The sequence below is a fragment of the Nocardiopsis salina YIM 90010 genome (genome assembly GCF_000341025.1).
In the GTDB taxonomy this organism is placed as follows: Bacteria; Actinomycetota; Actinomycetes; order Streptosporangiales; family Streptosporangiaceae; genus Nocardiopsis; species Nocardiopsis salina.
In genome coordinates, this window is sequence record NZ_ANBF01000172.1 from 1 (window position 1) to 57671 (window position 57671).

The window sequence follows — 57671 nt, forward strand, 5'->3', positions numbered from 1 at the left end:
GCTCGGCGCGCTCGACCACACCGTGGAGACCTGACCCGTGTCCCTGGCTGAACGCCTCCAGAGCCTGTTCGTCGCCGTGGCCGCCCTCGCCGGCCTGGGCGCCGGACTGGCGCTGCCCATCGGCCCCGCGGCCGAGCACGTCGTGCTCCCCGCACTGCTGGTCATGCTCACCGCCGTCTTCGTGCAGATGGACGCCGCACACGTGGGGGAGGTGCGCCGGGCCCGCACGGTGGTGCTGGCCGGTCTCGTGCTGAACTTCGTGTTCACCCCGGCGCTCGCCTGGGCCCTCGGTGCCGGGTTGCTGGGAGGCGAACCCGACCTGCGCATCGGGCTGCTCCTGCTCCTGGTGACCCCGTGCACCGACTGGTACCTGGTCTTCACCGCGATGGCGCGCGGCCACACCGGGATCGCCGCCGCGCTGCTACCGGTCAACCTGGTCCTGCAGCTCCTCCTGTTGCCGGTGTACGTGCTGCTGCTGGGCGGCGAGGCGGCGATGGTCGACGCCGGGACCCTGGCCGAGTCGGTGCTGCTCGTGCTCGTGGTCCCGCTGGCGCTCGCCCTCCTGCTGCGTTGGGCGTCGGCGCGGTCCAAGGGTGAGGCCTGGCGCGAGCGGTACGTCGTCGTACCGGCCGGGAACGTGGTGCTGCCACTCCTCTACGCGGCGGTGTTCGCGATGTTCGCGTGGCAGGCCCGCACCGTGCTGGAGCACGCCGCCGACCTGCTCGCCCTGCTGCTGCCGCTCGGGGTCTTCTTCGTCGTGCTGCCGCTGGTCTCCGTCGGCCTGTCCCGGCTGCTGCGCCTTCCTGCCGCGCAAAAGGTCACGCTCACGATGACCGCCACGGCCCGGAACTCGCCGATCGCGCTGGCCATCGCGGTCGCGGCCTTCCCGGACCGTCCGCTGATCGCGGTCGCGCTCGTCGTCGGCCCGCTCCTGGAGCTTCCGGTGCTCGCGCTCCTGGCGCAGCTGGTGCGCGTGCGTGGGTCCCGCACCGGGGAAACCGCCCAGCACTGACCCCACCCCTACGGAACGGGGCCCGCCTGCGCCTTCGGTCCAGGGTGCCCGAACAGACTGTGTCTGAGATCTGAGACTCAGGCCACGGAGTTTTCCCAGGTCAGGGCGGATATTTCCACGGTGGTCGGAGCAGAGGGCGCTCAGGGCCCGCTCGTATGGCGCGACTCACACACAGAATGGGCGCAGCGCGAAGACCGGGTCCCCCGCGCGTCCTTCCTGTTTCCTGGAGGTGGTCCACCATGCCCGAGCCTGCCGAGAGCCCGCCCGTCACTGCGGTGAGCCCAGCACGCGGCCGTGTCCGGTTCGTGGTCGCCACCGTGGTCGGGCTCGTGTTCTTCCTCCTGCCGATCCCGGCCGAGGGACAGTGGACGATCCTGTTCGACCTCCTGGTCAGCGGCATCACCGAGGGGTTCCCCACCGCGGTCCGCTACTACGCGCTGACGGCCGTCCTCGTCGCCGCGGCGCTCACCGTCGGTGCGGCCCTGCAGCGCCGCGGCACCCTCTCCTCGGAACGCTTCGACCTCCGCGCCTTCGGTACCGGTCCGGTGTTCACGGCCGTCCGCCTGTTGGGCGCCGTCCTCGCGGTGATGATCGTCTTCGACGTCGGCCCGGCCGCGGTGCTGGACGAGGGCGTCGGACCGATGATCTTCTCCACCGTCGTCACAGCGGTAGGGGTGATCGTGCCGATCGGCGCGGTGTTCGTGAGCCTGCTGCTCGCCTACGGGGGGCTCGACTTCCTGGGGGCGTTCGCGCGGCCGGTCATGCGGCCGGTCTTCCGGGTCCCGGGCCGGGGAGCGCTCGACGCACTGGCCTCCTTCGTCGGCAGTTATTCGGTCGGCCTGTACGTGACGAACCGTATGTACCTGGAAGGACGGTACAGCGCGCGAGAGGCGGTCGTCCTCGCGACGTGCTTCAGCGGTGTGAGCCTGGGCTTCTTCGCCGTGGCCACCGCGACCCTGGACCTGATGCGATTCTTCCCGGTCATCGTGGGCTCGGTCCTGCTGGTGTGCGTGGTGCTCGCCGTGGTCCTCGCCCGGATTCCGCCGTTGTCCCGGATCCGCGACGACTACGTGGCCGACCCGCAGCCCGAGTCGGCCCCCGAAGGATCCCTCGCCCGGGCAGCGGTGCGCAGCGCGGTCGAACGGGCGTCGAACGCCGACGGCGTCGCTCGCGAGTGCTTCCGGGCGGTGACCGAGGGGATCCGCCTGGCCCTGGTCATCCTGCCCACCATCCTGGCGATCGGCACGATCGCGGTGCTCGTGGCCGAGCACACGCCGCTGTTCACCTGGCTCGGCCGCCCGCTCGAACCGGTCATCGCCCTGCTGGGGATCCCCGACGCCGAGACGGTCGCCCCCGCGAGCCTGATCGGCATCAGCGAGGTGTTCCTGCCCGCCCTCATCAGTACGGGGCTGGTCGTCGAGGCCAAGTTCTTCGTCGCTGTGCTGTCCCTGAGCCAACTGTTCTTCTTCTCGGCGACGATCCCGCTGCTGCTGGAACTGGACATCCCGATCCGTCTGCGGGACTGCATCACCCTCTTCTTCCTGCGCACCCTGCTCGCCATCCCCCTGGTCGCGGGGATCACCCATGTGGTCTTCCTCGTGGCTTAGGGAAGGACACACAATCGCCGCATGAACCGTGTTCCGTCCGCCACCCGGGCGCTGCGCATCTTGCGCCACCTGGCGACATGCTCAGGACCTGTGCCGGCCTCGACCATCGCCACCGACCTGGACCTGCCGCGTTCCAGCGTCTACCAGCTCCTGGAGGCCATGGCCGAGACCGGCTTCGTCACCCACCTGCCCGAGGAGCACCGCTGGGGCCTGGGCATCGCGGCCTTCGAGGTCGGCTCCGCCTACCTGCGGCACGAACCCCTGGAACGCCTCGCCCGGCCCCTCCTGCGCGCACTCAGCGGGAGGACCGGCGCCACGGCCCATCTCGGCATCCTGCACAGTGCCGACACCCTCTACCTGCTCAAGGAGCACCCGCCCCACGTCGCCACACTGATCACGGCGGTCGGGGTCCGGCTGCCGGCCCACCTGACCGCCTCGGGCCGCGTCCTCATGTCCCACCTGCCCCGCGCCCAGGTGCGGGCCCTCTACCCCGGCCGGCACAGCTTCGTCACCCGCACGGGGCTCGGCCCCACCACGCCGAGCGAATTGCGCGAGGTGTTGTCCCGGGAGCGCCGACAGGGCTGGTCCAGTGAGGAAGGTCAGGTCACGGCGGACTTCTCCTCGGTGGCGGCCGCCGCGTTCGACCACAACGCCACCCCTGTCGCCGCGATCGGTCTGACCGTGCCCAGTTCCCACCCGGTGGCCCTGTCCGCGCTCGCAGCGGATGCCCGCGCGGTCGCACAGGAACTCACCCGCTGCCTCAGCGGCAGACGCCCCGGCCACAGGCGTGCGGCCCGCACCCGGGCCGAGCCCGGCCACGACCGGTCGCGTCCGCTGTGAGGGAGGGAGCGCCGTGGGAGGTGCCGCACGTGCGCCGGTGCCCCGGAAACACGAAAGGCGCCCCGAGGGGCGCCTTCTCGCCTGTTCGACGGGGTTTACCCCGCCGAATCTGTACCTGTGCCCCCTGGAGGATTCGAACCTCCGCACACGGCTCCGGAGGCCGTTGCTCTATCCCCTGAGCTAAGGGGGCGCGGTTGCGAGAACAACTGTAGCAGGGGCTGCGGGGTCCTCGTCCACTCGGCAGAACCCGAGCGCACGCGCTCCTGCCCAGATCCTGCATCGCCATGTGCCGTTCGGGCGTTCCAGTGGTGCACGTTCACCCGGCGGCGGTAGGGTCTCGCCCGTGAACGCCCTACCCGCACGGGTTCTCGTCGTCGAGGACGACGAGATGATCCGGGAACTCATCCGCCTCAACCTCGAACTCGAGGGCTTCGAGGTGTTCACGGCCGTCGACGGCCAGGACTGCCTCGACCAGGTCGACCACGTCGACCCGCACGTGGTCACCCTGGACGTGATGATGCCGGGCCTTGACGGCTGGACCGCGGCCGAGCGCCTGCGTGCCCGCCGGACCGAGCTCGGTTGCCGGGTCGTGCTGGTGACGGCGCGGGCACAGGAAGAGGACCACAGGCACGGGGAGCGCATCGGGGTGGACGCCTACCTGACCAAACCCTTCGACCCCGACGCGCTCGTGGAGATCGTCCGCGGGCTGCTCGAGGGGGAACGGGAGTGACCCCCTGGTCCCTGGAGGCCGAGGTCCGCGGTGCCGCCGTGCGCGCATTCGACCTCGACCCGCAGCAGGTCCCGTTCGCCTGGCCGCGCGCCGAGCAGGCACAGAGGGGCCACGACGCCGCGTCCCCGCTCGCGCCCCGCATCGTCCGCCTCGTGGGCGCCTCCCGCGGCAAGGACGCCCCCGCGCGGGTGGGTGGCCGCCTTGCCGAGGAGCTCCGTCCCGGATACGCGGGTGTCAGCGGCGACCGGCGCGGGTTCGTCAACGTCACCTTCACCGCGGAACAGCGTGCCCGCATGGCCCGCGCGGCGGCCGACGGCCCAGTCTGGCTCACCGGCCGCACCTGGACGGGTGAAGGGGTCTGGCCGCGCACAGCGCTCCACGAGGCCGGCCCGCTCGCCCAGGCCCGCAGGCACGCCCGTGCCGACGCGCGTGCCCGCATCACCCTGGCCCTGGACGCGCAGGACCCACCGCCCGGTCCGGGGCAGGAGCACGTCGGCTGGCGCGATCCCTACCGCGACGGCGACGAGACCGAACTGCTCTCCGAGGCCGCCCGTGCCCTGGGCAGCATTGGGGAGGACAGTTCCCGCGTGGCCTTCTGCCGCTCCGTACCCGAACGCCCCCGCGAGAGCGAGACCACCGGCAACGATCTGCCGGTGCTGCCGTCCGCCGACCGTCCGGGCGCCTGGTCCCGCCTGACCGACGCCAACCCGGCCTTCCGCCTGCAGTACGCGCACGCCCACGCCACCAGCCAGGAACGCTGGACCGCCCAGGGTGCAGCGCCATCTGCTTCCTGCCCTGCCCACGCGGCTGCGCTCCGCGGCCGCCTCTTCGACGGCCCCAGCGCCCTGGACTCGGCCGCACGCAGAGAGGAACCCCATATCCTGGTGAGATACCTGGAGGGGCTGGCCAGTGCCTACGATGAGTGGCGGACGTGTCCCCGTGCCGCCGCGCGTGCGGAAGGGGCCGCCGCGGACCCGGCACTGCCCGCCGCCGTCGCCGGGGTCCTGCGCACGGGGCTCTTCCTCCTCGGTGTGTCCGCGCCCACGAGGTTGTAGGGCCCGCCGGCACCGCAACCTCACGCCCCGACCCGACCCTCTCGTCCCGATCGGGTCGGTGGACAATGGACGGGGCGCCCTCCGCCACCGCACAGACGAAAGTCCAGTCGAAAGCCCATCATGAGCCGCTACGCGCACCCCGCCGGATCCCGCCACGCGGAGGTCCTGCCGGAGGAGAACCCGCCACTGCCGCCCGAGGACCTCAACGCCCTCGACCCCAAGGTCTGGCCCGCCACGTCCCGCCGCGTCGAAGGCGAGCTGACCGTCGGCGGCATCGGGGTCGGGGAACTCGCCCGTACCCACGGCACCCCGCTCTTCGTCATGGACGAGGAGGACTTCCGCGCCCGGGCCCGTGACTACAGCACCGCGTTCGCCGGCTCGGACGTCTACTACGCCGGCAAGGCGCTGCTCACCAAGGCCGTGGCCCGCTGGGTCACCGAGGAGGGCATGAAGCTCGACGTGTGCTCGGGCGGTGAACTGGCCGTCGCCCTGGCCGCCGGGGTCCCGCCGGAGCGCATCGGCATGCACGGCAACAACAAGTCCGTGGCGGAGCTGCGCCGCGCCGTCGAGGCCGGGGTCGGACGCGTCATCCTCGACTCCCTCGACGAGATCGACCGCCTGGAGTCGGTGGCCGCCGAGGCCGGTGCCCGCCCCGAGGTCCTCATCCGCGTCACCACCGGGGTCGAGGCGCACACGCACGAGTTCGTCGCCACCGCGCACGACGACCAGAAGTTCGGCTTCGCGATGAGCACCGGTGCCGCAGCCGAGGCCGTCCGCCGCACCCTGGCCGCCGACCACCTCGACCTGGTCGGCCTGCACTCGCACATCGGCTCGCAGATCTTCGACACCTCCGGGTTCGAGGTCGCCGCCCGCCGGGTCGCGCGCTTCCTCACACAGATCCACGAGGAACTCGACGTGACCCTGGCCGAGCTCGACCTCGGCGGGGGCCTGGGCATCGCCTACACCTCCGTCGACGACCCGCTCGACCCCAAGACCATCGCGGCCGGGCTGACCACCATCGTCCAGCGCGAGTGCGAGGAGGCCGGGCTCCCGGTCCCGCGTCTTGCCGTGGAGCCGGGCCGGGCCATCGCGGGCCCCGCCGGGATCACCGTCTACGAGGTCGGGACCGTCAAGGACGTCGAGGGCATCCGCACCTACGTCAGCGTCGACGGCGGCATGAGCGACAACATCCGCACCGCCCTGTACGGCTCGGAGTACACCGGCCGCCTGGTGTCGCGGGTCAGTGAGGCAGAACCGATGCTCTCCCGCCTGGTCGGCAAGCACTGCGAGAGCGGTGACATCATCGTGCACGACCTGTACCTGCCCGCCGACCTGCGGCCGGGGGACCTGGTCGCGGTCGCGGCCACGGGCGCGTACTGCTACTCGATGGCGAGCAACTACAACCATTTGCCGCGTCCGGCCATGGTCGCGGTCCGGGACGGGGACTCCCGGGTCATCGTGCGCAGGGAGACCGAGGAGGACCTGCTCCGCCTCGACGTCGGCTGAAACGTCCACCCCCGGGAGCGGCACAGGCCGCGCGAGGTCACGGACACGAGAGAAGTGGGAGTCACGCCCAAATGGCGATGAAGGTGGCGCTGCTCGGATGCGGCGTAGTGGGTTCGGAAGTCGTCCGCCTGGTCGACGAACAGGCCGAGGAACTGGCCGCGCGCGTGGGCACACCGGTGGAGATCGGCGGTATCGCGGTACGCCGCCTCGACCGGGACCGCGGTGTCGACCCCGCGCTGCTGACCACCGACGCCACGGGTCTGGTCACCCGGCCCGACATCGACGTGGTCGTCGAGGTCATCGGCGGTATCGAACCGGCCCGCACGCTGATGCTGACCGCGCTCAAGGCCGGCAAGTCCGTGGTCACGGCGAACAAGGCGTTGCTCGCCGAGGACGGCCAGACTCTGCACGCGGCCGCGCGCGAGGCAGGCGTCGACCTCTACTACGAGGCATCCGTGGCCGGGGCGATCCCGCTGCTGCGCCCGCTGCGCGACTCCCTCGCCGGGGACCGCGTGAACCGGGTGCTCGGCATCGTCAACGGCACCACCAACTACGTGCTGGACCGGATGGACTCGGTCGGCTCCGGCTTCACCGAGGCGCTGGAGGAGGCGCAGACGCTCGGGTACGCCGAGGCCGACCCCACCGCGGACGTGGAGGGCTTCGACGCCGCCGCCAAGGCCGCGATCCTGGCCCGCCTGGCCTTCCACACCCAGCAGGTCACCGCCGCCGATGTGCACCGTGAGGGCATCACCGCGGTCTCGGCCGCCGACATCGCCAGTGCCCGCGCGATGGGGTGCGTGGTCAAACTCCTGGCGATCTGCCAGCGCTCGGAGGACGGCGAGTCGGTCGGCGTGCGCGTCCACCCGGTCATGCTGCCGGTCGACCACCCGCTCGCCAGCGTCAAGGAGGCCTACAACGCGGTCTTCGTCGAGGCCGAGTCCGCCGGACGCCTCATGTTCTACGGTGCCGGCGCCGGTGGCACCCCCACCGCCAGTGCCGTGCTCGGCGACATGGTGGCCGTGGCCCGCAACCGGCTCGCCGACACCCATGTGGGCGAGGGCGGACACGACACCGGGCTGCCCGTGCACGACATGGGGGAGACCGTCACCAGCTACCACGTCGCACTCGACGTCGCCGAGCGTCCCGGTGTGCTCGCCACGGTGGCGCAGATCTTCGCCGAGCACGGGGTCTCCATCAAGAACGTGCGCCAGGAGGGCAGCGGCGACGACGCCCAGCTCGTCCTCGTCAGCCATCAGGCGCCCGACGCCGCCCTGCGCAGCACCGTCGAACGGCTGCAGGAGGACGACGTCGTGCGTGAGGTCGCGAGTGTGATGCGGGTGGAGAACTTCGCGTGAAGTAGTCGCATGCCGGCGCCCGAACGGTGATCTCCTCGGGCCGGGGCCGAGTGCGGGAGCAGGCTCTACCGACCTCTCGGGCCGGGCTCGGCCGGCTCTGGCCGGGCCGGCGTCCGGAGTCCGTCCTCCGGGCGCCGGACGTGCCCTCGGTGCACCCGAAATGTCCATATCCCGAGACGCTCGCCCGCGATCCGAGACGGTCCCTTGATGCCCATAGACTCGTGGGCAGGTGGGAGCCCACGCACTCGCGCTGGCCCCGCCGGACCGATCGCGCGTGGAGCGTCATTCAACACCCGAAAGGGACACCGTCGTGAGCATGGCACGGGCGTGGCGAGGCGTCGTCGAGGAGTACCGCGACCGCCTCCCCGTCAAAGACAAGACCCCAGTCGTCACCCTGCAGGAGGGCGGCACCCCGCTCCTTCCCGCCACGCGCGTGTCCGAGCTGACCGGCTGCGAGGTCCACCTCAAGGTGGAGGGGCTCAACCCCACCGGCTCCTTCAAGGACCGCGGCATGACGATGGCGATCACCAAGGCCGCCGAGGAGGGCGCCAAGGCCGTCATCTGCGCCTCGACCGGCAACACGAGCGCCAGCGCCGCCGCGTACGCGATCCGGGCGGGCATGACCTGCGCGGTCCTGGTCCCGCAGGGCAAGATCGCCATGGGCAAGCTCGCCCAGGCGCTCGTGCACGGTGCCACGCTCCTGCAGGTCGACGGCAACTTCGACGACTGCCTGGAACTGGCTCGCAAGCTCAGCATCGACTATCCCGTCGCGCTGGTGAACTCGGTCAACCCGTACCGTCTCCAGGGTCAGAAGACCGCCGCGTTCGAGATCGTGGACGCGCTCGGCGACGCCCCCGACATCCACTGCATCCCCGTGGGCAACGCCGGCAACATCTCCGCCTACTGGATGGGCTACTCCGAGTACGCCGACGACGACATCTCCACCCGCAAGCCCCGCATGTTCGGGTTCCAGGCCAGTGGCGCAGCGCCCATGGTCGACGGTGCCCCGGTCACCACGCCCAACACCATCGCCACCGCGATCCGCATCGGGAACCCCGCCTCCTGGGACCTCGCCGAGAGTGCCCGCGAGGACTCCGGCGGGCTCATCGACAAGGTCACCGACCGTCAGATCATGGCCGCATACAAGCTCCTGGCAGCCGAGGAGGGGGTCTTCGTCGAGCTCGCCTCCGCCGCGAGCGTGGCCGGCCTGATCCAGGCCGCCGAGCAGGGGCTCGTGCCCGAGGGCAGCCGCGTGGTCTGCACCGTCACCGGCAACGGCCTCAAGGACCCGGACTGGGCCCTGGCCGGCGCGGGCGCTGCGACCACCGTGCCCGTCGACGCCCAGGCCGCCGCCAAGGCCCTCGGCCTCGTCTGACTCCGCGGGCGGCCCCCGCCGCCCGCCCACGCACACCCCGGGCCCGCGCCCGGGGTGCCCCCATGGAGGAGCCACGATGACCCGACCCACGCGGGTGACGGTGCACGCGCCCGCCACGAGCGCCAACCTGGGCCCCGGCTACGACGCCCTGGGCCTGGCGCTGTGTCTGTACAACGAGTTCGAGGTCCGCCTCCGCGACGACGACCGCCTCACGGTCAGCGTCGAGGGGGAGGGCGCTGGTGAGGTCCCACTGGACGGCCGCCACCTGGTGGTGCGCTCGTTGCACGCGGCCTTCGACCGAGTGGGGGAGAAGGCCCCGGGCCTCGACCTGGCTTGTGTGAACCGCGTCCCGCACGCGCGCGGGCTCGGGTCGTCCTCCTCCGCGATCGTCGGTGGGGTCACCGCGGCCGCCGCTCTGCTGGGCCGTACCGGTCCCGACGGCGGTCCCGACCGCGACTGGATCTACCAGGTGGCCGCCGACATCGAGGGCCACCCCGACAACGTGGCGCCCTGTGTGTACGGCGGTTACACCGTCGCCTACCGCGAGGACCGGGGGTGGGGAGCGGTCTCCCCGGCCGTGGACCCGCGCATCCTCCCCGTGGTGTGCGTGCCCGGTTGGCGTGTCTCGACGGCACAGGCGCGGGGACTCCTCCCGGAGACGGTCCCGCACGCCGACGCCGCCTTCAACGCCGGCCGTGCCGCACTCATGACCGCGGCCGTTTGTGGCCATCCCGAGGGTCTGTACGCGGCCACCCGGGATCGGCTGCACGAGGCGTACCGGGCCCCGGCCATGCCCCGCACCCTCGACCTCGTCTCTGACCTCAGGGAACACGAGAATCTGCCCGCCGTGGTCTCCGGGGCAGGACCCACCGTGCTCGTCCTGTGCTCGGTCACCGAGGGCGTGGCCGCCCCGGAAACGCCCGAAATTGCCCGGCAGGTTGATTCGATCCGGTGGAGGGCGGGTAATGATTGGGATGTACGCCCCCTGCACGTCGAGCCGGCGGGGGTGTGGACCCCATCTCCCCATCCGTAGCTTCCGTGTCGAGGAATAGCCGTGGCCGCTGGTGATGTTAGGCTTGGTGAAGCACCAGATGCCCCGTTGCGGGGCGTGTGCTCATCCGCCACGACGGCACCCGCGTCCCATACTCCGGCGGTCCGGTCCTACGATCGCGCGGAGGCGGTGGCCAGAGTGGTGAGTCAGCGGTTCTCCGCGATCTCGCCCTTCATTCTCAGCAGTCACCTCGTCCCCGGATGAGTGTGGCCAAGGTTGACGGGCATCATCACTGAGCCACCCGCCCCGACGTCTGGCCATACCCAGAGCCCGCCGCGATTGGGTAGGGGACCGTCTTCTCGCCGGTTCCGACCGACGTGGGGCACGCCCTACCCGGCCCCTGCCGGTTCGCAACACACGGGCCGGCCGCTCCAGCGACCTGCTGACGGCCGAAGCCCGCTCCTTGGGAAGGACCCTTAGTGAGCGACACAACCGAGCTCCACACGGACGCGGCGGTCGACAGCAAAGCCACCACCGACGCTTCCGGTGCCGAGAACGGTGAGTCGGCGTCGAACAACGCCACCTCCTCGTCTCGGTCCCGCGCGAGCACGCGGGGTACCGGGCTCGCGGCTCTGAAGCTCCCCGAGCTGCAAAAGCTCGCGTCGAGCCTGGGCATCACCGGTACGGGGCGCATGCGCAAGAGCGACGTCATCGCCGCGATCGAGGCGAAGCAGGGGGGACCCGTCGAGGCCGCCCCGGCCAAGCCCAAATCAGCAAAGAAAGCCGACCCGGCGCCCAAGGCCGGTAAGGTCGGGGACACCGGCGGACCGGCCGAGGCCCCGGCCTCCGAGAAGACGGCCTCGGACCACACCCGGGACAACAAGAAGTCCTCGGGTGAGCAGCCGTCGGACCAGGCCGTGGCCGACTCCCAGGGCGGGAAGGGCGACAAGCCCTCCCGGAACCGCCGTTCGTCCCGCAACCGCGGCGACGACTCCGGTGAGCAGCCCCGAGCGGTGGACGGCGCCGACTCCTCTACCTCCGCGAGCAGCGTGACCAAGACATCCAGCACCCCCCGGAAGAACGGCCCCGACGCCTCTGAGGACCGGGAGAACAACAACCGGTCCGGTCAGGGGCGAGAGCGTCAGCGCAACCGCCGTAACCGCAACCGCGGCGGCGGAGGCGGCAACGATGATCAGAACAACAACGCCCAGCAGGGCGGCGGTGGTCAGAACCAGGGCCGCGACCAGAACAACGACGACGACTTCGGCGGAGGTGGCGGACGCCGCCGCGGCCGGCGGCGCGACCGCCGGGACCGGCGCCGCGGGGGCGGCCAGGAGGCCGACCCGGTCATCGGTGACGACGACGTCCTGCTGCCGGTCGCGGGGATCCTCGACATCCTCGACAACTACGCCTTCGTGCGTACGACCGGCTACCTGCCCGGGCAGAGCGACGTCTACGTCTCCCTCGCCCAGGTGCGCAAGCACGGCCTGCGCAAGGGCGACCAGATCGTCGGTGCGGTGCGCCAGCCCCGTGAGGGCGAGCGCCGCGAGAAGTTCAACGCGCTGGTGCGCCTGGACTCGGTCAACGGGATGTCCCCCGACCAGGCCAAGGGCCGCCAGGAGTTCTCCAAGCTCGTCCCGCTCTACCCGCAGGAGCGCCTGCGGCTGGGGGACGGNTGATGACCACGCGCATCATCGATCTGGTCGCGCCCATCGGCAAGGGGCAGCGCGGTCTCATCGTCTCCCCGCCCAAGGCCGGCAAGACGATGGTCATGCAGTCGGTGGCCAACGCGATCACCGAGAACAACCCCGAGTGCTACCTCATGGTGATCCTCGTGGACGAGCGTCCCGAGGAAGTCACCGACATGCAGCGCACTGTCAAGGGCGAAGTCATCCACTCGACCTTCGACCGTCCTGCCGAGGACCACACCACCGTCGCGGACCTGGCCATCGAGCGCGCCAAGCGCCTGGTCGAGATGGGTACCGACGTCGTGGTCCTGCTGGACTCCATCACCCGCCTGGGCCGCGCCTACAACCTGGCCGCACCGGCCAGCGGGCGCATCATGTCCGGCGGTGTGGACTCCACGGCGCTGTACCCGCCGAAGAAGTTCTTCGGCGCGGCCCGCAACATCGAGGGCGGCGGTTCGTTGACCATCCTGGCGACCGCGCTGGTCGAGACCGGCTCGCGCGCCGACGAGGTGATCTTCGAGGAGTTCAAGGGCACCGGCAACATGGAGCTGCGGCTCAACCGGTCCCTGGCCGACAAGCGGATCTTCCCCGCGGTCGACGTGGACGCCTCGAGCACTCGCAAGGAAGAGATCCTCATGTCCAACGAGGAGCTCAACGTGGTCTGGAAGCTGCGCCGGGTGCTGCACGCGCTCGACACGCAGCAGGCCGTCGAGCTGCTCCTGGACAAGATGAAGGAGTCCAAGACCAACGCCGAGTTCCTGATGCAGGTGCAGAAGACCACCTGATCGGGGATCCCGGTACGGCGAAGGGGCCCTCCCGCGGCGGAGGGCTCCTTCTCGTGTGTGCGGCGGCCTCGTCCCGGAGCGCGGCCGCCGGGTCCGGGCAGATCCAGGCCCGGCGGGGCATTCCACATCGCGAGTCACTGACACCGTGGCTCGGAAAAGGTCACCTGTGTGTCTCGGATCACAGGAGGGGTGTATCGCCCCAAGGGAATCCCCCTTAGCATCGCGGCGTCGAGTACCCCCCATGCCAGGGAGCCGTCTGGATGGACCACCTCGCCGTACTCAGCTTTCTCGCCCTCGCCCCCATCGTCCTCGTCGGAATCCTGCTCGTGGGGTTCCGTCTGCCCGCCATGTACGCGATGCCGGTCGGCTACATCGTCGTCGTCGGTATCGCCGTGTACTTCTGGCAGACCGAATGGGCCGCCGTCCTCGCCTCCAGCATCCAGGGGCTGATCCTCGCGGTCGGCCTGCTCTACATCATCTTCGGTGCGCTGCTCCTGCTCGCGACCCTCACCAAGAGCGGGGCCATCGCCACCATCAGACGCACCTTCACCGACATCAGCCCCGACCGCCGCGTGCAGGCCATCATCATCGGCTGGCTCTTCGGCAGCTTCATCGAGGGGGCCTCCGGGTTCGGGACCCCCGCGGCCGTGGTCGCACCCCTCATGCTCGCGCTCGGGTTCCCCGCGATGGCCGCCGTCATGGTCGGCATGGTCATCCAGAGCACCCCCGTCAGCTTCGGCGCCGTCGGCACTCCGGTCCTCGTCGGTGTCTCCGGCGGCCTCGAGGGCGGCGGGGGAGTGGAGGAACGCGCCTCCGCCCTCGGGATGAGCTTCCCCGAGTACATCTCCGAGATCGGCTTCCAGACCGTGCTCCTGCACGCAGCGGCCGGCACCTTCGTTCCGCTGCTCATCTGCTGCATGCTCTGCGGGTTCTACGGCAAGGAGCGGCGGTTCTCGGACGGCCTCGGTGCCTGGAAGTTCGCGCTCTTCGCCGCCTTCGCCCTCACGATCCCGTCGGTGCTGTACAACTACTTCCTCGGCGTGGAGTTCACCAGCCTCCTCGGCGGCCTGACCGGCCTGGTCATCGTCGTGCTCGCCGCCCGCAAGGGGTTCCTCCTGCCGAGGACCGTCTGGGACTTCCCGCCGCGCGAGGACTGGCTCGCCCGCTGGACCGGCAAGCTCGAGCCCGGCAGCGGCGGGTCAGAGATGGTCAGCACCGAGAACCGCATCGGGCTGCTGCGCGCATGGGCGCCCTACCTGATCATCGCTGCGGTCCTGGTCATCACCCGCACCGTCGAGCCCCTCAAGGTGTGGTTGGAGGGCGTGACCCTGAGCTGGGACGACATCCTCGGCACCGGGATCGGGGAGGCCGTCGAACCCCTCTTCTCGCCCGGTGCCACCTTCATCCTCGTCAGTGCGGTGACCTACGGGCTCCACCGCATGCGCGGACACCAGATCCTCGGCTCCTGGAAGATGGCCGGCTCCCAACTGGCCGGAGCCGCCGTCGCCCTGCTCTTCGCTGTGCCGCTGGTCCGGGTCTTCATCAACACCGGGGCCGAGTTCGGTGAGACGACCTTGGAGAGCATGCCGCTCACCCTGGCCGCTGGCGCCGCCGAGCTCGGAGGTACGAACTGGCCGCTCATCGCACCGTGGATCGGTGCGCTCGGCGCGTTCGTGGCCGGTTCCAACACCGTCTCCAACCTCATGTTCTCCCTGTTCCAGCACGCCACCGCCGACAGGATCGCCGTGCCCCCCGAGTCGGTCGTGGCCGCCCAGGCGGTTGGTGGTGCGGCAGGGAACATGATCACCGTGCACAACGTCGTGGCCGCCTCCGCAGTGGTCGGTCTCGCGGGCCGTGAGGGAGACGTGCTGCGCCAGACCGTGTTGCCCCTGACCTACTACCTGCTGGTCGCGGGTGCTGTCTCCTTCATCCTGGTCAACGGGGTCGCACTGCACGCGGGTACGGTGTTGCTCGCGGTAACGCTCGCGGCGCTGGCAGCACTCCTCGCCTGGTTCAAACTCAGGGACGCGAGACTGCCGGTACCCGAGCACACACGGCTTCCCAGGCCCCGTCAGGGAGGAGGCCGTTCGGAATAGGGACTGGTCCCGGCATCGTTGTGAGTCTGGCAAACTGGTAAGAGGACCGGTCCGCCCTGCGCGCGCCGTTGTCCTCACTACCCAGATCGCCGCGGCACCGGTTCGCGCATGGTCCCGAAACCTTCCCACCCTCCGGGTGGCGCGCTCGGCATGCGTCCGGCGGTCGCGCCCCTGAAGAGGAGACACACCATGCAGTCCGACATCCACCCCGAGTACGTTCCGACCGAAGTGACCTGCACCTGCGGCGCCCACTTCATCACGCGGAGCACCCTCACCGCGGGCGAACTGCGTGCCGATGTGTGCTCCGAGTGCCACCCGTTCTACACCGGCAAGCAGAAGATCCTGGACACCGGTGGCCGGGTCGCCCGCTTCGAGAAGCGCTTCGGCAAGCGCACCGCCAAGTAGCGCTGCCCGCTGTCCGGCGGCGCCGGGGAGGCGCCGCCGGTGCACCCCGCCCACGCGGCGGGGTGACACACGACCAGGCGAGGCAAGCGATACAGGACGGGAACGTGGCACAGTGAAGCTGGACGATCTTCTGGGGGAGTACTACGAGCTGGAGCAGCAGCTCGCCGATCCCGAGGTGCACGCCGACCAGAAGAAGGCGCGCACGCTCGGCAAGCGGTACTCGCAGCTCACCCCCATCATCCAGACCTACCGCCAGCTCAAGCAGGTCGAGAGCGACATCGGGGCCGCGCGTGAACTCGCGTCCGAGGACCCCGCCTTCGCCGAGGAGGCCGACCGCCTCTCCAAGGAGGCCGACGAACTCACCGAACGCCTGCGTGTGTTGCTGATCCCGCGCGACCCCGCCGACGAGAAGAACCTCATCATGGAGGTCAAGGCCGGAGAGGGTGGCGAGGAGTCCGCCCTGTTCGCCGGCGACCTCGTGCGCATGTACCTGCGCTACGCCGAGCGCCTCGGTTTCAAGACCGAGGTCATCGACGCCACCCACTCCGACCTGGGCGGCTACAAGGACATCACCATCGCCTTCAAGAACAAGGGCAACCCCGAACCCGGGACCGGGGTCTGGCCCGTGTTCAAGTTCGAGGGCGGCGTGCACCGAGTCCAGCGTGTGCCGGTGACCGAGTCCCAGGGGCGCATCCACACCTCCGCCGCGGGGGTGCTCGTGGTGCCCGAGGCCGAGGAGATCGAGGTCGAGATCCACGACAACGACCTGCGCATCGACGTCTACCGTTCCTCCGGGCCCGGCGGCCAGAGCGTCAACACCACCGACTCGGCCGTGCGCATCACCCACCTGCCCACCGGCATCGTGGCCTCCTGCCAGAACGAGAAGAGCCAGCTCCAGAACAAGGATCAGGCCATGCGCATCCTGCGGGCCCGCATCTACGCCGAGGCCCAGGCCAGCAAGGATGCCGAGGCCGCCGCCGAGCGCGCGAGCCAGGTCCGTACCGTGGACCGCTCGGAGCGGGTGCGCACCTACAATTTCCCGGAGAACCGCATCTCCGACCACCGGGTCGGTTACAAGGCCTACAACCTCGACCAGGTCCTCGACGGCGAACTGGACGGGGTCATCCGCGCGTTGGTGGACGCCGACACCAAGGAGAGGCTCGAAGCCGCCCAGTCATGAACTTCCTGCTCGACGAGGTCGCCCGCGCGACACTGAGGCTCGCGGAAGCGGGCGTGGGTTCGCCACGCACCGACGCCGAGGAACTCGCGGCGTTCGTGCACGGCGTTCGTCGAGGAGAGCTGCACGCTGTCGCCGACTCCGATTTCGATGCCCGGTACTGGGAGTGCGTGGCCCGGCGCGAGGCCCGCGAGCCCCTGCAGCACATCACCGGGCACGCCTTCTTCCGCTACCTCCAGCTGAGGGTGGGGCCCGGGGTGTTCGTTCCGCGCCCGGAGACCGAGATCATGGTCGACTGGGCGATCGAGACCCTGCGTTCGATGGACGTCGCCGACCCGCTCGTGGTCGACCTGGGCACCGGTTCCGGCGCCATCGCCATCTCCATCGCGCAGGAGGTCCCCCGCTCGCGGGTGCACACCGTCGAGATCGACCCCGAGGCCCTGAAGTGGGCCGGGATCAACATCGACGAGACCGGCCACGCCGACCGCGTGACCGCGCACCTGGACGACATGCGCACCGCGCTGCCGGAGCTGGACGAGCGTGTCGACCTGCTCATCAGCAACCCCCCGTACGTCCCCACCCGGGAGTCCGGCGCCATACCACCCGAGGTCCGCGACTACGATCCTTCCCCGTCCCTGTGGTCGGGTGAGGACGGCCTCGACATGATCCGCGACCTGGAGAAGGTCGGTCGGCGGCTGCTGCGCCCGGGCGGCGCGATGGCGGTCGAGCACCACGACGGCCAGGGGATCGAGATCCCGTGGTTCTTCCCCGAGGACCAGGGCTGGCGCGACGTGCTCAACCGCAAGGACATGGCCAGGCGGGACCGGTTCGTGGTCATGCGCCGGGCCGACGCAGACAGCTGAGTCTTGAAGAGGTGAACGACAGGTGAGCCGCATCTACGACTGTGCGGACGACACCGCCCGCAAGGACGGGGTCACCGACGCCGCTTCGGTGGTGCGCCGGGGCGATCTGGTGGTGCTGCCGACCGACACGGTGTACGGCATCGGCACCGACGCCTTCAACCCCGCCGCGGTGGCACGGCTGCTGGAGGCCAAGGGGCGCGGACGCGACATGCCCCCGCCGGTCCTGGTGGGTTCCATGCGTGCGGCAACCGCGCTGGTCGACGACATGGGCAACCACGGTCGCGACCTCATGGAGGAGTTCTGGCCGGGCCCGCTCACGCTCGTGTGCACGGCCACCCCGAGCCTGTCGTGGGACCTGGGTGACACCAAGGGCACCGTTGCGGTACGCATGCCCATGGACCCGGTCGCGTTGGAGCTGCTCAAGGAGACCGGGCCGATGGCGGTCAGCAGCGCCAACAAGTCGGGGCAGCCCGCTGCCACGACGGCGGAGGAGGCCAACGAGCAGCTCGGTGGCGAAGTCGCGGTATACCTCGAAGGCGGACCGACCGACTCCCCGGTGCCTTCGACGATCGTCGACCTGACCTACGCGGTGCCGCGGGTGCTGCGCACGGGTGCGATCTCCATCGAGCAGCTGCGCGCGGTGTGCGGCACCGTCATCGGCGAGCTGCGCAAGCCCAAGAAGCGTGCCGGAGCCCCGGACGAGGAGAGCACGGAAGGCGCGGAGAGCACGGAGGGCTCGGAGGGTTCCGAGACCCCCGCCGGGACCGCGTCGGGTGAGACCGGGGACAAGCCCGGGAACACTACCGAGGGGAAGGATCCCGCTGCAGAGAACACCTCGGAGAAAACCCCCGAGTAACGCTCCGAGGGTCAGGGTCGGCCTCCTGTCGCCGGTACGGGGGAAGTCGTCCGGATGTCCGGCGCGTCCGGTGCGGCCTTCCGGGCCACGAACCCGACCGCGAAGCCCGAGTAACAGAGCCTGGAGGGGACGGACGTGCGCGAGTACGCACTCACGTTCGTCATCGCTGCCGCGGTGACCTACCTACTGGTTCCGCTGGTGCGCAAGTTCGCGATCGCCATCGGGGCCACACCCCCGGTGCGCGACCGCGACGTGCACAAGGAGCCCATCCCCCGCATGGGTGGGATCGCCATCTACGGCGGTTTCGCGGCGGCGCTGCTGATCTCCGCCCAACTCCCGCACCTGCAGAACGTCTTCGTAGCCGACACCTGGTGGGGTCTACTGCTGGCCGGCGGCCTCATCACCCTCATCGGGATCATCGACGACCGCTGGGGAATGGACGCGATCAGCAAGCTCGCCGGGCAGACCGCCGCGGCGGGCATCCTCGTGGCGCACGGTGTCCAGCTCCTGTGGCTGCCTCTGCCGGGCACACAGCTGTCGCTCGGGCCCTGGCTCGGGGCGATGATCTCGGTTCTGCTGATCGTGGTCACCATCAACGCGGTCAACTTCGCCGACGGCCTCGACGGCCTCGCCGCGGGGATCGTCGGCATCTCGGCGCTGGCCTTCTTCGCCTACTACTACGTGATCGCGGTGGAGCAGGGCTTCGAGCGCCAGTCGTACCCGGCGATGATCGCGATCATCCTGGCCGGCACGTGTCTGGGCTTCCTGTTCCACAATTTCCACCCGGCCAAGATCTTCATGGGCGACACCGGGTCGATGCTGCTGGGCCTGTTGCTGACCTCCATCACGATCAACGTCACCGGCCAGTTCGACGCCAACACCGCACGGGAGGAGTTCAACTCCGGCCTGGTGGTGTTCCTGCCGATCCTCCTGCCGCTGTTGGTCATCGCGCTGCCGCTGGCCGACCTCGTGCTGGCCGTGCTGCGCCGGACCCTGGCGGGCAAGTCACCGTTCGCCCCCGACCGCGGACACCTTCACCACAGGCTCCTGGACATGGGGCACAGCCACGTGCGTGCGGTGCTCCTGATGTACCTGTGGGCGGGGATCGTCGCCTTCGCCGCGGTGTCGCTGTCGGTCTTCGACACCCCGTTCATCGTCCTGACCGTCACGGCACTGGTCGCCGTCTGTGCTGTCGGTCTCATCGTGCTGCCCCGGCTGCGCCGTCGTGGACTGCTGTCGTGGGAGCGTATAGGACGCGTTAAGACTCGTTCCGGTCACGATTGACCGGTCCCTCGCTCTCGATCGGGGCCTGCCTCGGGCTCGTGGGCGACCGCAGTCCGCCGGTGACCCTCCTCTGACCAGGGGTGTCCTGGTCGGGTCGGATGTGGCGAAGATGACACGTACCCCGGAAGCGTCGTCGAAGTGGGGTTTCGAAGGCCGTTAAGGTCGCGTTAAGGCACCCCCGGATTCGGGTGCCGAAACCTTGTGATAGCTTTCACGAGCAGGTATCCCACAGAACCCCGACGGAGCTTTGTCATGCAGGAACACGACGTCGCGATCTTCCGCGGCGCCGCACTTCCCAGCGTGGTGTGCGGGGTTCTGGCCATCGGTGTGGCGGCGCTGCTCGGCGGTGTCCCCGGGGCGCTCAGCGCGCTCCTCGGGGCCGCGGTCGTGCTGGGCTGCTTCGGACTCGGGCAGTGGGCCGTGATCGCGGTGTCCCGCTGGAACAAGGATCTGTTCTTGGCGGCCAATCTGCTCGGATTCGTCGTCAAGATGGCTGTTCTGGGCATCCTGTTGGTCACCCTCGGCCAGAGCCCTCTCATGGCCGGCCTGGACGACCAGGCCTTCGTCTACTCGGCACTGGCCTGCGTGCTGGTCTGGCTGGGCGGGCAGGTCCGAGCGATCTCCAAGGCCAAGATCCTGCACGTGGACCCCGACGAGACCTCGGGGGGCACGTGATGGGCGGCCCCGAACAGGCCCGGAACGAGGGGCGTACTACCCTGGTCGACGGCAGGCGGGCGGCCCCGTTCCAGCCCGGTGCCACATGCTATATTCCGGAGCGAGATGAGCAGCGAACCAGTCGAGGGCACGGAGAAACGCGACGCGCGAGCGCCGCGCCAAGCCGATGGCTGGGGCATCTTCTCCACTCTGCTCGCGGGTGTGCTCGTGTGGACCGGCATCGGCTGGACCGCGGACTGGCTCTTGGGCTTCGATGCACTCTTCCTGCCCATAGGGGCGGTGCTCGGCCTGGTCGGCTCGGTCTATCTGATCGTCGCCAAGTCCCGCCAGGCCTGAACTCTCCCGCCGGAGTGAGTCCGACACCCGCTCGGGTGTGGGCGACCTCCTCCACAACCATCCAAGAGGCTTTCTTGCGTCACGACGAAAGGATTCGCCGTGAGTGCTGACGCGCGCATTCTCGCGGCCGAACCGGGTTGCCACCTCTTCCCTGCTCAAGGAGAGGCGGGCTGTGGGTTCGAAGCTCCCGGCACCGGGATGTTCTTCCCCGAACCTTGGATCGGCGGCATCCCCGGCAGCGACGGCATCGACCTGTACCTGGTTCTGCTGCTCGTCGCTCTCGGCGCATCCCTGCTCCTGTGGTCGTGGTTCAGCAAGAAGCTGAGCCTCGTCCCCGGGCGCAGGCAGGGCGTTGGCGAGATGTTCGTCCTGTTCATCCGGGACCAGATCACCCGCCCGACCATGGGCGCCAAGGGTGACAAGTTCATCCCGCTGATGACGGCGATCTTCACGTTCATCCTCTTCATGAACGTCTCTGGTCTGATCCCGGGCATGTTGCCGGTCAACAGCGACCTCTCGTTCCCGGCGATGTTCGCCCTGTTCATCTTCGCCCTCACGCTGATCATCGGCATGCGTCGGCAAGGGGGGTGGGGATACATCAAGAACCAGATCTTCCCGCCCGGGATGCCCAAGCCGATCTACGTGCTGGTCACCCCGATCGAGACCCTCTCGGTCTTCGTGATCCGCCCGCTGACGCACGCTCTGCGTCTGTTCGCGACCATGTTCGCGGGCAGCCTGCTGCTGGCCGTGTTCGCCTACGGCGGCTGGTACATGCTGAGCATCGGTGCCGAGCCGGCCCTGGCCGCGCTCTCGGTGCTGTTCTCCGGCGCAGCGGCGCTCGGCTACATCGCCTTTTTCGTCTTCGAGCTGGCGATCATGCTCATCCAGGCGTTCATCTTCACGCTGCTGGCGAGCCTGTACATCAACCAGTCTCTCGAAGCCGCCCACTAGAACCCCTGCGTGCCGGTCCCAGAGACCAGTACAAAGGTGCTTTTGACCCCCGTCCACACCCGGCGCACTGACCAATCGCCAATCGCGACGCCGGACGTCGAGTAAAGGGAAACACTTATGGACATCGCCGCCATCGAGGGCAGCATCAACACCATCGGCTACGGCATCAGCGTCATCGGTGCCGGTATCGGTCTCGGTATCGTCTTCGGTATGGGTATGCAGGCCATCGCCCGCCAGCCCGAGGTCCGGGGGCCGCTGCAGACCAACATCTTCCTGGGCTTCGCGCTCATCGAGGCCCTGGCCATTCTGGGCTTCGTCCTCGCGTTCGCCATCTGATCGCTTTCTGCCAACCGTTCTTGATGGCAACTGACGCGAAGGAGGGCTGACCATGTTGGTGGAGTTGGCAGCCGAAGAGAACATTCTGCGGATCGACTGGGTGAAATTTGCCTTCGGTCTGATCGCGCTCGCCGTGGTCTACTTCTTTGTGGCCCGTAAGGCAGTACCCAAGGTCATGAAGGTCCTCGACGAGCGTCACGACGCCATCGAGGGCGGCATCGAGCGGGCCCAGCGCGCCGAGACCGAGGCCGAGGAGATCCGACAGCAGTACCGCGAGAAGCTCGAAGAGGCCCACCGCGAGTACGCACAGGAGCTCGAGAAGGCCAAGGAACAGCGTGCGGCGATCATCGCCGAGGCCCGCGAGGAGGCCCAGGTGGAGGCCCGCCGCATCGTCGAGGCCGCGCAGGCCCAGATCGAGGCGGACCGCCAGCAGGCCTTCGTCCAGCTCCGTGGTGAGATCGGTTCGCTGTCCACCGAGCTCGCCGGCCGCATCGTCGGTGAGACCCTCAGTGACAGCGCCGCGCAGAACCGCGTGGTCGACCGGTTCCTCGAGGAGCTGGAGCAGAGCGAGAGCACCGAGCAAGCCGAGGTGCGCTGATGCGTGGGATCAGCCGAAACTCCCTGGCTGAGGCGACCCGGCGCCTGGACGACAATGTCCTGGCGTCGGCGGACGCCGCCAAGCACGCGGTCTCACTCGGGAGCGAGCTCTTCGAGGTCGTGGGTCTCCTCGACCGCGAGCACTCGCTCCGCCGGTGGCTGGCCGACCAGGCCAACCCCGTCGAGGCCAAGACCGGTCTGATCGGTCAGGTCCTCGAGGGCAAGGTGTCGCCGTCCACGGTCATCGTGGCCAACGACGTCGTCTCCCAGCCCTGGTCCGGTGCGCGTGACATGACCAACGCCCTGGAGCGCCTGGCGGTCTACGCGACCGTCACATCGGTCGAGGGCACGCGCTTGGACGAGCTCGAGGACGAACTGTTCCGTTTCCAGCGGATCGTCGTCTCCGAGCCCGACCTGCGCTCCGCCCTGACCCGGGAGGGTGTGGAGGACTCGCACCTTCACTCCCTCATCGAGAACCTGCTCTCGGGCAAGGTCAACTCCGCGACGCTGGCTCTGGTCACCGAAGCGGTCACCCGTCCGCGGGGACGTACCCTGGAACAGGCGCTCGAGCACCTCGGTCAGGTGGTCGCCGAGCGTGCCCAGCGTTACATCGCTGTGGTGCGCAGCGCCCACCCGCTGAGCGAAGCGCAACTGGAGCGGCTCAGGACCCTCCTGAGCAGCAAGTACGACCGTGCCATCCACCTCAACACCGAGGTCGACCCCTCGATCGTGGGCGGTCTGTCCGTCCGCGTGGGTGACGAGGTCATCGACGGCACCATCGCCGGGCGCATCGCTGAGGTCCAGCGCCGTCTGGCCGGCTGACACACGCGAACAACGCAAGGCAAGCACGCACGGCGCCGGCCCGGCGCCATTTGAGAGCAAGGACAACGTAGAGATGGCGGAGCTGACGATCCGACCGGATGAGATCCGGGACGCGCTACAGCGCTTCGTCCAGTCGTACGAGCCTGATGCCACCCGCGCGGAAGAGGTCGGTACCGTCACTTACTCCGGTGACGGCATCGCCCGCGTCGGTGGCCTTCCCTCGGCGATGGCGAACGAGCTGCTGCAGTTCGAGGACGGCACCCTGGGTATGGCCCAGAACCTCGAGATCGGCGAGATCGGTGTCGTGGTGCTGGGTGACTTCACCGGCATCGAGGAGGGCCAGCAGGTGCGCCGCACCGGCCAGGTCCTCTCTGTCCCGGTCGGCGACAACTTCCTCGGCCGTGTGGTCGACCCCCTGGGTCAGCCCATCGACGGCAAGGGCGAGATCGAGAGCACCGAGCGCCGTGACCTGGAGGTCCAGGCCGCCACGGTGATGCAGCGCCAGCCGGTCGAGGAGCCCCTCCAGACCGGTATCAAGGCGATCGACACCATGACCCCGATCGGTCGTGGCCAGCGCCAGCTGCTCATCGGTGACCGGCAGACCGGTAAGACCGCGGTCGGTATCGACGCGATCATCAACCAGAAGGCCAACTGGGAGTCCGGCGACCCCGACAAGCAGGTGCACTGCATCTACGTCGCCGTCGGCCAGAAGGGCACGACCATCGCTTCGGTGCGAGGTGCCCTCGAGGAGGCCGGTGCGATGGACTACACGACCATCGTCGCCGCCCCGGCGTCCGACCCCGCCGGTTTCAAGTACTTGTCGCCCTTCACCGGTTCGGCGCTGGGCCAGCACTGGATGTACCAGGGCAAGCACGTGCTCGTCGTCTTCGACGATCTGAGCAAGCAGGCGGAGGCCTACCGTGCGGTATCGCTGCTGCTGCGCCGCCCGCCGGGCCGTGAGGCCTACCCCGGTGACGTCTTCTACCTGCACTCCCGTCTCCTGGAGCGCTGCGCCAAGCTCTCCGACGAGATGGGCGGCGGCTCGATGACGGCCCTGCCGATCATCGAGACGAAGGCGGGTGACGTGTCGGCCTACATCCCGACCAACGTCATCTCCATCACCGACGGCCAGGTCTTCCTGGACTCGGACATGTTCAACCAGGGCCAGCGCCCGGCGATCGACGTCGGTATCTCGGTCTCCCGTGTGGGTGGTTCCGCGCAGACCAAGGCGACCAAGAAGGTCTCCGGTACCCTGCGTCTGAGCCTGGCCCAGTACCGTGAGCTCGAGGCGTTCTCGGCCTTCGGTTCCGATCTGGACGCGGTCTCCAAGCAGCAGCTCGCCCGCGGTGAGCGCATGATGGAGCTCCTCAAGCAGGGGCAGTACTCGCCCTTCGCGATGGAGAAGACCGTTGTGTCCACCTGGGCCGGTACCTCCGGTCACGTGGACGACGTCCCCACCGAGGACGTGCGACGCTTCGAGGACGACTTCCTCTCCTACCTCGAGCGCGAGCACAAGGGCATCCTCGACAACATCCGCGAGAGCGGCAAGTTCGAGGACGAGACCCGCAGCTCCCTCGAGAGCGCGATCGAGAAGTTCAAGCAGGGCTTCCAGACCTCCGCCGGCACCCTGCTCGGCCAGGAGGAGGAGCCCGAGGCTCTCGAGCAGGAGAAGGTCGGCCAGGAGACCATCAAGGTCGCCAAGGGCGGGAAGTAACCCATGGGTGCACAGCTTCGCATCTATCGCCGGAGGATCAAGTCGACCAAGTCGACCGCCAAGATCACCCGTGCGATGGAGCTCATCGCCGCGACCCGCATCACCAAGGCGCAGCGCGCGGCTGAGGCTGCCGGCCCGTATGCCCGGGAGATCACGCGTGCGGTCTCGGCGCTGGCCAGCCGGGTGGGGGACCACCCGTTGCTGAGCGAGGCCGAGAACCCCAAGCGCGCCGCTGTCCTGGTCGTCTCCAGCGACAAGGGTCTGGCCGGAGCTTTCTCGGCCAACATCATGAAGGAGGCCGAGTCCTTGACCCAGCTCCTCCAGGAGCAGGGCAAGGAGGTCCTCACCTACATGGTGGGCCGCAAGGGTGTGGCCTTCTACAAGTTCCGCGAGCGTCCGCTCGAGGAGCAGTGGGAGGGCATCACCGAGAACCCGACCTACGCGCATGCCCAGGAGATCGGGTCCACCCTCATGGAGAGGTTCTCCCAGGACACCGACGAGGGTGGCGTGGACGAGATCCACGTGGTCTCCACCGAGTTCGTCTCGATGCTGACCCAGACGGCGCGTTCGGTGCGTGCGCTCCCGCTGGAGGTCGAAGAGGTCGACGAGGAGGAACTGCAGGAGCAGAGCGGTGGTCAGGCACTGCCGCTGTACGAGTTCGAGCCCTCCGCGGAGGAGGTCCTGGACCAGCTGCTCCCGCAGTACGTGACCAACCGGATCTACTTCTCCCTCCTGGAGTCGGCAGCCTCGCAGCAGGCGTCGCGCCGTGCGGCCATGAAGGCCGCCACGGACAACGCCGATGAGCTCGCCAAGAAACTGACCCGCCTGGCCAACCAGGCGCGTCAGGCCGAGATCACCAACGAGATCAGTGAGATTGTCGGCGGCGCCGACGCCCTCTCTGGTGCCAGCGCCGGAAGTGAGTAACAAAAGTGACTGCGACAGTTGAAGGGACGGCCGACGCCGGCGCCACCGCCACCGGCCGCATCGCCCGGGTCACCGGCCCGGTGCTCGACGTGGAGTTCCCCGTGGGCTCCATCCCCGAGATCTACAATGCCCTGCACGTCGACGTGACTCTCGGCGGCGAGACCAAGACCATCACCCTCGAGGTCGCACAGCACCTGGGTGACAACCTCGTGCGGGCCATCTCCCTGGCCCCGCAGGACGGTCTGGTCCGCGGAGCCGAGGTGCGCGACACCGGCGCGCCCATCAGCGTGCCCGTCGGCGACGGCGTCAAGGGCCACGTGTTCAACACGCTGGGCGAGTCCATGGACGTGCCCAGCTCCGAGCTCCAGGTCACCGAGCGGTGGCCCATCCACCGCAAGGCCCCGGCCTTCGACCAGCTCGAGTCCAAGACCGAGATGCTGGTCACCGGTATCAAGGTCATCGACCTGCTCACGCCGTACGTGCGTGGTGGGAAGATCGGTCTGTTCGGTGGCGCCGGTGTGGGCAAGACGGTGCTCATCCAGGAGATGATCACCCGTATCGCCCGCAACTTCGGTGGTGTGTCCGTGTTCGCCGGTGTCGGTGAGCGCACCCGTGAGGGTACGGACCTCTTCCTGGAGATGGACGAGATGGGGGTCCTGCCGGACACCGCGCTCGTCTTCGGCCAGATGGACGAGCCCCCGGGCACCCGTCTGCGCGTCGCGCTCTCGGCTCTGACGATGGCGGAGTACTTCCGCGACGTCCAGAACCAGGACGTGCTGCTGTTCATCGACAACATCTTCCGCTTCACCCAGGCGGGTATGGAGGTCTCCACGCTGCTGGGCCGTATGCCCTCGGCCGTGGGTTACCAGCCCAACCTGGCTGACGAGATGGGTCAGCTGCAGGAGCGCATCACCTCGACGCGTGGTAACTCGATCACCTCGATGCAGGCGATCTACGTGCCCGCGGACGACTACACCGACCCGGCGCCGGCGACCACGTTCGCCCACCTGGACGCGACGACGGAGCTCTCCCGCCCGATCTCGCAGAAGGGTATCTACCCGGCGGTGGACCCGCTGGCCTCGTCCTCGCGCATCCTCGACCCGCAGTACGTGGGCCAGGAGCACTACGACGTCGCCCAGCGCGTCAAGGAGATCCTGCAGCGCAACAACGACCTGCAGGACCAGATCGCGATCCTCGGTATGGACGAGCTGTCCGAGGAGGACAAGGTCGTCGTGAACCGGGCCCGCCGCTTGGAGCGCTTCCTCTCGCAGAACATGTTCGTCGCCGAGAAGTTCACCGGCAACCCGGGTGTGTTCGTGCCGCTGGAGGAGACGATCTCCTCCTTCAAGGCGGTTTGCGACGGCGAGTACGACCACCTGCCCGAGCAGGCCTTCCTCGACGCCGGCAACATCGAGATGGTCGTCGAGAAGGCCAAGAAGCTGCAGGAAGGCTAGAACCGCGCCATGCGTCCGTCCCCGGAGGGGTGGGCGTCGGGCGGGATAGTCGGGCCGGGCCGCCCCGAAGGACACGAGTCGGGGCCGGTCCGGCCGAACCCACCCGCTAGCCGAGGAGTTTGTGGCAGTGTCGAAGAAGCTTTTCGTCGAGATCGTCTCGCCCGAGCACGAGGTTTGGGCCGGCGAGGGCGACATGGTCATCGCGAAGACCGTCGAGGGTGAGATCGGCCTTCAGCCCGGGCACGTCCCGGTGCTCTCGGTCCTGGCCCACGACGCCGTCGTTCGCGTACTGGGTGCGCGCGAGACCGGTGAGGTCCGGGTCGCCGCCCACAGCGGGTTCGTCTCGGTATCGGGTGAGGGTCGGGTGTCCATACTCGCCGAGACCGCCGAGCTCGCCGAGGACATCGATGTGGACCGTGCACGCACGGCGCTGACGACCGCGACCGAGAAGGGCGACAACGTCGCTCTCGGCCGTGCGCGCAGCCGTCTGCGTGCTGCCGGCGAGGACGTCGCCTAGAACGGACTGGGTGGTCATGGAGCGGCTGCTGTCGGGGATCGGGTTCGAGACCGCGCAGTGGACGCTGCTGGCCGTGCTCCTGGTCGGGGCGGTGGTCCTCCTCGCCGGCGCGTTGCGCCGTTCGGTGATCGAGCGGCGCGGCGGCGCGGTCGAGTGTTATCTGCGTGCACCCGGAGCTCGGGGACGCCGAGGCGCCTGGCGCATCGGTTTCGGCCGGTACGGCTCGGAGAGCCTGGGCTGGTTCCCGATCTTCTCGCTCAGACCGCGGCCGACAGCTACGCTGTCGCGCCGCGGTCTTGTCATTGTGGGGCGGCGTTCCCCCACGCCCGAGGACCGCGGCCGCCTGCCCGCCGATGCGAGCGTGGTCAGCCTCGGGTGGTTGACCGCCGAGGGTGAGGACCCGACGGAGGCCGCCTTCGAGCTCGCGATGGGCGAGATGGCGATGACCGGGTTCCTCTCGTGGTTGGAGTCGATGCCCCCCGGGACACACTGGGAGGCGTGAGATCCTCGGGGAGTCTTCCCCCGTTCCCCGGTCGTCCGGTGGTTCCCGCTCTGCCGCCGCTCACACGGAGATGTAAGCGCTGACGGCTTTGTGTGCGCGCACTGCGTTGAGCGCTTCAGCCCTTCTGAACAGGGAAAACGTCTGCCCGGGTGGCAAGTGTCGAGGTTGGCCTGTGGCTGTTGCGGCTCGGGCGCTTACATTGTGTGTCCGCATCCGGCCACGGGGGTGATCAACCCGCCTCGGCTTCCTCGGATGCGCAATGATGAGGGTGAAGCGCAAGCGCCGACGGGTGCTCCGGCCGCTTCTCAGAACGTGCGCGGGGCTCCGAGCAACCCCCTTCGAGCCCCGCGCGCACCACGGGCCACCCACCGGCCGCCCCCTCCCGGGGCATGCGGGGCCGACCTCACTCGGGCCCGCAGGCCCCGCTCTCCTTCGGTGGGTCCGCCCTCCTTCGGTGGGTCCGCCCTCCTGCCGGCCGGAGCAACGGAAGGCGTCCACCGAACAGACCCCAGAGGTGTCGCTTGCGCTTGCAGCGCTTACACGGGGTGTCCGGACGTGGCCACTGGGTGCTGATCGCCTGCGGGGCAGGACGCGTCGGGCCGAGGATGAAGGTGTTGCGGCCGGGCTCTACTCCCCGGTTCGGCTGCTGCTGCGGCTCCGGCCGCCGCAGTCCTGCGCGTGAGCTGAGCAGATCGCGGGCGGGCTGTGCATGGTGTGTGCGGGGCTGCCCCCTGCCGGCCCCGCACACACCTCTGAGGAGGTTCCGTCTCTTCTCCCCGGGGTTCTGCGGGGCTCGGCATCCCCCTTGGTCCCGCAGAACCCGTCCCACGTTCGGCCGGTCCCCGGCTCTGGGCAGAGGAAAGGCGCCCCACCTGCAATGGCGGGGCGCCTCGTGACGGGGCTGGCCGGGGCCGAGGCCGCTGGACGGCCCGGGGGCCTCGGCCGGGTCAGGCGACCGGCGAACCCATGGCGTTGTACCCGCCGTCCACGTGCAGGGTGGTCCCGGTGATCCCCCGCGCCCCCGGCGACATCAGGAACAGCGCGGGGTCGGCGACCACCGAGGCGTCCTTGGTGTCCCAGCCGACCGGCGCCGACTCGCCCCAGCGGTCCGAGATCTGGTCGAAGCCCGGGATCGACCCCCCGGCCAGCGACTTGATCGGGCCGGCGCTGATCGTGTTGACGCGGATCCCCTCGGGCCCCAGATCGCGTGCCAGGTACTTGGCCGAGTTCTCCAGCACCGCCTTGGCCGAGCCCATCCAGTCGTAGACCGGCCAGGCCACCGACGCGTCGAAGGTCAGCGCGACGACACCGGCACCGTTCGGGGCTGCGGCCATGAGTTCCCGGAACCCGACACCCAGCGCCTTGAGCGAGAACCCGGAGACGTGGATCGCCTGCGCGACGTCCTCCCACGCGGTGTTGAGGAAGTTCCCGCCCAGCGCGTCACCGGGCGCGTAGGCGATCGAGTGCAGCAGCCCGTCCACGTGGTCCCAGCGCGAGGCGACCTTCCCGGCGGTCTCGGTGATCTGCTCCGGGTCGGTCACGTCCATCGGCAGGACGGCGACCGGCTCCTTCGGCAGGCGCTTGGCGACCCGCTCCAGGATCGAGAACTGCCGCCCGGGCGGGTTGGTGAGGATCACGTCGTGGCCCTGCTCCATCGCGTGCTCGGCGATGGCGTAGGCGATCGACGACTGCGTGGTGATACCGGTGATCAAGAGGTTCACGTGGGACTCCTTGCTGTGTGGCGGTTCAGGCTCGGGGGAATCGGGCGCGGACCGACCCTGTCGATCCACGCCCCTGCCGGGTTGTCGGGGCCCGGACGCGTCCGTGGGGCGTCCCGGGTGCACCGGGACCTCGGGCTTGTCCGGCGAACGCCGATCACCTGCTGTGCGTCGCCCCAGCGGCACTCTCACAGCGTTCTCACCGGCCGACGGCGCATCCGGCCGACTGCTTCTTCGGCCTTGTGACAGCACAACTGGATGCGCCGCTCGCGACGGAAGGCGTCCACCGAACAGACCCTAGCTCAGGGCCCCGATGCGGGGCTGGCGGTCAGGGCTGCAGGCCGCGTTCGATGGCCTCGACGATCCGCGGACGCATCTCGGCCGCGCTGATGACCGCGTCCACCGATCCGACGTCGACCGCACGTCGGATGCTGTGCACCCGGTCGAACTCAGCGGCGACCTCGCCGAGTTTCTCCGCGCGCACCGACGCCCGAACCTCAGCGAGTTCGGCGTTCAGCTCGGCGCGCTCGGCGGTTGCGGCCTCGGACACCCGCGCCTGCAGGTCACTGACGCGCGGGTCGGCCGCGGTCCGCTTCTTCACCTCGCCCGCGAAGACCACGGCCGCAGCGGGTGCGCCACCGAGCACCGAGGCGAAGGAACCATCGACCGCCAGCACCGTCATGTTCTCGTTCAGCGCCTTGGAGAAGACCACGAACGCGCCACCGTGGTAGCGCCCCACGACACAGAAGACGATCGGGCCATCGAAGTTGACGATCGCCCGGCCGATCTCCGCGCCGTACTCCAGCTGCAGCTTGCGCATCGACTCCGGCGACCCGTCGAAGCCCGACAGGTTCGCCAGCACCACCAGCGGCCGGTTGCCGGACGCGGTGTTGATCGCCCGCGCGGTCTTCTTCGAGGAACGGGGGAAGAGCGTGCCCGCGGTGTAGGCGTCGGGCCCGTCCGTGGGCGGGAACCCGGTCCGCTGCACCGACTTGGACTCGATGCCCACCAGGCACACGGGCCACCCGCCGACGTGGGCGTCCTGCACCACGGAGGTCTCCGCGTCGGCCATGTTCGCCCACCGTTCCAGCACCGGGTGGTCCTGGTCGGACAGCGCCCGCATGACGGTACGGATGTCGAACGGCTTCTTGCGGTCCGGGTTGTGCTCGGCCGAGAAGATCTCCCCGACCGTGGAGAAGTCGCTGCCCTCGACCTTGTGCGGGAACTCGGACACGTCACGCTGCACGGGGTCGCCGGTCTCGGCCCGCCTTGGCGCGCTCTCGCCGGGCGCCACGTACGTGTGGTCGTAGTGGCCCATGAGCACGTCGCTCGCGGCCGCCAGGTTCGGGGCCCAGTACTGCGCCTGCCCGTTCGGGCCCATCACACGGTCGTGGCCGCCGATGCCGTGGTTGTCCTCGGCCGAGACACCGCCGGAGAAGTCCAGCGACTGCTTTCCGGTCAGCACCATCGCCGAGTCCGGGGTCATGACCAGTACGCCCTTGGTGTGCATGAGCATGGTCGCCTCGGCGTTCCAGTACGGCTGGGCGCCCACGTTGATCCCCGCGACGACGATGTTGATCTCGCCGCCGGCCTGGGTGAAAGTGACGATCCGCTTGAGGGCGGCCGCGACCCAGTCCATGTTCTCCGTGCCGGAGTCCATGGAGATGCGTGCGCCGGCCGAGAGCGCGAACCACTCCACCGGAACCTGCATGCGGTCGGCGAGGTCGATGGCGGCGATCACGCGGGAGCACTCCGGTTCGGACAGTGCACCCAACGCCTTGGTCGGGTCGCCCAGCAGCACCACACGCGTCACACCCTGCGGGTGGCGCTCGGTCGGGGTCGTGACCACACCGGCCACCAGCGCAGCCGAGTTCTGCCCGGCCGGACGTTCGACCGGGGCCAGCGTTCCGTCGGCATCGAGGTCGTACTCGGTGAACGTGCCCTCCTGTCCGGTGAGCAGGCCGGTCAGCTCGTACGGGTAGGTCGTGCCGCGGGCGGCTGCGCGCCGCACCTTCTGCCCGTAGTCGTCCAGCGGCAGCACCGGCTCCCGGGACGGCTTCTCCACGTGCAGCTGCGGGCCGCGTGCCGGGTCCAGGGTGATGCGCACCGCGACCTCGGGCAGGTCGCCGGCCGCGTCGCGCTGGCGGGCCACGAACTGGACCTCCTCGAGCCCGGCGCCCTCGGTCGTGGGCAGAATGCGCTGCACCAGGGTGTCCAGGTCCTCGCGGTCGAGCTCCGTGGAGGGCCAGACGTAGACCATGATCCGGTTGGTGGCGTACCGCTTGTTCTTCGGCAGACGCGCCTGGATGTTGCGGATCCCGTCGAGGCAGCCGGCGAGGGTGTCTTCCACGGCCGGAAGCGCCACCAGGCGTCCGTCCGACTCGCGCAACGGCGTCAGGTCGCGCACCTGGCCCATGGCCACCAGGCGTTGGTCGGCGGGGTTGGCGTGCGCGGTGGCCTCGAAGAGGTAGATCTCCTCGTCGGCCGACGGAAGGCGCGTGAGGTCGAACTCCTGCAGCCGCTGCAGCTGCAGGCGCTGGGCGATCTGCGGGTGCAGCCCGCGGATCAGACGGTCCTCGGCGAAGCCCTCGCCCTCGGGCCGGAAGGTCACGTGGTGGTGCATGACCGCGTTCCCCGTCCCGGCGACGGTGATGGTCACCCGGTGCACTCCCGCGGGACGCCCGATGCCGGACAGGTACCGCCCGAGCTCCTCGGCCATCGCGTCGGGACCGGGCTGGTCCTCCCACCGCAGGTACAGGTCGGCCACCAGCTCGCCTTCACCACAGGTGCCGGCGTAGGAGCCCACGGCCGCGATCGCGTCGGGCAGCGCGGAGATGTCGGCCGCGGTGGTGACCACCTGCGTGTCGCCGTCGGGGCCGCTGTGGCGCGCGGTGACGAACCGGCAGCCCTCGGAGTCCTGCACGGCGACCTCGGACAGCCCGCGGTTGCCGTAGTAGCGGCGGGTCAGCACCTCCAGCAGCGGGCCGTGGTCGCGGCCCGGGCGCCCGATGCGCTGGCCCAGGACCCGCACCAGCGGCTCGGAGCACGCCACCATCGACTGGATGCGGTCGGCACGGTCGGGGGCGTCCGGGTTCTGGTCGAGGTGGCGCAGTTCCCCGCGTACGGTCGCGTACACCTGGGCGCGGTTGCGGCGCAGCATCGGCTGGGCGTACCAGCGGAACACCACGCTCCGGGCCAGGTCGGAGACGGTCGGGAACCGCACCTGCGTGGCCTCGACCAGGCGCTCCAGCACCAGGCCTGCGCGCTCGCCGAGGTCCTCCGCGGGCGGGAGGTCCCCGGCCCAGCGGCGCAGGAGTTCGGTGACGACCGAGACGTGGGTGGTCATCCGGCGCTGGGCCAGGAAGATGCGGAAGACGGCCCGCTCCAGCTGCGGTGTGCGGTCCAGATCGGTGACGCCGTAGTGGGCCAGCGCCGTGGCGAGCTTGCCGCGGAAGGCCTCGGAGACCCCGGCGCGGTCCACGTCCAGGCTCTGCAGGTAGGCGTGGAAGTATTCACGGGAGCTGTGCACCGCCTGGTCGGCCCCGGCGCCCGCGTCGTCGGCCGGCTCGTTGCGGGTGAGCTCGGCCAGGTCGGCGAAGGCGGTGAGCAGGTCCAGTTCACCCTCCGGTGGACGCGGCTCCAGCTCCTCGCGGGCGGTCAGGTACTCCGGGAGCGCCTTCGTGGGCTCTTCGGGGTCGCCGTCGAAGCCGAGCACCGCGCCGCGCAGGTCGCGCAGGTGGAGTTCGGCGCGCTCGGCGGGCGTGGACGGAACGGGGGCCTCGGGAAGGTCGAGCCCGACCTCCTCTGTCTCCTCCGCGGCGCCCCCCGAGCCCTCGTCGGCCAGCGGCTCCAGGCGCATGAGCGGGGCGCCGGTCTCGACCTGGCTGCCCACGGTGACCGGGCACTCCTTGACCCGGGCGCGGAACGGTGCGCGCAGCACCGACTCCATCTTCATGCTCTCCAGGACGAGCACCGGGGCGTCGGCCTCGACCTCGTCGCCCACCGACAGAGGTACCGAAACCACCAGGGCCGGGGCGGGGGAGCGGACCACACCGCCCTCGTCACGGCTCACACGGTGGGTGACGCCGTCCACCTCGACCAGGTGGACCGGGCCGTGTGTGGCCGAGACCAGACGGAACGGGGTTCCGTTGACGACGATCCGGCCGCTGTGGGTGTCGAAGCGCTCGAGCGCGACCTCGGCTGTCTGCACCGCGCCCCCGCCGGAGATCCCGACCCGGAACCGGTCGTGCCCCAGGCGGGCCACGCTCACCTTGTAGGTGGCGCCGCGCAGCTTGAGGTCGAGTGGGCGGCCCGGCTCGTGGCGCACCTGCGGACGGCCGCCGTGGGCCGTGGACAGCAGCTGGCCGCGGCTGACCTCCTCGTCGTCCTGGTAGGCCTCGATCGCCGCCACGGCCAGGGCGGTCGCGGAGTGCTGCTGGGCGACCAGGCCGCCCTCGGCGCGCACCCGGTCGATCCACCCGGTGTCGGCACTGGCGCCGATGACCTCGGGGCGGTCGAGGAGGTCGAGCACGAAGCTCTTGTTCGTGGCACCGCCCTCGATGATCACCGTGGTCCCGGCCATCGCACGGCGCAGGCGGGCCAGCGCCTGGTCGCGGTCGCGGCCGTAGGCGATGATCTTGGCGATCATGGAGTCGAAGTCGGCGGGGATGGAGTCGCCCTCCCGCACACCGGTGTCGACCCGCACGCCGGGGCCGGCGGGCAGGGACAGGCGCGCGATGCGGCCGGGGGCGGGGGCGAAGTCGCGGTCGGGGTCCTCCGCGTTGAGGCGGGCCTCGACGGCGTGGCCGAGCTCCGCGGGCTGCTCGCCCTCGAGCTTGCCGCCGGAGGCCACGTGCAGCTGCAGGCGCACCAGGTCGGTACCGGTGGTCGCCTCGGTGATGGGGTGCTCGACCTGGAGGCGGGTGTTGACCTCGAGGAACGCGAAGAGTTCCTCGCCGGGGTGGTAAAGGAACTCGACGGTGCCGGCGCCCCGGTAGTCCACCGCCAGTGCAAGGCGCTCGGCGGAGGCCTTGAGCTCGGCGGCCTGCTCCGCGGACAGGACGGGGGAGGCGGACTCCTCGATGATCTTCTGGTTGCGGCGCTGCACCGAGCAGTCGCGCACGCCCAGCGCCCACGCGGTGCCCTGGCCGTCCGCGATGACCTGCACCTCGACGTGGCGGGCGCCGGTGACCAAACGTTCCAGGAACACCGTGCCGGAACCGAAGGAGCGCAGGGCCTCCTGCGTGGTGCGCTCGTAGGCCTCGGTGAGCTCGTCGGCGGAGGAGACCTTGCGGATCCCGCGCCCGCCGCCGCCCGCGGTGGCCTTGAGCATGAGGGGGTAGCCGATTCGCTCGCCCACCGCGAGGGCGTCCTCGAGGGTGGCGACCTCGCCGCCGCTCCACGGGGCGACCGGGACACCGACCTCCTCGGCGAGCTGCTTCGCACCGATCTTGTCGCCGAGCCGGCGCATGGCCTCCGCGCTGGGCCCGACGAAGGCCACGCCGAGTTTGTCGCACAGGTCGGCGAAGGCCGGGTCCTCGGCGACGAAACCCCATCCGACCCAGGCGGCGTCGGCGCCGGTGTCGACGAGGGCGCGCTCCAGCGCGGCGTGGTCGAGGTAGGGGCGAGCCGAGGCGGGGCCGAGGTCGTGAGCGAGGTCGGCCTCACGGACGAAGGTCGCGTCACGGTCGGCGTCGGTGTGGAGGGCGATCGTGCTGATCTGCCTCCCCGTCTCCGCGGCCAGGTCCCGGACGGCGTGGATGAGCCGCATGGCGGCCTCACCACGGTTGACGATGGCGACACGACTGAACACCGGTTGAGCCTCCCAAGAACACAGACAGAAGGCGGTGCCCGGGGACCGGGCCACCGCCTTCACCTGCTGTCCACTCTGGCGCACCACGAGGCGTAGTACCAATCGTCCGAAGTGCCCATGTCGGCTCGGCTGTGTTGTGGGAACTCCACAAAGACCGGTCCCTGGGAGCCGCTCACCCCTGCGAGAACGCGAGGTTTGCCACAAACGGGGCCCGCCGTGGAGCACGGCGGGCCCGGCACCTTCGACACCGGGGCCGGTGCCGTCAGCCCTTCTCGGGCACGTTGGCGTCCTCCGCGCCGATCGTCGTCGACGGGCCGTGGCCGGTGTTGACGACGGTCTCCGGCGGCAGGCCCATCAACCGGGTGCGGATCGACTCAACGATCGTCGGGTGGTCCGAGTACGACTTGCCCGTCGCACCCGGGCCGCCCTCGAACAGGGTGTCCCCGCTGAACAGCACGCCCAGTTGCGGGGCGTACAGGCACACGGCGCCGGGCGCGTGCCCGGGCGTGTGGATCACGGTCAGTTCCGTGCCGGCGACCTCGAAGGTCTCCCCGTCGACCAGTTCGCCGTCGGGCTCCCGGTCGGGGTGGGTCATGTCCCACAGCACACGGTCGTCCGGGTGCAGCAGGACCGGGGCGGCCATCCTGTCACCCAGTTCCACCGCTGCGTTGACGTGGTCGTTGTGCCCGTGGGTGCACAGCACCGCGAGGATCTCGCGGTCGCCGACCGCCTCGATGATCGCGGCGGAGTCGTGCGGGGCGTCGATGACCACGACCTCGTCGTCGTCGCCGACGAGCCACACGTTGTTGTCCACGTCCCAGGAACCGCCGTCCAGGGCGAAGACCCCGGACGTCGTCAGGTGTTCCACTCGGGCGTCGCTCACAGTCGCACCACCGATCGCAGTACATCGCCGCGCTCCATGCGGGCGAAGGCGTCCTCGACGTCACCGAGACCGATCTCCTCGGTGACGAATCCGTCCAGGTCGAGCCTGCCCTGCGTGTACAGGTCGACGAGCATCGGGAAGTCGCGCGAGGGCAGGCAGTCGCCGTACCACGACGACTTCAGTGCCCCGCCGCGGCCGAACACGTCGAGCAGCGGGAGCTCGATGCGCATGTCCGGGGTGGGCACTCCGACCAGGACGACCGTACCCGCGAGGTCCCGGGCGTAGAACGCCTGCTCGTAGGTCTGGGGGATGCCGACGGCGTCGATGACCACGTCGGCGCCGAAACCGCCGGTGAGCTCGCGGATCGCCTCGACAGGGTCGTTCTCGCGGGCGTTGGCGGTGTGGGTGGCGCCGAAACCGCGGGCCCAGTCGAGCTTGCGGTCCTCGAGGTCGACCGCGATGATCCGTTCGGCGCCCGCGAGCCGGGAACCCGCCACGGCCGCGCTGCCCACGCCGCCGCACCCGATGACGGCCACGGAATCGCCGCGGCCGACCCCGCCGGTGTTGATGGCCGCGCCGATCCCCGCCATGATCCCGCAGCCCAACAGCCCCGCCGCCGCGGGGGAGGCCGACGGATCGACCTTCGTGCACTGGCCGGCCGCCACGAGGGTCTTGTCGGAGAACGCCCCGATGCCGAGCGCGGGCTCGAGTTCGGTGCCGTCCTCCAGCGTCATCTTCCGTTCGGCGTTGTGGGTGTCGAAGCAGTACTGCAGGCGCCCGCGCTTGCACGCGCGACACTCCCCGCACACCGCGCGCCAGTTGAGCACCACGTAGTCACCCGGGCGCACGTGTGTGACCCCCGCGCCGACCGACTCGACCACGCCCGCGGCCTCGTGCCCGAGCAGGAAGGGGTACTCGTCGTTGATGCCGCCCTCCCTGTAGTGCAGGTCGGTGTGGCAGACCCCGCACGCCCGGATGTCGACCACCGCCTCGCCCGGGCCGGGGTCGGGGATGACGATGGTGGTCAGTTCGACCGGTGCGCCCTTCGCGCGCGAGATCACACCTCGGACCTGTTGGGACATCTGCACACTCCCTGAGCTTCGGGGCCGGTGGCGGTGTCGGAGGGCACCGCGCTCGGGCTCACCCTGCCTCACCCCGCTCACGTGTGTCCATCATGTGGACCATCCGGTTCCACGTGCCGAGGCGTCGGGTGTTCGCGAGGGAGGGCGTGTGCAATGCGGCGTTGATTGCCTTCCGGGCGGGGTGGCCCGCACGCGATTCCGGCGCCTGTGGCTCGGCTTCCTCGGACGCGGAGCACTGATGGGTGATCCGGCTCGGAACCTCGAAAGCGGCGACCGACCGCGCAAGCACTCCGGGTACCTGTCCGTCGAGCAACAGGTCGATGAGCTCGACCGTGCCCGCCGGGATGCCTTCGACGGGTTCCCGGATCACACGTTCGAGCCCCGCTGACCGCACGCGCCCAGGACCGGCATCTCCGCGAGGTCGTGGACCTCGTAGCGGCGGCGCGGGTGCCTCCGGGCCGCCGCCGGGTGTGGTCCGGGGCGGGCTCAGCCGCGCTCGCCACCGGGCTTCCACAGGACCTCGTCCCCGTCGCCGGCGACGTGGCGGCCGAGGATGAACAGCAGGTCGGAGAGCCGGTTGAGGTAGCTCGCGGTCAGGGGGTTGACGCTGTCGCCGTGCTCGGCGATCGCCGCCCACACCGACCGCTCCGCGCGGCGCACGACCGTGCGGGCCGAGTGGAAGAGCGCGACCGTGGGGGAACCGCCGGGCAGGATGAAGCTGCGGAGTTTGGGGAGCTCTGCGTTGTAGAGGTCGCAGGCCTCCTCCAGGCCGGTGACGTACTCCTGCAGTACCCGGAGCGGCGGGAACTCGGGGTCGTCGACCACCGGCGTGGACAGGTCCGCACCCAGGTCGAACAGCTCGTTCTGCACACGCGTGAGCAGGGTCCGCACGTCGTCGGGGATCTCGCCGAGCGCCAGTGCCAGGCCGATAGCGGCGTTTGCCTCCTCGGTGTCGGCGTACCCCACCAGGCGGGTGTCGTTCTTGTCGGTCCGGCTCATGTCGCCGAGGGCCGTGGTGCCGTCGTCACCGGTGCGGGTGTAGATCTTCGACAGCACGACGGGCTGGTCCGTGTCCTTCTTCGTCATGCTCCAACCCTAGGACTCCGTCGGGGAGCGCCCGGGTTCCGGCCGTATCGGACGGTTCCGGAGACAGAGGATAACTGTTCGATATCAGAGGGTGAAGGTGACACAGGTCACTGATACATTGGGGAGCATGGAAGCTACTCAGAGTAGCTCCCGGCGGTGATCGCGCAAGTCCCGTGTGGTTGAGAAAGAGGGGGGCCACACGGGCCGCACGGCGCGAGGGGGAGACACCGCACGGCGGGCGGCGTGAAACCGGGGGGTTCACGCCGCCCGCCACTTCTGTGTACGGGGTGTACGACGGGGCCGGGCCCCGGCAAGGACCCGGCCCCGGGCCGATGGTCAGGGCCTGACCGCGTCAGGGCCCCGACCGGGGGTCACCGCAGCCAGGCCTCGCCCTTGCGCGGCAGCTCCACCGGCTCGCGATCGGCCATCGGGGTCACCCCGTTGACCGGGAGTGTGCTCTCGGCCAGCTCCTCCACGCCGTACGCGCCCGCTGCGGACAGCTCCGCGACCGAGTCCCAGTTGACGTTCTCCAGGGTGTCGTCGGCCGTGTGGTAGTAGGGGTCGAACGGTTCACCGGCCGTCCCGCCGTACCACTGGGCCTGCTCCTCCGTCTTGGTGCCGTCACCGCCGCTGAACAGGCCGCCGGAGGGTACACCCTCCTCCATGAACGCGAAGTAGTCGCTGCGCCCGCTCAGCACTCCGGGTTCGTGGATCTGGTCCTGCGCGTCGAAGCCCTCCTCGAGGACCTCGGCGATCGCACCGGAGCCGGGCGGCGCGTCCTGGGAGTCCTCCAGCTCCATACGCCCGTCGAGCACGAACCGGGCGTAGTTGTGCGAGCCGACCATGTCGAAGTTGAGATAGAGCGCGACCGCGTCGAGCTCCTCCTCGCTCAGACCGGCCACGTACTCGTTGGACCCGATCAGGCCCTCCTCCTCGGTGCCCCAGAAGGCGAAGCGCACCTTGTTCTCCGGCTGCTCCTGCTGCGCCATCTGGATCGCGGTCTCCAGCACGAAACCGGTGCCGCTCGCGTTGTCGTTGATGCCCGGGCCCTCCTCGACGCTGTCCAGGTGCCCGCCGACCATCACCACGTTGTCGTCTGCCCCGCCCGAGGTCTCGGCGAGCACGCTGTAGGAGCTTTCCTCCGAGACCTCGGCGTCGACGGCGACCTCGAGCTCAAGCCCGTCGCCGGTCTCCAACAGGTCGGACCCGGCCAGGCCGGACACGCCCAGCGCCGGGATGTCCGCTTCTTCTTCGACGGCGCCCAGGAAGGACTCGTCCTCGTCGTTGACAACCAGGGCGGCGGAGGCCCCCGCCTCTGCCGCGTTGCCGACCTTCTGGCCGAACTCGCACTCGCCGCGCGGCATGATCGCGACGGCGCCTTCGGGGAAGTCTGCGAAGTCCTCGGCCGCGCAACCGCCGGCCGGGTCGTCGGCGTTCACCGCCACCGCGGGGGCCGAGACCTCGCCCGACCCCGAGTACGACATCGTGTTGAAGTCCTCGTCCTCGACCAGCTCCGTCTCGTCGGGGGAGGTCGTGTTCAGGACGGGATCGGACTGCTCACGCCAGAGTTCGTAGTCGTACTCGTCGCGCCAGGTCTCGTACCCCGCGCGTTCGAGCTGGTCCTCCACGTACTGGGCGGACACGTCGTAGCCGGGTGTGTTCGTGGCCCGGTTTCCGCCGTTGTACTCGGCGATCGTGGACAGGTTCTCCATGTGCCACTCGATCGCCTCGGCGGTGACCAGGTCGGGGAGCGCGGCCTCCTCCGGCAACTCGGCCGTGCTGCCCGGATGCGGCGCCGAGAACGCCTCCGGCGGGATCACGGCGGAGGCGTCGGTGGGGGTGGACTGCTCCGGGGATTCCGCCGCGTGGGCGGGTGACCCCAGGGCCAGCGTGCTCGAGGTCAGGACCAGGGCGCCGACCACCGCTGTGGCGGCGCGGGACAGGCCCCGGGGGCCGGTCGTGGTCGCGGGCTCCGGTGCGGGTTCTTGCACTCTCATCCTCCTGGGATGGGGCGCCCGCCCCGCACGGGTGTGACGGTGTTGGGGGACGGACACCATGGGCGCGGTCGGAGGAGGAAGCCTGTCACCGGGTACACGTGTTCGGCAAGTGGGCCGGGCCCGTGTTGCCACAACCAGCCAGGACCCTTACCTTTCGGACGGCTTTGTGGTTGGATGGCCGGCCCATCGGGCTCCGGAACCGGGGCACACAAGGCGTTCCGGACGCAGGATGGGCGCGTGAGGCGGAAGCGGGGGACCGGTCAACGGCTGCCCGGCGTCACTCGTCCTCGTCGTCGTCCTTCCACGACCGGTACTCGGCGCCGACCCCGCCCATGACCACGATCCCGCGGATGTGCACGATCGGCACGTCCGGGTCGTTGCGCACCGGGGCATCGCCGTCCAGGCCGATCCCGCCCATGATCGGGATCCCGTGCACCCGCACCTCGACGTCGTAGGGAACGACGATGCCGATCCCGCCCATGAGGACGTTGCACCAGATCGTCGTCTCGTGCTGGGTGAACTTGGCGTTGCGCAGGTCCAGCTCGACGCCGCCCATGACCGCCGTGGCCACGTAGGTCCCGGGCAGGGTCCAGTCGCCGGCGCGGTTGGCCCCGCCCATGACCGCGATCGCCGCCGAGCTCGTGGCCTTGCCGCCGACCACCCGCTGGGAACCGCGGGAGGGGCGCAACGTCCCCGGGGAGGGCTGTGCGAGAGCCGACTCGGAGGGCGAGTCCGGGAGGTCCTCGGTGAGCGGAACCAGTTCGCCCACCGTCTTGGCACGGTAGGTCGACTCCAGCCGCTCGTTGTGCTCGTCGAGGTCCAGGCGGCCCTCGGCGAGGGCGTCGCGCAGGCGGTTCGCCACGGCGTCGCGGTCGGCGTCCGAGGCCCGCATCCGTTCGGGTCCGGGGGGATCTGTCTGGCTCACGTCTTCCACCATATGCCGATTCTGTCCACTCCGGGCAGCCTGCCGCATCGGGGGCGGTCCCTGACCTCACCCTGAGACCTGCGCCATCGCGTCCCGCGCCGGGGGTGACCCGGCACCCGCGGGGACGACCGGCGCCTGCGGTCGGCCCGGCGCTCCTCAGCCCTCCGGCAGCAGCCCCCGCCGGATCGCCTGCGAGACCGCCGCCGTCCGGTCGCTCACCCCGAGCTTCTCGTACACACGCATCAAGTGGGTCTTGACCGTGGTGGCGCTGATGTGCAGGTACCTGCCGATCGCCGCGTTGGTGCGACCATCGGCGGCCAGACGCAGGACCTCCGTCTCCCGGGGTGTCAGGACGGGGTTCTCGGGTTCCTGGTCGCGCCGCATCCCGGTGAGCACCTTGCCTGCCAGGCGCCCGCTGAGCACCGTCTCGCCACGGGCCGCGCTGCGCACCGACTCGGCCAGCTCCGCACGCGGGGTGTCCTTGAGCAGGTACCCCGTCGCCCCTGCCTCGACCGCGCGCAGGATGTCGCGGTCGGTGTCGTAGGTGGTCAGCACCAGCACGTGCACACCCGGGGCCTCCGCTCGCAGGCGTGCGGTCGCCTCGGCGCCGTCCCCGCCGGGCATGCGCAGGTCCATGAGCACCACGTCGGGGCCGAGTTCGGCCACCCGGGCCACCGCCTCGGGGCCGGAGGCGGCCTCACCGGCGATGGCGAGGTCGGGCTCGGCCTCCAGCATGCCCCGGATGCCTTCGCGCACCACGGGGTGGTCGTCCACCAGCAGAACCTTGATCATGGGGTCTCCCCGGGCCGCGGGGTGAGGGATCGTATGCCGTCCATCGTCTCTTCCGTTCCGTGCCGGGGCGCGCTCGCGGCGGGGCCCCNNNTGCGCCGGAGGCCGGGTCCTCGGCCTCCTCGGGCTCCTCTGCCGCCAGGGACAAGCGCACGGTCGTGCCCTGCCCGGGCGCGGACTCCACGTCGAGCACCCCGCCCAGGTCGAGTGCACGCCGGCGCATGTTCGCCAGTCCGTTCCCGTTGCTGCCGCTGCCCGGGTCGAAACCGTTGCCGTCGTCGGAGACCGTCAGCGACACCCCGACGTCCGTGTGGGCCAACCGCACCTGCGCCGACCGGGCCCCGGAGTGCTTGCGCAGGTTGGCCAGAGCCTCCTGGGCGGTGCGCAACAGGCACACCTGGGCATCCCCGGGCAACGTGTGCCCGTCGCCCACGACCTCCGTTCCGACGGTGATGCCGAGCTCGGCACCCGACCGGTCGGCCAGACGCGCCACGGCCGCCTCCAGATCGTCCTCCTCCAACGGGACCGGCCCGCGCGCGGCCACCATCGCCCGTGTCTCGGCGAGGTTGTCGGTCGCGGTCTCACGCATGAGGGCCAGGTGGCGCCGGGCCGCGGCGGGGTCCGGACCCATCTCCGACTCCACCGCTTGGGTGAGGGTGATGATGCTGGTGAACCCCTGCGCGAGCGTGTCGTGCATCTCCCGTGCCAGGTGCTCGCGTTCGGCCATCGCCCCGGCCTGCTCCGAGAGCCGGGTCGCCTCCGCCCGGCTCTCCTGGAGCTGCTCGATGAGCTCGGCACGTTCCCAGCTCTGCTCGACGACCTCCTCGTACCACCGTGCGAGCCAGTGAGCGAAGCCCGCGACCATCAGGTTGGCCAGGATCCCGGGCAGGAGCTGCGGCATCTCCGCCGCCCCGGCGATGAGCCCCTCCGTCAGACCGGGCGTGATGAGCATGATCGCCAGAGCCAGGGCCCCGTAGGCCGAGCCGCCGGTCATGAAGCACAACGGGGAGAGTGCCAGGACCGCGAACCCCAGGTTGTCGCTGAGCACGATGACGGCCGAGCAGATCGCCGCGACCAGCAGTACGAACGGCAGGCTCCTCAGCGTGCCGTACTCGTCCTCGCGGTTGAGGCGGCGGGCCGCGAACCAGTACAGGGGCAGGAGCGCGGTCCCCAGCGCCGTGGCGATCCACAGCCGCGGGCCGGGCTCGATCGTCAGCGCGTTGAAGCCGAGCAGGGCCGTGATCACACCCGTGTAGTAGAAGTCCCACCCGCGGCCGACCTCCCAGGCGTGGCGCTCGCCGCTCTCCCGCATCGCCGACTCAGCCGTCCTTCCGTGTCTTCCACCGGAACGTGGCCAGTGTGACGGCCAAGCCCACCACACACCAGATGCCCAGGGCCAGGGCGATCAGGGGGAGGTCCCACGAGCCGGACACCTCGACCGCGGCCATCTCGTCGGGGAAGAAGCCGGCACGGAGCCCCTGGGCCATCCACAGCAGCGGGAACAGCGCGGCGCCGTTGAAGATCCACTCCGGCAGGGCGTGCTCCGGCACGAAGACGCCGGAGGTGAACTGCAGCAGCAGGAAGGGCACGATGATCACCGCGGACGCCGCCTGGGCCGTACGCGCCAGGGAACTGGCCGCCATCCCCAGGAGCGCGCAGGCGACGGTCCCGAGCACGAAGACCCATCCCACGGGTTTCGTCCATGTTCCGACCCTCCCGCGGGGCGGCGGGGGTATCGGCCGTCCGGGCGTCGTGGGTCCTCCGGTCGGTGGACCCCGGCGCGGCCGTGTGGCGGGAAGGGGCGGGGGAGCGCGAGCGGGTCGGAGCCACCCGAACAAGGGTCCCGGGCCGCGCGGCCCGGGACCTCCGGGTCAGAAGAGGCGCATGACGTCGGGTTCGATGCCGCGCAGCTCCTCGTAGTCGAGCACCACGCAGCGGATCCCGCGGTCCTCGGCGAGTACGCGGGCCTGCGGCTTGATCTCCTGGGCGGCGAAGACACCGGTCACCGGGGCGAGGGTGGAGTCGCGGTTGAGCAGCTCCAGGTACCGGGTCAGCTGCTCCACGCCGTCGATGTCGCCGCGGCGCTTGAGCTCGACCGCGACCGTGGCGTTGTCGGCGTCACGGCACAGGATGTCGACCGGCCCGATCGCCGTCGGGTACTCGCGGCGGACGAGCGTGTACCCCTCGCCGAGTGTGGTGATGTGCTCGGCAAGCAGCTCCTGGAGGTGGGCCTCCACCCCGTCCTTCTGCAGGCCGGGGTCCTTGCCCAGCTCGTGGGAGGAGTCGTGCATGATCTCCTCCATCGTGAGCACGAGCTTCTCACCCGACTTGCTGTGCGTGACGGTCCAGACGTCGGGGCCGTCGGCGACGGTCTCCTCACGGACCTTGCACGGCGGGTTCATCCAGTTCAGAGGCTTGAAGGCCCGGTCATCGGCATGGACGGACACGCTCCCGTCGGCCTTGATGAGGATCAGCCGGGGAGCCATCGGCAGGTGGGCGGTGAGACGGCCGACGTAGTCGACACTGCACCGCGCGATCACGAGACGCACGGGAAGCCACGTTACCGCCTCTGCGGGGCGCTCGAGGGCGGTTCCGGGACCGCTCCGGGGGCGGGCTCGCCCACTCGGGGGGCGCGACGGGGCCGGTGCGGGGACGGCAGGGGGAACGAGGCCGCGTTCCAGGCGAATCAGGCACTCCCGTGCACACGGTGGCACTGGGTGCCCTCTAAGCTGGGGCCATGGTGCAGGAATTTGACAAGGTCGGAGTCGTCGGACTCGGCACGATGGGCGCGGGCATCGCCGAAGTGTTCGCCCGCGCAGGATTCAACGTCGTCGGTGTGGAGATCGACCGGGCCGCCCTCGAGCGCGGCAAGGGCCACCTCGACAAGTCCCTCTCGAAGGCGGTGAGCAAGGGCAAGATCAGCGAGGAGGAACGCGCTGAGATCGACGGGCGCCTGACGTTCACCTCCTCGCGTGAGGACCTCTCGGACGCGGACTTCGTCGTGGAAGCGGTCCCCGAGAGCATCGCGATCAAGCGGGACGTCTTCGGTGACCTGGACCGGATCTGCCCTCCCGGCACGATCTTGGCCACCAATACCTCCTCGCTGTCGGTCACCGAGATCGCCGCGCTCACCGGGCGTGCCGACAAGGTCGTGGGGCTCCACTTCTTCAACCCCGCCCCCGTCATGAAGCTGGCGGAGGTCATCACGACGGTCTCCACCAGCGACGAGACCGTCGACGTGGTCACCGAGGTCGCCAAGCGCATCGGCAAGACCCCGATCACCGTGGGCGACCGCGCGGGCTTCGTGGCCAACGCGCTCCTGGTTCCCTACATCAACGACGCCGTCAAGCTGTACGAGCGCAGGATCGCCTCGCGGGAGGAGATCGACTCCGGCGTCCAGAAGGCCGCCGGTCTGCCGATGGGGCCGCTGACCCTCGCCGACATGGTGGGTCTGGACGTGTGCCTGGCCGTCATGGACGTGCTCTGGGACGAGTACCGCGACCAGCGTTACGTCGCCTCCCCGCTGCTGCGCCGGATGGTCGCCGCCGGGCACTACGGGCGCAAGTCCGGCCAGGGCTTCTACGCCGGCAAGGACGAGGCCCCCGAGGCGCAGCCCGAGGGCCGGTTCGCCCAGATGGTGCGGGAGGAGGACCTGCTCGACCTGGGCGAGATGCTCGTGGCCCCGCAGATCGATGACGCGATGCGCATGATCGGCGACGGGTACGCCACCGCCGAGGACATCGACACCGCCATGCGTTTCGGCTGCGGTTACCCCAAGGGCCCGACGGAGCTGCTGGCCGACCGCGGCGCGACCCCCGTGGTCGCGACCCTCATGGCGATGAGCGAGTACAGCCTCACCACCATCGCCGCACCCGCACCGCTGCTGGTGGACCGCCTGCCCGACGCCGAGGACGGGGGCCACGGCCAAGGCGGNNNNCCGGTGGCCGTCGTCCGGCGTGGGCGGTGGCCACCGTCGTGCGCGGGGCGGTCCGGTGGTGGGAACCGTCGCCGTCCACAGGACTGAGGGGTGTGTTGGCGGCCACTGGCCGATCTCTTCTACCCTTGAGTGGTGAGTCCGCGCCGAAACTCCCCCCGACGCAAGTCCTCCCGGGGCAAGAAGAACGCCTCCGGCGTCCCCGACGAGGACGCCCTCATGCTGCGTGTCACCGGTGGCCAACGACGTGAGAATGGACCCGACGGGGAGTGGGTGACGCGCCGGATCCCCGGTGCCTCCGCCACCAAGCCCTACCGCTGTCCCGGGTGCGCCCAGATGATCCCGGTGGGCATGGCCCACATCGTGGCCTGGCGCCCCTACGGGGACGGGGGCGACCGCCGCCACTGGCACTCCTCCTGCTGGGACCGTCGTGCGCGCCGTTCTCCCCGGTACTGAACCCGAGCCGTCCCGACGAGGACACCGAGGAACCATGGACGGACGTTCTCGGCGGCGTGGCCGGTGCGGCCGCAGACGGTGCACACGAGCTCGGCTCGGCTCTTGCGCGGGTGGGCCACCTGGGACGGGTAGCACGTCTGCCAGGTGCGGACCGGGTCGACCGGCACGACGCCGACCCCGGTCCTGCGGGCTGTGTGGCGCAGCGTCGTGTCGAGCCGGTTCCGACCTTTGCCCAGGACTGCCCGGTTCGCCGCCCCCGTCTTCTGGAGCTGGAGGTGGCGGGACGTCACATCGGAACCCGGTGCCGCGTGCGAGCGCAAGGTGACTGCCACACCCGACCGTACAGATCTAGGAGCTGCCTCATGTGCCAGAGCGGAAAGCTGCCGGCCCCACGGCTGAAGCCGGGGGTCTGCGCCCCATGACACCGATCAGAGCCACAACGGTGCTGCCCGCCGAGCGCCGCGAGATCACCCTGCACACCGCCGACGGCCTCGAGCTCATCGGTGAGCTCGCGCTCCCGCCGGACGGCCGGACTCCGGTCGCGACCCTCCTGACGCTGCACCCGCTGCCCACCGCCGAGGGAATGATGGACAGCCACGTGCTGCGCAAGGCCTCCTTTCGACTGCCCGCTCTGGCCGACGTCGCTGTGCTGCGGTTCAACACCCGCGGGACGAGTTCGCGCCACGGCACGAGCGAGGGCGAGTTCGGGGAGGGTGAGACCGAGAAGCACGACGTGATGGCCGCGATCGAGTTCACCGAGTTCGAGGGGCTGCCCTCGCCGTGGCTCGTCGGGTGGTCGTTCGGCACCGAGCTCGCCCTCAAGTGGGGCTGTGACCCGCAGATCGAGGGCGCGATGCTGCTGTCGCCGCCGCTGCACCGCGCCGACGAGGGCGACATGAAGGTGTGGGCCGACTCCGGCAAGCCCGTCGTCGCGCTCGTGCCCGAGCACGACGACTTCCTGCAGCCCGAGGAGGCCGCGCGCCGCTTCGAGCCGCTGACGCAGGCCGAGATCATCGGCGTCGACGGCGCCAAGCACCTGTGGGTCGGGGAGCCGTACGTGCGCCGCGTGCTCGACGAGATCGTCGAGCGCGTCAACCCCCACGCCCACCCGCTGCCCACCGAGTGGGACGGCCCGTACGAGCGGGACGTCCAGACCCTGCGCTGACCGTCCCCAGCCGGCCCGCAGGCCGCAGAGTTTCGCGCGAGTCCCGCCGCCTTCCACCCGCCGCCGGGGAAGGCTCGAAGGACTCGTGCGCTCCGTGTACCGCCGTGTCCCCGGTTCCGTGACGGGACCGGGGCACACACCCGCACATGGAACGGCCCCGGGGTCCGCGTGATGCGTCCCCCGGGGCCGCCGGGTTCAGGCGCTGAGACAGATGCCGGGGTCCGGCGTCCCGCCTCCTACTCCTGCCACCAGTCCTCGTCCTCGTCGGCCTCGCTGCCCTTGCCTGCGGCGGCCGGCTGGCGGGGCTCCTCCTTGGCGGCGGGAGCGGGCTCGGCCTGGGCCGGTGCCGACTCCTGCTCGCCGGACTCGGGGATCGCGGCCTGCTCCGGCGCGGCCTGCACGGCGGGCGCACCGCCGGCCGGGGCGCCGCCACCGCCACCGAGCAGNCGACTGGATGCTGTCGCGCTGGCGGTTGAGCTCGTCGACCTCCTTCTTGGCGGCCGTGTGGATGCGGTTGGCCTCGGCCTTGGCGTCGCTGACCATGTGCTCGGCCTTGGACTTGGCCTCCGCCTCGATCTGGGAGGCGTTCTTCTTCGCGCTCCCGACGAGCTGCTTGGCGTTGTTCTCGGCGTCGCGGCGGGTCTGCTCGGCCTGCGAGCTGGCCTTGGTGGCGCGCTGCTCGGCGCTGGCGGCCCGCTCCTCGGCCTCGTTGACCATCTTCTGGGTCGCGGCCTGCGCGGCGGCCAGGCGCTCGGCGTCCTGGCGCTCGGCCTCGGCACGGCGGTCGGTGAGCTGCAGCTCGAACTGGTCCTCGGCCTCGGTCCGTCGTGCCTCGGACTCCGCGAACGCACGCTCGGCGTTCTTGCGCAGCTCCTCGGCCTGGCTCTTGGCGGCCTGGATCGTCTCGTCGCGCTCACGCTTGGCGGCGGCACGGGCCTGGGCGCACTCGCGCTCGGTGGTCGTGCGCAGCTTGGCGATCTCACCCTCGAAGGTGGCGCGCTTCTCGGCGATCTCGTGGTCGACGGCCGAACGCTTCTTCTGGACCTCGCGCTCGGTCGTGGAGGTCAGCTCGTCGGCCTCGCGGCGGGCGGTGGGGCTGATCTCCTCCGCCTCGGACTCGGCCGTCTGACGCATCTCGTCGGACTCGCGCTGTGCGACGGCACGGGTCTCGGTCGCCTCGGACTCGGCGGCCGCGCGCATCTCGGCGGCCTCGATCTTGGCAGCCGAACGGATGTCGTTGGCGTCGATCTGAGCGCTCTGCACGAGCTCGTTGGCCTGCTCCTCGGCAAGGCGCAGGAGCTCCTCGATGCGCGAACCCAGACCCGAGTAGGACGGACGCTCGCGCTCGGCGAGCTGCCGGTTCTTCGCGGTGAGGTCGCCCTTGTACTTCTCGGCCTTCTCGTTGGCCTGCTTCACCTCGGCACGCAGGCTCTCCAGGTAGTCCGTCACCTGGTTGCGGTCGAAGCCACGCAACACCACGTCGAATTCTGGCGGGGCGTTGTCCTCGTCGAAAATGTTGTTGAGCTGGGCGTCGATGTTGTTTGAGGGCATGTGGCGGAATCCTGAACGGGTGCGAGACGGCTACTTGTGAACGGCCGGGGACGGGGTCGGAGGGCTGCTGGGCTGCTCTCCCCGCTGGACAGGCCGGCCCCACGGGGCCGGTCAACGTGAATACGCCGGGCACGTGCTGCGGCTTGACCCGGTTGGACCTGTCCGATCCGGCCCTCGGGGCGCGGACCGGCACCGGCGGTCGAATCCAGCTTTCTGACATGTGCTCGGCGGACAGTCGGCCTGCTGCGCCGCTCGCGACGGACGGCGACCGCCGAACACACCTTCGGGGACTTTATCAAGGGCGGGGCCCGTGAGAAGAGGCTTTCGGGCAACTTCCGGTGAGGTCTGAGGTCAGCCACACCTTCGCCACCGAACCTGTGATGAGTCCGGAACGCCCCCGTGATGCGGGCGTGTCGCGCAAGCCCGTCAGTGGGCGCTCTGTACCAGTTCGGTCAGCACGCCCCCGCAGTCCTTGGGGTGCAGGAACACGATGCTGGATCCGGCGGTCCCACGCCGCGGTTCGGCGTCCAACACGCGCACGCCGGCCCCGCCGACCTCCTGGGCGGACCCGGAGACGTCCGCGGTCCCGAACGCGATGTGGTGCACCCCTTCACCGTTCCGCTCGAGGAACTTGGCGACGGGGGAGTCCTCACGCGTCGGCTCGAGAAGTTGCAGATATGTTGCACCGCCGTCGTCCGTGCCGTTGATCCGGAGCATGGCCTCCCGGACACCCTGTTCCTCGTTCACCTCCTCGTGCTCGACCTCGAACCCGTAGGTGCGCCGGTACAGGTCGATGGACGCATCGAGGTCGCGGCAGGCGATACCGACGTGATCGAGGCGGGTCAGGCCGCTGAAGGGGACGCCGGGCGTGGATGCGGTGCTCAAGATGAACCTCCCGATGGTGGCGGTAGGGGGTCTGGGTATGGTTGCAGACCAGGTGCGACACCCATCACTTGGAGGCCAGAAACCATGCCCGGTTCCGTCATCGTCGGTGGGGCCCGGACCCCCACCGGCCGACTCCTCGGCTCCCTCGCCGGGTTCTCCGCCGCCGACCTGGGCGGCTTCGCGATCAAGGCCGCCCTGGAGCGCGCCGGGGTCGGCGGTGAACAGGTCGGATACGTGGTCATGGGACAGGTGCTCCAGGCGGGCGCCGGTCAGATCCCCTCCCGCCAGGCCGCCGTGAAGGCCGGCATCCCCATGGACGTGCCCTCGGTGACGGTCAACAAGGTGTGCCTGTCGGGACTGGACGCGATTGCGCTCGCCGATCAGCTCATCAGCGCGGGCGAGTTCGACGTCGTCGTCGCGGGCGGCATGGAGTCGATGACCAACGCCCCCCACCTGCTGCCCAAGTCCCGCAAGGGCTACAAGTACGGGGCGATCGAGGTCCTGGACGCCACCGAGCACGACGGCCTCACCGATGCCTTCGAGGGCGACTCCATGGGCGCCTCCACCGAGCGCCACAACGGCAAGCTCGGCATCGGCCGCCCCGAGCAGGACGCCTTCGCGGCCCGTTCCCACCAGCGGGCGGCCGCCGCTCAGGACAAGGGCTTCTTCGACGACGAGATCGTGCCCGTGGAGATCCCCCAGCGCAAGGCCGATCCGGTGGTCTTCGACCGCGACGAGGGCGTACGCGCCGACACCACCGCCGAGGGCCTGGCCAAGCTGCGCCCCGCCTTCGACCGCGAGGGCACCATCACCGCAGGGTCCTCCTCACAGATCTCCGACGGCGCCGCCGCCGTGGTCGTGATGAGCCGCGCCAAGGCAGAAGAGCTGGGATCCCCCGTTCTGGCGGAGATCGGCGCGCACGGCAACGTCGCCGGCCCCGACAACTCCCTGCACTCCCAGCCCTCCAACGCGATCAAGCACGCGCTGGGCAAGGCGGGCAGGGACGTCGCCGACCTCGACCTGGTCGAGATCAACGAGGCCTTCGCCGCGGTCGGGCTCAGGTCGACCGAGGAGCTCGGCATCTCCGACGAGATCGTCAACGTCAACGGCGGCGCCATCGCGATCGGACACCCCATCGGTGCCTCCGGCGCCCGGATCGCCCTGCACCTGGTGCACGAGCTGCGCCGCCGCGGCGGCGGCGAGGGCGCTGCGGCCCTGTGCGGTGGCGGCGGCCAGGGCGACGCCCTGCTGTTCACGGTTCCGGGCGAGTAGCTCCCCGGACCCGTCCACGTCCCCCTTGCGCGGGCGCCGCCCATCCGGCGGCGCCCGCGCACCGCGTGGCACCACCGGGCCCACGCACCCAACCGCGGCCGGACGGAGACCCCGTCCCGTGCCCGCCCGCCGACGTCGAGGAGTCCCCATGAACACCCCCCAGTTGGTCGACCGGGTCCGCGCCGGTGACCGCAGGGCGCTCGCCCGCGCGATCACCCTGGTGGAGAACGGTGCGCCGCAGTTGCGCGAGATCATGGCGGGTCTGGCCCCGCACACCGGGCACGCCCAGGTGGTCGGGTTCACCGGGTCCCCGGGAGTGGGCAAGTCGACCACCACGAGCGCGGTGGTGCGCGCGGTACGCGGAAAGGGGCTGACGGTCGCGGTGCTGGCAGTGGACCCCTCCTCCCCGTTCACCGGCGGTGCCCTGCTGGGCGACCGGGTGCGGATGCAGGACCACGCAACCGACACGGGTGTCTACATCCGTTCTATGGCCAACCGCGGGCACCTGGGCGGGCTGTCCTGGGCGGCCCCGCACGCCCTGCGCGTGCTCGACGCGGCCGGCTTCGACGTGATCCTCGTGGAGACCGTCGGTGTGGGGCAGGCCGAGGTCGCCATCGCCGGGCAGGCCGACACCACCGTGGTGCTCAGCGCCCCGGGCATGGGCGATGCGGTCCAGGCGTCGAAGGCGGGCGTCCTGGAGATCGCCGACGTGCTCGCGGTCAACAAGGCCGACCGGGACGGCGCCCGCGTCACCCTGCGCGAACTGAGGCAGATGGTGGCGATGAAGGATCGCGACGACCACGAGTGGAAACCCCCCATCGAGATGACCGTCGCCGACAGGGACGAGGGCATCGGAGAGCTGTGGGAACGCGTTCGGGAGCACTACGCACACTTGGCGGCCTCCGGCGAGCTGGCCGAACGCCGCCGCGCCCGCGCTCGCGAGGAGGTCCAGGCGATCGCGTTGGATCTGTTGCGCTCGCGGATGGCCGGTCCCGAGTCCGGCAAGGGCCTGGACCACCTGGCCGCCGAGGTCGCCGAGGCCCGCACCGATCCCTACACGGCCGCGGAGACCCTGGCCGCCGAGCTCACCGAGCCCTGACCGCCACGGCCCCGAGCCGTTCCTCCCCGGCCGTGCCGAACACGGGAGTGGCCGGTACGGGCTCCGGCAGGGCCCGCACCGGCCGCGGCGACGGTGCTCCCCGGATCGGAGCACCGGCACCGGTCAGTGGAGTGCGCCGTCGACGGCACCGAGCAGGGTGCCCTCGTCGTCGTCACCGTCCAGGGACCAGGCCGTCACGCCGGCCATCCCGTTCCCGACCGCCCAGGAGGTCTTCTGCTCCAGGGCGGTCCCGTCGTCGTAGGTCCAGAACGTGTCGCCGTCGTAGAGCCAGGCCACACCGAGCTCGTCGTCCCTGTACAGGTCGAAGCCCTCCCGCCCGGCGAGGTCGCGCCAGTTCTCCGTGCCGTCCTCGTACAGGCCCTCCGCGGGACCGTCCGCCTCCTGGAAGAGGCCGTCACCGTCGGGCCCGGGTGCCACGCCGGTCCACCCCTGGCTGTAGAAGGGAACCCCCATGACGAGCTGCTCCGGGTCGACGCCGCGTTCGGTGTAGGCGGCCAGCACGTCCTCCGAGGACAGATGGGGACCGGGGTCGTCGGGGTGCACGACCAGGTTGGAGTGGAGGTTCGTGGTCTCCTCCCAGGAGCCGTGGTAGTCGTAGCCCTGCACCGTGGCGAAGTCGAACGCGGGCATGATCTCGTCGAGCTCGAAGCCCAGGTCGAGCTTCTCGCCGGTCGCGGGAAGGTAGGCGGTCAGTGCGTGATATTCGCCGGTCTCGGCGCCGAGCTCGTCGAGCTGGGACCGGAACTCCTGCACGAGCGCGGTGAAGTTCTCCTTGTCCTCCTCGCGGATGATGTTGTCGGGGTGGCCGGGCGAACCGGGCCACTCCCAGTCGAGGTCGATACCGTCGAAGACACCTGCGGCCGCGCCCTCGCCGCCCGCGCCGTCGAGCTCGGGCAGGTCGCCACGCAGGTAGAGGTCGATGCAGGAGCTCACGAGCTCCTCGCGCGATTCCGGGGTGAGCACGGCGTCGGAGAAGTTCTTCGACCAGTTCCATCCGCCGAGGGAGATCGACACCTGCAGGTGCGGGTGGGTCTCCCTGAGCTTGGCGAGCTGGTTGAAGTTGCCGCGCAGCTCCTGACCGGCGTCGTCGGCCACCCCGTCGACGCTGTCCTCGGCGGCCACGGTCCGCGTGTAGTCGGCGGCCGCGTCGCCCTCGTCGGGGTCCTCGGTCATGAAGCAGCGGCCGTCCTCGGAGACGTTGCCGAACGCGTAGTTGATGTGGGTGAGGCGGTCGGCGTTGCCGGACTCCACGACGTCGCGCAGGTGGTGGTCGCGCTCCTCGGGGCCCCAGCCGGCGAAATAGGCGACGGCGAGGCGGTCGTGTCCGGGTCCGGTCCCGGGTTCCTCGGACCCGTCGCAGGGGGCGCCGTCGACGGTGCAGCCGACCGGGTCGGTGGCGCCGCCCTGGTGGAGCCCGTTGAGGCCGAAGGTGTAGCTGCCTCCGGCCGGTACGGCGGCGCCCCAGTGCGGAGGGGTGACGGTGTAGGAGCCGTCGTGGTCGGTGACAGTGGCGTTCCAGAGCTCGTGGACGCTGCTGCCGTCGGGGAGGGTGAACTCGATCTCCCAGTCGTGGACCGGGGAGTCGGAGCCGTTGTGCACCGTGATCTCGGCGCTGTAGCCGGTGTCCCAGCGGGCCGACTCGGTATGGGTGACCGTGAGCTCGTGGTCGGTGGCGGTCTCCTGGGCAGAGGACGGCGAGGCGGTTGTCGTGGTGAGGGCGAGCGGTGCCACCAGCAGGGCGGCGGCCGCGGCGGCGAGGGTGGCCGGGGGGCGTCGTGCGCTCACGTCGGGGGATCTCCTGGTCGGGGAAGGGGGAGTGGACCCTGGGGCGCCGGGGCCCGAGGGGCGTTCCGGGGCGCGTGGGACGGGACGGATGGGCCGGTGGGGAACGCCGTGCTGGTGGCGCTCGGAGCGGACCGGGGCAGAGGGTCACGGTCGCGGGCCTCTGACGTGGGAGACAAATTTTTAGGAAACTTAACTAATAATTTCAGTGGCCGTCAACGGGTCACGCCCCTGGCAGATGTCCCCTTGTGGCCACGCCGCACCTCTTGCCCCGGCGGGAGGCCGGTGATATCGCCCTCCGTGGCCGGGGCGTCTCCCCGCGCTGAATACAGTGATCGCGTGGGAAACCCGTTGAATCTCCCGTTCGACCCGATCGAGCGGGCACACGAGAACTGGACGCAGAGGTGGGGCGCCTCCCCCGCGATGGCCGCGGTCACCTCGGTCATGCGCGCGCAGCAGATCCTCATCGGAGAGCTGGACGGGGCGCTCAAACCCTTCGGTCTGACCTTCGCCCGGTACGAGGCCTTGGTGCTGCTGACCTTCAGCAACTCCGGCTCTCTGCCCCTGGGCAAGATCGGCGAGCGCCTCATGGTGCACCCGACCAGCGTCACCAACACGATCGACCGGCTCGAGAACCAGGGTCTGGTGTTCCGCCTGCCCAACCCCAGTGACGGTCGGGGCGTGCTCGCCGAGATCACCGACGCCGGGCGCGAGGTCACTGAGGAGGCCACGCAGGCGCTGCTGGGCATGGACTTCGGCCTGGGGTGCTACTCCGACGACCAGCTGTGGGAGATGCACCGCGTGCTCACCCGCCTGCGGGTCGACTTCGGTGACTTCCCCGAACCCGGCGTGGAGGCCTCCGAGCGCGGCTGACCTCCGGAGGCAGGGTGCGGGGGCCGACCCGTCCGTCCCTGTACAGAATTATTTGGACGTCCTACTATTTTGGTATGGCGAACACCACGAACGGCCCCAGTCAGGGCGGCGGGGCGGACGACATCGAGGCCGGCCGCGATCGCTGGCAGCGCCGATACGACGCTGCACGCAAGCGCGACGCCGACTTCACCTCGCTGTCGGGACGCCCCCTGGAACCGGTCTACGGCCCGCGACCCGGCGCCGAGGTCCCCGGTTTCGAACGCATCGGATGGCCGGGTGAGTACCCCTACACCCGCGGCCTGTACCCCACCGGATACCGCGGGCGCAGCTGGACCATCCGCCAGTTCGCCGGGTTCGGCAACGCCCGGCAGACCAACGAGCGCTACAGGATGATCCTCGCCAACGGCGGCGGGGGACTCTCGGTCGCCTTCGACATGCCCACCCTCATGGGCTACGACTCCGACTCCGCCCACGCGCTGGGCGAGGTCGGCCACTGCGGCGTCGCCGTCGACTCGGTCGCCGACATGGACCTGCTCTTCGACCGGATCCCGCTCGGTGACACCACGACGTCGATGACCATCAGCGGCCCCGCGGTCCCGGCCTTCTGCATGTACCTCGGGGCCGCCGAGCGTCAGGGTGTCGACATCACCACGCTCAACGGCACGTTGCAGACCGACATTTTCAAGGAGTACATCGCACAGAAGGAGTGGCTGTACCCGCCGGAACCGCAGCTGCGCCTCATCGGCGACCTCATGGAGTACTGCGCCGAGCACATCCCGGCCTACAAACCGCTCTCGGTGTCCGGCTACCACATCCGCGAGGCCGGGGCCACGGCCGCCCAGGAGCTCGCCTACACCCTCGCCGACGGGTTCGGCTACGTCGAGCTCGGCCTCTCGCGCGGGTTGGACATCGATCGGTTCGCGCCTGGGCTGTCGTTCTTCTTCGACTCCCACATCGACTTCTTCGAGGAGATCGCCAAGTTCCGTGCGGCCCGCCGCATCTGGGCCCGCTGGATGAGTGAGGAGTACGGCGCCACCAGCGAGAAGTCCCTGTGGCTGCGCTTCCACACCCAGACCGCCGGGGTCTCCCTGACCGCCCAGCAGCCCTACAACAACGTCGTGCGCACCGCCGTGGAGGCACTGGCCGCGATCCTGGGCGGCACCAACTCCCTGCACACGAACGCGCTCGACGAGACCCTCGCGCTGCCCACCGAGCAATCCGCGGAGATCGCCCTGCGCACCCAGCAGGTGCTCATGGAGGAGACCGGCGTCGCCAACGTCGCCGACCCGCTCGGCGGGTCCTGGTACCTGGAGTCCCTCACGGACGAGCTCGAGGCCGACGCCGAGCGCATCTTCGCCCAGATCATGCACATGGGCGGCGGACGCGGCGCCGAGCACGCCATCGGTCCCATGACCTCGGGAATCCTCGCCGGCATCGACAACGGGTACTTCACCTCCGAGATCGCCGAGTCGGCCTTCCAGTACCAGCAGGCCCTGGAGAAGGGCGACAAGCGCATCGTCGGCGTCAACTGCCACACCAGCACGGTCTCCGGCGAGCTCGACATCCTGCGCATCAGCCACGAGGTCGAGCGCGAGCAGAAGCAGGACCTCTCCGAACGCCGGGAACGCCGGGACGCGGCGGCCGTCGACCGTGCCCTCGCCGACCTGCTGGAAGGCGCTCGCAAGCCCGACGGCAACCTCATTCCGCTCATCATGGAGGCGGCACGCGCCGAGGCCTCCCTCGGAGAGATCTGCGCGGCCATGGGCGAGGTCTTCGGGACCCACACCGAGGATCCCCGCTTCTGACCCCGGGCGCGGCCGAGCACCCTGTCGGCCGCGCCCCGAACGCGGTGGGCGCCACGCTTCCCGACGTCCACCGCCGCTGTGTG

Annotated in this window: 46 protein-coding genes, 1 tRNA gene and 3 pseudogenes; 35 read left to right on the forward strand and 15 right to left on the reverse strand. The window is 70.1% G+C overall.

The genetic code is table 11. The features are described from left to right. Nucleotides 1-37: 37 nt before the first annotated feature. The 3 genes from D474_RS0119400 (at nt 38) to D474_RS29365 (ending at nt 3459) form a co-directional block, all read left to right on the forward strand. Nucleotides 38-1012 (forward strand): arsenic resistance protein, encoded by a 975-nt coding sequence (locus D474_RS0119400; protein WP_017615169.1) that lies wholly within the window; start codon nt 38-40, stop codon nt 1010-1012. A 239-nt stretch (nt 1013-1251) separates the two neighbouring features. Next, the gene (locus tag D474_RS0119405; RefSeq protein WP_017615170.1) at nt 1252-2619 is read left to right on the forward strand and encodes a YjiH family protein; all 1368 of its coding nucleotides are present in this window, start codon (nt 1252-1254) and stop codon (nt 2617-2619) included. A gap of 21 nt (nt 2620-2640) precedes the next feature. Continuing rightward, on the forward strand, nt 2641-3459 hold the full coding sequence (locus tag D474_RS29365) for an IclR family transcriptional regulator (protein ID WP_017615171.1): 819 nt from the start codon (nt 2641-2643) through the stop codon (nt 3457-3459). 118 nt (nt 3460-3577) lie between these two features. Here the strand turns inward: D474_RS29365 and D474_RS0119415 are convergent. Further along, a tRNA-Arg gene (locus tag D474_RS0119415) sits at nt 3578-3649 on the reverse strand. Between the two features lie 153 nt (nt 3650-3802). Between D474_RS0119415 and D474_RS0119420 the strand changes: the two genes are divergently transcribed. The 24 genes and pseudogenes from D474_RS0119420 to D474_RS0119535 all read left to right on the forward strand — a co-directional run bounded on the left by D474_RS0119420 (nt 3803) and on the right by D474_RS0119535 (nt 28453). Then, nucleotides 3803-4189: a response regulator gene (locus D474_RS0119420; protein ID WP_017615172.1), complete on the forward strand. Its 387-nt coding sequence runs from the start codon at nt 3803-3805 to the stop codon at nt 4187-4189. After that, the gene (locus tag D474_RS0119425) at nt 4186-5244 is read left to right on the forward strand and encodes a DALR anticodon-binding domain-containing protein (protein ID WP_017615173.1); all 1059 of its coding nucleotides are present in this window, start codon (nt 4186-4188) and stop codon (nt 5242-5244) included. Before D474_RS0119420 ends, D474_RS0119425 begins: the two co-directional genes overlap by 4 nt. A gap of 120 nt (nt 5245-5364) precedes the next feature. Further along, nucleotides 5365-6750: a diaminopimelate decarboxylase gene (gene lysA / locus D474_RS0119430; protein WP_017615174.1), complete on the forward strand. Its 1386-nt coding sequence runs from the start codon at nt 5365-5367 to the stop codon at nt 6748-6750. Between the two features lie 71 nt (nt 6751-6821). After that, the gene (locus tag D474_RS0119435; RefSeq protein WP_017615175.1) at nt 6822-8105 is read left to right on the forward strand and encodes a homoserine dehydrogenase; all 1284 of its coding nucleotides are present in this window, start codon (nt 6822-6824) and stop codon (nt 8103-8105) included. A gap of 316 nt (nt 8106-8421) precedes the next feature. Then, nucleotides 8422-9480: a threonine synthase gene (gene thrC, locus D474_RS0119440; RefSeq protein WP_193374029.1), complete on the forward strand. Its 1059-nt coding sequence runs from the start codon at nt 8422-8424 to the stop codon at nt 9478-9480. 94 nt (nt 9481-9574) lie between these two features. After that, nucleotides 9575-10513, forward strand: a complete 939-nt coding sequence (thrB, locus tag D474_RS0119445; protein ID WP_026118632.1) for a homoserine kinase — start codon at nt 9575-9577, stop codon at nt 10511-10513. A 437-nt stretch (nt 10514-10950) separates the two neighbouring features. Beyond that, nucleotides 10951-12944, forward strand: a pseudogene (gene rho / locus D474_RS29370) (transcription termination factor Rho). A 260-nt stretch (nt 12945-13204) separates the two neighbouring features. Then, the gene (locus D474_RS0119455) at nt 13205-15040 is read left to right on the forward strand and encodes an L-lactate permease (RefSeq protein ID WP_017615178.1); all 1836 of its coding nucleotides are present in this window, start codon (nt 13205-13207) and stop codon (nt 15038-15040) included. A gap of 189 nt (nt 15041-15229) precedes the next feature. Next, nucleotides 15230-15445 carry a 50S ribosomal protein L31 gene (rpmE, locus tag D474_RS0119460; protein ID WP_017615179.1) on the forward strand — a complete coding sequence of 72 codons (216 nt, stop codon included), beginning with the start codon at nt 15230-15232 and terminating at the stop codon, nt 15443-15445. 112 nt (nt 15446-15557) lie between these two features. Next, on the forward strand, nt 15558-16625 hold the full coding sequence (gene prfA, locus D474_RS0119465; RefSeq protein ID WP_017615180.1) for a peptide chain release factor 1: 1068 nt from the start codon (nt 15558-15560) through the stop codon (nt 16623-16625). Beyond that, complete coding sequence (prmC, locus tag D474_RS0119470; protein WP_017615181.1) at nt 16622-17485, forward strand: peptide chain release factor N(5)-glutamine methyltransferase; 864 nt, start codon at nt 16622-16624, stop codon at nt 17483-17485. The genes prfA and prmC overlap by 4 nt, the downstream gene beginning before the upstream one ends. Nucleotides 17486-17507: 22 nt before the next feature. After that, nucleotides 17508-18341, forward strand: a complete 834-nt coding sequence (locus D474_RS0119475; RefSeq protein WP_017615182.1) for an L-threonylcarbamoyladenylate synthase — start codon at nt 17508-17510, stop codon at nt 18339-18341. 135 nt (nt 18342-18476) lie between these two features. Further along, complete coding sequence (locus tag D474_RS0119480) at nt 18477-19625, forward strand: glycosyltransferase family 4 protein (protein WP_017615183.1); 1149 nt, start codon at nt 18477-18479, stop codon at nt 19623-19625. 252 nt (nt 19626-19877) lie between these two features. Beyond that, nucleotides 19878-20300: a hypothetical protein gene (locus D474_RS0119485; protein WP_017615184.1), complete on the forward strand. Its 423-nt coding sequence runs from the start codon at nt 19878-19880 to the stop codon at nt 20298-20300. Nucleotides 20301-20405: 105 nt separating this feature from the next. Continuing rightward, the gene (locus tag D474_RS0119490) at nt 20406-20636 is read left to right on the forward strand and encodes an AtpZ/AtpI family protein (RefSeq protein WP_017615185.1); all 231 of its coding nucleotides are present in this window, start codon (nt 20406-20408) and stop codon (nt 20634-20636) included. A gap of 99 nt (nt 20637-20735) precedes the next feature. After that, complete coding sequence (atpB, locus tag D474_RS0119495; RefSeq protein WP_026118633.1) at nt 20736-21587, forward strand: F0F1 ATP synthase subunit A; 852 nt, start codon at nt 20736-20738, stop codon at nt 21585-21587. A gap of 117 nt (nt 21588-21704) precedes the next feature. Further along, on the forward strand, nt 21705-21923 hold the full coding sequence (gene atpE / locus D474_RS0119500) for an ATP synthase F0 subunit C (RefSeq protein WP_017615187.1): 219 nt from the start codon (nt 21705-21707) through the stop codon (nt 21921-21923). 55 nt (nt 21924-21978) lie between these two features. After that, on the forward strand, nt 21979-22521 hold the full coding sequence (locus D474_RS0119505; RefSeq protein WP_193374030.1) for a F0F1 ATP synthase subunit B: 543 nt from the start codon (nt 21979-21981) through the stop codon (nt 22519-22521). Continuing rightward, nucleotides 22521-23342: a F0F1 ATP synthase subunit delta gene (locus tag D474_RS0119510; protein WP_017615189.1), complete on the forward strand. Its 822-nt coding sequence runs from the start codon at nt 22521-22523 to the stop codon at nt 23340-23342. Before D474_RS0119505 ends, D474_RS0119510 begins: the two co-directional genes overlap by 1 nt. A 73-nt stretch (nt 23343-23415) precedes the next feature. After that, nucleotides 23416-25056: a F0F1 ATP synthase subunit alpha gene (gene atpA, locus D474_RS0119515; RefSeq protein ID WP_017615190.1), complete on the forward strand. Its 1641-nt coding sequence runs from the start codon at nt 23416-23418 to the stop codon at nt 25054-25056. A gap of 3 nt (nt 25057-25059) precedes the next feature. Then, nucleotides 25060-25980, forward strand: coding sequence for a F0F1 ATP synthase subunit gamma (locus D474_RS0119520; protein WP_017615191.1), 921 nt, complete (start codon nt 25060-25062; stop codon nt 25978-25980). 5 nt (nt 25981-25985) lie between these two features. Next, a complete protein-coding gene (atpD, locus tag D474_RS0119525; RefSeq protein ID WP_017615192.1) occupies nt 25986-27434 on the forward strand; it encodes a F0F1 ATP synthase subunit beta in 1449 nt (482 codons plus the stop codon). Between the two features lie 127 nt (nt 27435-27561). Beyond that, entirely contained in the window at nt 27562-27951 is a 390-nt protein-coding gene (locus tag D474_RS0119530) for a F0F1 ATP synthase subunit epsilon (protein ID WP_017615193.1), read from the forward strand. A gap of 16 nt (nt 27952-27967) precedes the next feature. Next, nucleotides 27968-28453, forward strand: coding sequence for a DUF2550 domain-containing protein (locus tag D474_RS0119535; RefSeq protein WP_017615194.1), 486 nt, complete (start codon nt 27968-27970; stop codon nt 28451-28453). Between the two features lie 947 nt (nt 28454-29400). On the opposite strand, the gene fabI is transcribed toward D474_RS0119535, so the two are convergent. From fabI to D474_RS0119555, 4 genes are all read right to left on the reverse strand, one after another. Further along, entirely contained in the window at nt 29401-30174 is a 774-nt protein-coding gene (fabI, locus tag D474_RS0119540) for an enoyl-ACP reductase FabI (protein WP_017615195.1), read from the reverse strand. Nucleotides 30175-30499: 325 nt separating this feature from the next. Next, the gene (locus D474_RS0119545) at nt 30500-35983 is read right to left on the reverse strand and encodes an ATP-binding protein (RefSeq protein WP_017615196.1); all 5484 of its coding nucleotides are present in this window, start codon (nt 35981-35983) and stop codon (nt 30500-30502) included. Nucleotides 35984-36245: 262 nt separating this feature from the next. Further along, a complete protein-coding gene (locus D474_RS0119550) occupies nt 36246-36866 on the reverse strand; it encodes an MBL fold metallo-hydrolase (RefSeq protein WP_017615197.1) in 621 nt (206 codons plus the stop codon). Then, nucleotides 36863-37948: an S-(hydroxymethyl)mycothiol dehydrogenase gene (locus D474_RS0119555; protein ID WP_017615198.1), complete on the reverse strand. Its 1086-nt coding sequence runs from the start codon at nt 37946-37948 to the stop codon at nt 36863-36865. The genes D474_RS0119550 and D474_RS0119555 overlap by 4 nt, the downstream gene beginning before the upstream one ends. A gap of 238 nt (nt 37949-38186) precedes the next feature. Here D474_RS0119555 and D474_RS32365 point away from each other — a divergent pair, with 238 nt between their 5' ends. Then, nucleotides 38187-38336, forward strand: coding sequence for a hypothetical protein (locus D474_RS32365; protein ID WP_161628694.1), 150 nt, complete (start codon nt 38187-38189; stop codon nt 38334-38336). A gap of 98 nt (nt 38337-38434) precedes the next feature. Here D474_RS32365 and D474_RS0119565 read toward each other — a convergent pair whose 3' ends face one another. The 7 genes and pseudogenes from D474_RS0119565 to nucS form a co-directional block, all read right to left on the reverse strand. After that, the gene (locus tag D474_RS0119565) at nt 38435-39034 is read right to left on the reverse strand and encodes a cob(I)yrinic acid a,c-diamide adenosyltransferase (RefSeq protein WP_017615200.1); all 600 of its coding nucleotides are present in this window, start codon (nt 39032-39034) and stop codon (nt 38435-38437) included. 371 nt (nt 39035-39405) lie between these two features. Next, the gene (locus D474_RS0119570; protein ID WP_040703988.1) at nt 39406-41031 is read right to left on the reverse strand and encodes a M20/M25/M40 family metallo-hydrolase; all 1626 of its coding nucleotides are present in this window, start codon (nt 41029-41031) and stop codon (nt 39406-39408) included. Between the two features lie 277 nt (nt 41032-41308). Further along, on the reverse strand, nt 41309-41968 hold the full coding sequence (locus D474_RS0119575; protein WP_017615202.1) for a DUF1707 SHOCT-like domain-containing protein: 660 nt from the start codon (nt 41966-41968) through the stop codon (nt 41309-41311). A 144-nt stretch (nt 41969-42112) separates the two neighbouring features. Further along, nucleotides 42113-42748 (reverse strand): response regulator, encoded by a 636-nt coding sequence (locus D474_RS0119580; protein ID WP_017615203.1) that lies wholly within the window; start codon nt 42746-42748, stop codon nt 42113-42115. Beyond that, nucleotides 42654-44057 (reverse strand): sensor histidine kinase, encoded by a 1404-nt coding sequence (locus D474_RS29375; protein ID WP_017615204.1) that lies wholly within the window; start codon nt 44055-44057, stop codon nt 42654-42656. Before D474_RS29375 ends, D474_RS0119580 begins: the two co-directional genes overlap by 95 nt. A gap of 7 nt (nt 44058-44064) precedes the next feature. Beyond that, nucleotides 44065-44436, reverse strand: a pseudogene (locus D474_RS29380) (ABC transporter permease); the annotation flags it as partial. A gap of 180 nt (nt 44437-44616) precedes the next feature. After that, the gene (gene nucS / locus D474_RS0119595; RefSeq protein WP_017615206.1) at nt 44617-45294 is read right to left on the reverse strand and encodes an endonuclease NucS; all 678 of its coding nucleotides are present in this window, start codon (nt 45292-45294) and stop codon (nt 44617-44619) included. Between the two features lie 188 nt (nt 45295-45482). On the opposite strand from nucS, the gene D474_RS0119600 reads away from it, so the two are divergent. From D474_RS0119600 to D474_RS0119610, 3 genes are all read left to right on the forward strand, one after another. Then, a complete protein-coding gene (locus D474_RS0119600) occupies nt 45483-46769 on the forward strand; it encodes a 3-hydroxyacyl-CoA dehydrogenase (RefSeq protein WP_017615207.1) in 1287 nt (428 codons plus the stop codon). A gap of 45 nt (nt 46770-46814) precedes the next feature. Then, nucleotides 46815-47135 (forward strand): hypothetical protein, encoded by a 321-nt coding sequence (locus tag D474_RS0119605; RefSeq protein ID WP_017615208.1) that lies wholly within the window; start codon nt 46815-46817, stop codon nt 47133-47135. A 418-nt stretch (nt 47136-47553) separates the two neighbouring features. Continuing rightward, nucleotides 47554-48300, forward strand: a complete 747-nt coding sequence (locus D474_RS0119610; protein ID WP_017615209.1) for an alpha/beta hydrolase — start codon at nt 47554-47556, stop codon at nt 48298-48300. 236 nt (nt 48301-48536) lie between these two features. Here D474_RS0119610 and D474_RS29385 read toward each other — a convergent pair. Together D474_RS29385 and mce are read right to left on the reverse strand one after the other, a co-directional pair. After that, nucleotides 48537-49851, reverse strand: a pseudogene (locus tag D474_RS29385) (DivIVA domain-containing protein). Between the two features lie 426 nt (nt 49852-50277). Beyond that, nucleotides 50278-50736: a methylmalonyl-CoA epimerase gene (mce, locus tag D474_RS0119620; RefSeq protein ID WP_017615210.1), complete on the reverse strand. Its 459-nt coding sequence runs from the start codon at nt 50734-50736 to the stop codon at nt 50278-50280. Nucleotides 50737-50820: 84 nt separating this feature from the next. Here mce and D474_RS0119625 point away from each other — a divergent pair, with 84 nt between their 5' ends. Both D474_RS0119625 and meaB read left to right on the forward strand, forming a co-directional pair. After that, nucleotides 50821-52008: an acetyl-CoA C-acetyltransferase gene (locus tag D474_RS0119625; protein WP_017615211.1), complete on the forward strand. Its 1188-nt coding sequence runs from the start codon at nt 50821-50823 to the stop codon at nt 52006-52008. Between the two features lie 148 nt (nt 52009-52156). After that, on the forward strand, nt 52157-53107 hold the full coding sequence (gene meaB, locus D474_RS0119630; RefSeq protein WP_017615212.1) for a methylmalonyl Co-A mutase-associated GTPase MeaB: 951 nt from the start codon (nt 52157-52159) through the stop codon (nt 53105-53107). 123 nt (nt 53108-53230) lie between these two features. On the opposite strand, the gene D474_RS0119635 is transcribed toward meaB, so the two are convergent. Beyond that, nucleotides 53231-54913: a glycosyl hydrolase family 18 protein gene (locus D474_RS0119635; RefSeq protein WP_026118636.1), complete on the reverse strand. Its 1683-nt coding sequence runs from the start codon at nt 54911-54913 to the stop codon at nt 53231-53233. A gap of 348 nt (nt 54914-55261) precedes the next feature. Here D474_RS0119635 and D474_RS0119640 point away from each other — a divergent pair, with 348 nt between their 5' ends. Further along, complete coding sequence (locus tag D474_RS0119640) at nt 55262-55783, forward strand: MarR family winged helix-turn-helix transcriptional regulator (RefSeq protein WP_017615213.1); 522 nt, start codon at nt 55262-55264, stop codon at nt 55781-55783. A gap of 74 nt (nt 55784-55857) precedes the next feature. Continuing rightward, nucleotides 55858-57588, forward strand: a complete 1731-nt coding sequence (locus tag D474_RS0119645) for an acyl-CoA mutase large subunit family protein (RefSeq protein WP_017615214.1) — start codon at nt 55858-55860, stop codon at nt 57586-57588. Nucleotides 57589-57671 lie beyond the last annotated feature (83 nt).

Coding starts and splice junctions, on each gene's coding strand:
- prmC (WP_017615181.1), top strand. CDS start 16,622: ATGAACTTCCTGCTCGACGAGGTCGCCCGCGCGACACTGAGGCTCGCG.
- D474_RS0119535 (WP_017615194.1), top strand. CDS start 27,968: ATGGAGCGGCTGCTGTCGGGGATCGGGTTCGAGACCGCGCAGTGGACG.
- D474_RS0119455 (WP_017615178.1), top strand. CDS start 13,205: ATGGACCACCTCGCCGTACTCAGCTTTCTCGCCCTCGCCCCCATCGTC.
- D474_RS0119435 (WP_017615175.1), top strand. CDS start 6,822: ATGGCGATGAAGGTGGCGCTGCTCGGATGCGGCGTAGTGGGTTCGGAA.
- D474_RS0119570 (WP_040703988.1), bottom strand. CDS start 41,031: ATGAGAGTGCAAGAACCCGCACCGGAGCCCGCGACCACGACCGGCCCC.
- D474_RS0119625 (WP_017615211.1), top strand. CDS start 50,821: ATGCCCGGTTCCGTCATCGTCGGTGGGGCCCGGACCCCCACCGGCCGA.
- D474_RS0119575 (WP_017615202.1), bottom strand. CDS start 41,968: ATGGTGGAAGACGTGAGCCAGACAGATCCCCCCGGACCCGAACGGATG.
- lysA (WP_017615174.1), top strand. CDS start 5,365: ATGAGCCGCTACGCGCACCCCGCCGGATCCCGCCACGCGGAGGTCCTG.
- D474_RS0119405 (WP_017615170.1), top strand. CDS start 1,252: ATGCCCGAGCCTGCCGAGAGCCCGCCCGTCACTGCGGTGAGCCCAGCA.
- D474_RS0119490 (WP_017615185.1), top strand. CDS start 20,406: ATGAGCAGCGAACCAGTCGAGGGCACGGAGAAACGCGACGCGCGAGCG.
- atpE (WP_017615187.1), top strand. CDS start 21,705: ATGGACATCGCCGCCATCGAGGGCAGCATCAACACCATCGGCTACGGC.
- D474_RS0119555 (WP_017615198.1), bottom strand. CDS start 37,948: ATGTCCCAACAGGTCCGAGGTGTGATCTCGCGCGCGAAGGGCGCACCG.
- rpmE (WP_017615179.1), top strand. CDS start 15,230: ATGCAGTCCGACATCCACCCCGAGTACGTTCCGACCGAAGTGACCTGC.
- D474_RS0119520 (WP_017615191.1), top strand. CDS start 25,060: ATGGGTGCACAGCTTCGCATCTATCGCCGGAGGATCAAGTCGACCAAG.
- D474_RS0119645 (WP_017615214.1), top strand. CDS start 55,858: ATGGCGAACACCACGAACGGCCCCAGTCAGGGCGGCGGGGCGGACGAC.
- D474_RS0119610 (WP_017615209.1), top strand. CDS start 47,554: ATGACACCGATCAGAGCCACAACGGTGCTGCCCGCCGAGCGCCGCGAG.
- thrC (WP_193374029.1), top strand. CDS start 8,422: ATGGCACGGGCGTGGCGAGGCGTCGTCGAGGAGTACCGCGACCGCCTC.
- atpA (WP_017615190.1), top strand. CDS start 23,416: ATGGCGGAGCTGACGATCCGACCGGATGAGATCCGGGACGCGCTACAG.
- D474_RS0119510 (WP_017615189.1), top strand. CDS start 22,521: ATGCGTGGGATCAGCCGAAACTCCCTGGCTGAGGCGACCCGGCGCCTG.
- D474_RS32365 (WP_161628694.1), top strand. CDS start 38,187: ATGGGTGATCCGGCTCGGAACCTCGAAAGCGGCGACCGACCGCGCAAG.
- D474_RS29365 (WP_017615171.1), top strand. CDS start 2,641: ATGAACCGTGTTCCGTCCGCCACCCGGGCGCTGCGCATCTTGCGCCAC.
- meaB (WP_017615212.1), top strand. CDS start 52,157: ATGAACACCCCCCAGTTGGTCGACCGGGTCCGCGCCGGTGACCGCAGG.
- D474_RS0119580 (WP_017615203.1), bottom strand. CDS start 42,748: ATGATCAAGGTTCTGCTGGTGGACGACCACCCCGTGGTGCGCGAAGGC.
- D474_RS0119565 (WP_017615200.1), bottom strand. CDS start 39,034: ATGACGAAGAAGGACACGGACCAGCCCGTCGTGCTGTCGAAGATCTAC.
- D474_RS0119485 (WP_017615184.1), top strand. CDS start 19,878: ATGCAGGAACACGACGTCGCGATCTTCCGCGGCGCCGCACTTCCCAGC.